This window comes from Roseovarius sp. MBR-79, assembly GCF_053628555.1.
The window spans coordinates 109,886-161,386 of sequence record NZ_JBRJGP010000010.1; the positions used below are offsets into that span (position 1 = coordinate 109,886).

Sequence of the window (51,501 nt, forward strand, 5' to 3'; positions counted from 1 at the left end):
CGATGATCGCCATCGCGCTGCACACGGCCGGGGCGCTGGGCAAGCTCTTCTCGGAGGTGAACGAGAATGCCAGCCTGAAACCGGTCGAGGGGCTGCAATCGGTCGGTGCCACATGGGGCCAGCGGATGTGGCTGGGGGTGATCCCGCAGGTCGCGCCCAATTACCTCAGCTATGCGTTGCTGCGCTTCGAGATCAATATCCGCGCCTCGGCGATCCTCGGTTTCGTCGGATCGGGCGGGATCGGCTATGATCTGAAGAATGCGTTTAGCTGGGGTCAGGGGCGCTATGACGAGGTGGCGGCGATCTTTCTGCTGCTTTTCGGCGCGATTGTGTTCTTCGACCAGATATCGAGCCGCTACCGCAACAAGCTTATCGGGGAGGGCATGGCATGAGCCTGGCCGAGACGACGACCGGCAGCGCGTTCGACGCGATTGGCCATTTGCGGCGCAAGCGGCTCTTCGCGCTGGCGGTGCCGGTGGTGATCATTGCCTATTTCACGTATATCTTTTTCGCTTTCGATATTCCGGGGCTGGCGGATCGGGCACGGATGGACAATGCGCGCATCCTCATCGCCGACAGCTACAGCTACAAGACCCATGTCACGCGCGACAACCGCAATGGTGGCTTTACCGTTGCCGTGGAGGGAGAGGCCAAGGGCACCTGGCCAGCGGGGCAAGGCCCCGATTGGGTGCGCTTCGAGGGCGCGGATGCGGTGCGCGTGGCACTGCGCAACGGGCATGACTTGGTGATCGACGGTCCCAGCCTGCGCTACGACGTGCCGGGTTATGGCCTCATCACGGCAGATGTGTCGCCGCGCGAGGGCGTGGTGCTCGACCTGCCCACCGAGACGGTGCCCGACTGGATCAGCGTCAGTAATGCGCGCGTCGACATCACCACCGAGGGCGGGCGGGTGACGATCACCAAGGCGCGCATCGAGGTCATGCGCTATCAATTCGGCTGGGAGCTGTTCTGGTTCACGCTCGACAGCCCGTTCCACGGCAAGAGCTTTGGCGAGCTTGTGGGCCTCGCGCTCTCGGGCGAGCAGGTGGTGCCGGGGAAAAGCAACCTCGCGGCCATGGTCCACGATGTCTGGACGAACAGCATGTGGCGGCATGGCGATGTGCTCTGGGCGATCTTCGAGACCATCCTGATGGCCTTTCTCGGCACGATGGGCGCGGCCATGGTGGCGCTGACCTTGGCGTTTGCCGCCGCGCGCAATTTCTCGCCGCTGATGGTGGTGCGCGGCGCGGTGCGGCGGGTGTTCGATTTCCTGCGCGGGGTCGATGCGCTGATCTGGACGATCATCCTGTCGCGCGCCTTTGGTCCCGGCCCGCTGACCGGGGCGCTGGCGATCCTGATCACCGATACCGGCACGTTCGGCAAGCTCTTCTCGGAGGCGCTGGAAAACGTCGACGAAAAGCAGATCGAAGGCATCGCCTCGACCGGGGCGAAGCCCCTGCAGCGTTACCGTTTCGGGGTGATACCGCAGATCATGCCGGTGCTGTTGAGCCAGGTGCTCTATTATCTCGAATCCAACACCCGTAGCGCCACGGTGATCGGGGCGATCACCGGCGGCGGCATCGGTCTGTTGCTGACGCAGGCGATCATCACCCAGAAGGACTGGGAAGAGGTCAGTTATTACATCGTTCTCATCCTGCTCATGGTCATGATCATGGATACCGTCTCCGGCTGGTTGCGGCGGCGGCTCATTGCCTCGGACGACAGCGGGCATTGAGGCCGCGCGATCTGAGTATTTGAGGAACAGTGAAGCGGGGCGGAGGGGCCCCGCGCCCGGGACCGCAGGCCGATTGCGCCCCGGGCCTTCAGACCTTATAGCCGATTTGAACCCGCAGGCGCGGGGCACGCATGGCGTTTTCGGCGGGATCTGGACCCGGGGGCCGGGCAGAGACATCTTCGGCCGACACCGGGTTGGGCCAGGACGAACAAGGACGATCGGCAAAATGCCGACACTGGGGGAAGACGGGACATGGCGCATATCATCGTGGTGGGCAACGAAAAGGGCGGTGCCGGGAAATCAACGGTGTCGATGCATCTGGCGACCGCGCTGGCACGGCTTGGTCACCGGGTGAGCGCGCTCGATCTTGACCTGCGGCAGCGCAGCTTTGGCCGCTATGCGGACAATCGCGCACGCTTCCTCGCCAAGGAGGGGCTGGATCTGCCCGGTCCGCGGCTTGTAGACCTGCCCGAGGTCGCCGCCGAGGCGCTCAAGCCAGGGGAAAACCTCTATGATCGCCGCCTTGCCATGGCCGTGGCCGGGGCCGAACCCGAGAGCGATTTCATCGTCATCGACTGCCCCGGCTCTCACACAAGGCTGAGCCAGGTGGCGCACAGCCTGGCCGATACGCTGGTGACGCCGCTCAATGACAGTTTCATCGATTTCGACCTTCTGGCGCATACCGATACGGACGGGCTCAAGGTGCTCGGCCCGTCGGTCTATTCCGAGATGGTCTGGAGCGCGCGGCAGTTGCGCGCGCAGGCGGGGCTGCGGCCCATCGACTGGGTGGTGCTGCGCAACCGGGTCGGCGCGCAGGCGATGGTCAACAAGGAAAAGATGGGCCGCGCGCTCGATGCGCTGGCCAAGCGGATCGGGTTTCGCGTGGCACCGGGGTTCAACGAGCGGGTGATCTTTCGGGAACTGTTTCCGCGCGGTCTCACGCTGCTCGACCTCAAGGATGTGGGCGTGAAGCAGCTCAATATCTCGAATATCGCCGCGCGACAGGAATTGCGCGACCTGATCAAGGCGCTCAACCTGCCGGGTGTTACGGCGAATTTCTGACGCCGTCGCCCAACAGGATCACCTCCATCGGGATATCCCAGGGCTGCGGAAAGATCGTGGGCAGGGCGCAAAATCCATGCCCGACGCCGATGATGCGCGGGCGCGGGTCAAGGGCTGCGAGCGTCATGTCGTAATAGCCCCCGCCATTGCCGAGCCGGTAGCCAGCCGCATCCACCCCCAGAAGCGGCACGATCACGGTGTCGGGCTGCACCGGTTCGGGGTCTGCGGGCACGGGGATATTCCAGACGCCGCGCACCATCGCGGCCCCCGGCTGCCATCGGTGAAACGCGACCGGCGCGCCCTTTGCGATGACCACCGGCAGGGCGATCTGCGCGCCGCGCGCCGCCATATCCGAGAGCCACGGGCGCAGATCCATCTCGCCCCGGATCGGCCAGTATCCGGCGATGGTGCGGCCTTCGGGCGGGCCGATCTCTTTGGTGAGCATGGCCATGACACGCGCCGCCTGCGCGCGCTGTTCGGCCTGCGAGAGGGCGCGGCGGGCGGCGTAGAGGCGCGTGCGCTCGGCCTTGCGAAAGCGCGACACGTCGCGCCATGTGGCGGCATCGACAACATGCCCGCCGACGATGTGTTGGGCAAAACAGGGCGCGTCGCCGGGGGGGTCGTCCTCGGTCATGATGTTTCCTCTCAGACGGGCGGGCCGGTGCGGGGATGGGGGCGCACGCGCATCCGGCGACTCATCCGCAGCGCCCAGAGGTTCGAGATGAGCAGCACCGTGATCACCACCGCCCCGCCAATGAGCGCCCAGCGCCCCGGATCCTCGCCGAGGATCGCCCAGACCAGGAGCGGTGCCAGCACCGATTCGAGCAGGATCAGCAGCGCCACCTCCGGCGCGGTGATGTAGCGCGGCCCCAGCGTCATGAGCGAGGTCGCCACGCTGATGAACGCGCCATGCGCCAGCAGCAGCGGCCAGTTCGCGGCCCAGACCGAGAGCGGCTGCGCGAGCGGCCACAGGAAGAGCGACGCGCCCAGCATCGCCACCGGGATCGTCGGCACGAGCGACACGTCCCGCAGCCGCCGCGCCGTGGTGATCGCGCCCGCGAAACTGGCCGAGACGGCAAGCGCCACCAGATCGCCGCTCCAATGCGCGCCATGCGTCTCGCCCGAGCCGCGCAGGATGAGGCCCAGACCGGCAAAGACGCCGATCATCGTCAGCACCATCCGCGTGCTGATCCCCTCGCCAAGGAAAATCCGGCTCAGGATCGCGGCAAAGACCGGCATGGAAGCAAGGATGAAGACCACGTTGGCCACGCTTGTCCAGCTCACTGCCAGCACGAACCCCGGTGCCGCGACGCCCAGAAGCAGGGTATAGAGCCAGCCCCGTGCCCCCGTCGCCGCCACCGCGTGAAACCCGCGCGTGCCCTGCGTGGCGAGCACCCCCATCAGGATCACGCTGCCCGCCGTGATCCCGCGCCAGAAGGCGATGGAGGCCGGATCGCCGTCGATCAGCCGCACGAAAAGCGAGTCGGGCACCACGAAAAGCACGCCGGTCGCGGTGATCAGGAGGCCCTTGAGGTGATCGCTCACGGGGCGGCATCCTCTTTCTGGTGCACCTCGATCACGTTGCCGTCGGGGTCGTAGAAAAAGATCTGGTGCCAACCCGCCACAGCACGGTTGCCCCAGTCCGAATAGGGCACGCCCGCCGCGTCGAGATGGGCCATGAAACCGGCGATATCGTCGGTGCGATAGGCGATATGGCCGCGCGCCACCGGGTTGACGATCTGCCCGGTGCGAAACCCTGCAAGCATGTCGCGCCGCGCCAGATGGGTCTGGATGCGTCCATCGCTGACAAAGGCCACATCGCCGGAATAGCCCTTGTCCTTTTCCAGCACGGGAATGTCCGTCTGCGGCACCTCCAGCCCCAGAACCTCGCGGTAAAAGGCGTCCATCTCGGCCACTTTCTCGGTGGCGAGGTTGATATGATGCAGCGTGAGTTTCATGGTCCGGCCTCCCTCGGGCAGGAGCGAACCACGCAGGCGCGCGATTGTCCACCACCCCCCCTCGCCAAGCGCGCCCTGCCCGGTCTAGGCTGCGCCCGACACAGCACAGGAGAAAGCCCATGCCCGCCCCCGCAAACTCCTTCAAGGCTGCGCTTGCGCGCGGTGACAGGCTTTATGGCTGCTGGGCGGGCTTTGCCGACGCCTATGCAACAGAGGTTCTGGCCGAGGCCGGGTTCGACTGGCTGGTGATCGACGGCGAGCATGCGCCCAATGATCTGCGCTCGATCTCGGCGCAACTGGCGGTGCTGCGCGGCGCGGATTCGCATCCGGTGGTGCGCCTGCCCATGGGTGAGGTCTGGGCGATCAAGCAGGCGCTTGACGTGGGCGCGCAGACGCTGCTCATCCCGATGGTGGAAAGCGCGGCACAGGCGCAGGACCTCGTGCGCGCGATGCGCTATCCGCCCGCAGGCGTGCGCGGTTCGGGCGCGGCGCTGGCGCGCGCCTCGCGGTTTTCCGGCATCAGGGATTACATCGCCACGGCGGATGCGCAGATGTGCCTTCTGGTGCAGGTGGAATCGGTGGCGGGGCTTGCGGCGCTGGATGAAATCCTGGCGGTCGAGGGGGTGGACGGGGTGTTCATCGGCCCCTCGGATCTCGCCGCCGACATGGGATATATGGGCGACCCGAGCGGGCCCGAGGTGCAGGCCGCGATCCGTGACGCGCTGACGCGCATCGCCGCCTCTGACAAGGCGGCCTGCATCCTTGCGCTCGATCATGACACGGCGGCGCGCTATCGCGACTGGGGCGCGCAGGTCATCGCCGTGGGGATCGACGTGCTGCTCTTGGCCCATGCCGCGCGGGCGCTGGCGGCGCGCTGGCGTGATGGTTGAGTGGCTGCTGGCCGATGTCGGCGCAAGCCACACGCGGCTGGCGCTGGCCACGCCCGAGGGGCTGTGCGCGGGCACGGCGGCGCGCTTCAGCAATGCGGCCCATGACGGGTTTGGCGCGCTTGTGGCCGGGTATCTGGACGGGCGACATGTGGTGGCGGTCTCTGCCGGGGTGGCGGGGCCGGTGCGCGGCGGCGCGGCGCGGCTGACCAATCTCGATTGGGTGATCGAGGGCGCGGCGGTGGCGCGCGCAAGCGGGGCCGCGCATGTGCATCTGATGAACGATTTGCAGGCGCAGGCGATGGCTCTGGACGATCTGGCCCCGTCCGCCCTTGTCCCGATCCTGCCCGGCACGCCCGACCCGGACGGCCCGCGCATGGTCATGGGGCTGGGCACCGGCAGCAATATCGCGGTGGCGCATCGGGTGGCGGGGCGTCTTTTCGTGCCGCCTGCCGAGGCGGGGCATTCGAGCCTGCCGCATATGGACGAGGAAACCAACCGCCTGATCGCGGCTCTGGCGTGTGAGGTGGCGCACAAACCCTATGAGGCGCTCGTATCGGGGCGGGGCCTTGCGCGGTTGCACCGTCTGCGCAGCGGCACCGGGATGACCGCGCCCGAAATCGTCGCGGCGTTCGAGGCGGGCGACAGCGCGGCGCGCGCCACGCTCATGCTCTTTACCCGGCTTCTCGGCACGGTCATGGGCAATCTGGCGCTGAACCATATGGCGACGGGGGGTGTTTTTCTCATCGGGGGTGTCGCGCGCGCGCTGGCCCCGCATCTGGCGGGGCTGGGACTTGCAGAGGCACTGACCGCCAAGGGGCCCTATGCCGAGATCATGCGCGCCATGCCGGTCACGCTGATCACCGACGATGATGCCGCTCTTGTCGGGTGCTGGCGCGCGCTGCACCAGACATGAAAACAGCGCCGGGTCGCCCCGGCGCTGTCATCCGTCGTGGTGCCGCGATCACGCCAGATCGTAGCGGTCCGCGTTCATCACCTTGGTCCATGCGGCCACGAAATCGCGCACGAATTTCTCGCCTGCGTCGTCCTGGGCATAGACCTCGGCATAGGCGCGCAGGATCGAGTTGGAGCCGAACACCAGATCGACACGGGTGGCGGTGTGTTTCACCGCGCCCGACTTGCGGTCGGTGATGTTGTAGGTGTTCTTGCCCGTGGGCTCCCACTTGTAGCGCATGTCGGTGAGCGTGGTGAAGAAATCGGTCGTCAGCGCGCCGACCCGGTCGGTAAAGACGCCATGCGCCGTGCCGCCATGGTTGGTGCCCAGCACGCGCATCCCACCCAGAAGGCAGGTCATCTCCGGCCCAGTCAACCCCATGAGCTGCGCGCGGTCCAGCAGCATTTCCTCGGGCTCGACCACGTAATCCGTCTTGAGCCAGTTGCGGAAACCGTCGGCGAGCGGTTCCAGCACCGAGAACGAGTCCGCGTCGGTCATCGCGTCGGTGGCATCGCCGCGACCGGGGGCAAAGGGCACCTCGATGTCAAAGCCGGCCGCCTTGGCCGCCTGCTCGACGCCGAGATTGCCCGCCAGCACGATCACATCCGCGATGCTGGCCCCGGTCTCGGCGGCGATCGGCTCCAGCGCCGCCAGAACGCGCGCCAGACGGGCGGGCTCGTTGCCCTCCCAGTCCTTTTGCGGGGCGAGGCGGATGCGCGCGCCATTGGCGCCGCCGCGATAATCCGAGGCCCGGAAGGTGCGCGCCGAATCCCAGGCGGTGGCAACCATGTCGGTCACCGACAGCCCCGCCGCCGCGATTTTCGCCTTGACCGCCGCGACATCGTAATCGGCCTTGCCCACCGGGATCGGGTCTTGCCAGACCAGATCTTCTTGCGGCGCGTCGGGGCCGATATAGCGCGTGCGCGGGCCGAGATCGCGATGGGTCAGCTTGAACCATGCACGCGCGAAGCAATCGTCGAAATAGGCCGGGTCGGCCATGAACTTCTCGCAGATGGCGCGATAGGCCGGGTCCACCTTCATCGCCATGTCGGCATCGGTCATCATCGGCATGACGCGCTTGGAGGCGTCGGTCGGATCGACCGGCATATCCTCTTCCTTGATGTCGATGGGGCGCCACTGCCACGCGCCTGCGGGGGATTTGGTCAGCTCCCACTCATAGCCGAAGAGAAGCTTGAAATAGCCCATGTCCCATTTCGTGGGCTCGGTCGTCCACGCGCCCTCCAGCCCCGAGGTCACGGCATTGGTGGCCTTGCCATCCAGATGCGGATTGACCCAGCCAAAGCCCTGCATCTCCAGATCCGCGCCCTCGGGTTCGGCCCCGAGCGCCTCTGCATCGCCATTGCCATGCGCCTTGCCGACGGTGTGCCCACCACAGGTCAGCGCGGCGGTCTCCTCGTCATCCATCGCCATGCGCGCGAAGGTCTCGCGCACCTGCCCTGCGGTCTTGAGCGGATCGGGCTGGGCGTTCACGCCCTGCGGATTGACATAGATGAGGCCCATCTGCACGGCGGCAAGCGGGTTTTCCATCGTGTCGGGCTTGCTCACATCCTCGTAGCGGCTGTCCGAGGGGGCCAGCCATTCACGCTCGGCCCCCCAATAGGTGTCTTTCTCGGGGTGCCAGATATCTTCGCGCCCGAAGGAGAATCCATAGGTCTTGAGGCCCATATCCTCATAGGCGATGGTGCCCGACAGAAGGATCAAGTCGGCCCAGCTCAGCTTGTTGCCGTATTTCTTCTTGACCGGCCACAGGATGCGGCGCGCCTTGTCGAGGTTGCCGTTATCGGGCCACGAGTTGAGTGGGGCAAAGCGGATGTTGCCGGTGCCGCCGCCGCCGCGCCCGTCGGCCAGGCGATAGGTGCCCGCCGCGTGCCAGGCGAGCCGGATCATGAGGCCGCCGTAATGGCCGTAATCGGCAGGCCACCAGTCCTGGCTCTCGGTCATCAGCGCCTTCACGTCGGCCTTGACCGCCTCGAAATCGAGCGCCTTGACCTCTTCACGGTAATCGAAATCCGCGCCCAGAGGGTTGGTCTTGCGGTCGTGCTGGTGCAGGATGTCGAGATTGAGGCTCTTGGGCCACCACTCGGTGACGCTCTTGCCGCTCTCGGTCAGCCCGCCATGCATGACGGGGCATTTGCCCATGTCGTTGCCGTCCATCTTGTCCTCCAATTCGGGTTGCGTGTGGATTGGGGCGGCGGCGCGACGATGCCCGCACGCCTCTGCCACCCAGATATGCGCTGTTGGTAACAGAACAAAGAGATTAGGTAAAATTCTCTTTTGCGATTAAAATGATAGTTTTAAATTATGATTTTCGCTCAGATCCAGCCCGGCGCGCGCCGCAAAAGCGCCTCGGCATCGGACACGATCCGGTCCATGATCTCTGCCACCGGCGGGCGGTCATGGATCAGGCCCGCCGCCTCGCCGACAAAGGTATTGGCGCGCTCCGGGTCACCCGCGGCCCAGCCCTCGGCCCAATCCGCCTGCGCGGCGGCATCCGCGCGCAGCGCGTCCGGGTCATCGTGCCAGCGTTCGGTGACGGGATTTCTGAGCACCCGCGCCGTATAGCGGTCGGGCCATCGCAGCCCGCGCGCGGCATCCATCACGGTGGAGCGAATCGTCGCGTCGCCGGTGGCGGCAATCGCGGCATCGGTCATGGCATGGCTCACCTGCGCCTCTGCCGACGCCCAGAGCCGCGAGCCCATCAGCACGCCATCCGCCCCCAGCATCAGCGCCGCCGCCAAGCCCCGCCCGTCGGCAATTCCGCCCGCCGCAAGCAGAAGCGTGTCGGGGCTGTGCGCGGCCAGCCAATCCGCCACTTCGGGCACCAGCGTGATCGTGCCGCGCCGCTCGCCATGGCCGCCTGCCTCCGATCCCTGCGCCACGATCACCCGCGCGCCACAGTCGGCGGCGCGCTGCGCGTCGCGCAAGGTCTGCACCTGACAGATCAGCGGCACGCCCGCGTCACGGATGCGCGGCGCGAACGGCGCGGGATCGCCGAAGGACAGGCAGAGCGCCGCCGGGGCATGGGCCAGAACCTGATCCAGAACCTGCGGATTTTCCGCCATCTTCCAGGTGATAAAACCGCAGCCGACCCGTGCATTTCCCGCCGAAGCAAGCTCCTGCTCCAGCCATCCGGCATCGCCGTAACCGCCACCGATGAGACCAAGCCCGCCCGCATGGCTCACCGCCGCCGCAAGGGCACCCCCGGCGGCAAAGGCCATGGGGGCCGACAGGATCGGATGGGTGAGGTCGAAGGACTCGGTCAGGCGCGTTTTCATTGCGCGATCATGCGCCACGCGGCCTGCTCAGGACAAGAGGTCAGCCACGATTCCCGGCAATTCGGCGAAATCGGCGAAGGCGCGGTCATGGGCGATCCGCTCCACCGGGCCCTTGCGGTAGCCTTCGGTGTAAAGCGCAAAGGGCAGGCCCGCGCGCGCCGCCGTCTCGGCATCAACCTCGCTGTCGCCGACATAGACCACGTCGCGCGCGCCAAGCCCAGCCACAGCCGCGCGCAGGGGGGCGGGGTCGGGTTTGCGCACACTCAGGCTGTCGCCGCCGATGACCACCGGGAAATGCACGTCGAGCCCGAGATGCGCCAACACCGCACGGGCCGGTCCCACCGGTTTGTTGGTGCAAAGGCCAAGCGCGTAGGGTTCGCTGGAGAGCGTCGTCAGGGCTTCCGGGACGCCCGGATAAACCTGCGTCAGGGTCACCGCCGTCTCGTAAAGCGCGATGAACTCCTCGATCAGGCGGGCGCGCAGCGCCACGTCCCCTGCTCGCCCGCGCGCGGTCAGACAACAGGTGATGAAATGCGGCACGCCGCTGCCGATGAAGCCGCGCGTCTCGGCGGCGGAAAAGGGCGCAAGCCCGTGCCGGTCCATCAGGGTATTGGCGGCGGCGTGGATATCCGGCGCACTGTCGATCAATGTGCCGTCCAGATCGAAGATGACGGCGCGGCTCATGCCATGACGCCGGTCGCGGCCTCGGCTGCGGCACGGATCGCGCGGATGTTCTCTCCGTAAGGCGCGGGATTAGCGACGCTGCCGCCCTTGAACACCGCCGATCCGGCGACCAGCACATCGGCCCCGGCGGCGGCCATCAGCGGGGCTGTCTCGGGGGTGATGCCGCCGTCGATCTCGATATGGATGGGCCGATCACCGATCAGCGCGCGCAGGCGCTTCACCTTGTCGATCTGGCTATGGATGAATTTCTGCCCGCCGAAGCCGGGATTGACCGTCATCACGCAAACGAGGTCGATCATGTCGAGCAGGTTCTCCACCCCGTCGAGCCCGGTGCCGGGGTTGAGCGCCAGCCCCGCCTTGCACCCTGCGCCGCGAATGGCCTGCAGCGTGCGGTGGACATGCGGCCCGGCCTCGAGATGCGCGGTGAGCACATCCGCCCCGGCCTGCGCGAAGGCGTCGATATAGGGATCGACCGGCGCAATCATCAGGTGCACGTCCATCACCGTCTTGATATGCGGGCGGATGGCGGCGCAGAGCGGTGGGCCGAAAGTGAGGTTGGGCACGAAATGCCCGTCCATCACATCGACATGGACCCAATCGGCACCCTGCGCCTCGATGGCCTCTATCTCGCGCCCGAAATCGGCAAAATCCGCCGACAGGATGGAGGGGGCGATCTTTATGGAACGGTCGGGGCGCATGGCGGCTCTCCTCGCGGATGGGATGGCATGGAAATGCGCGCTCGGGCCGCGAAGGTCAAGGGTTGCCGCCCTTGCGCCGTCATCCCCTAACAGTTCCCGTCATCCTCCGGCTTGACCGGAGGATCTCCCAGCCTCCGGAGATCCTCGGGTCAGGCCGGAGGATGACGGTGCACGCGATTGATCCCTCCCGCCTTTCGTGCAACCGTCCGTGAAAGCCGAAAACAGGGAGGAGCGCGATGCAAGGCCAGATGATGCACCGCAACCTGGCGATCATCGACATCCTGCGCCACGCGGCGGAGGCCCATCCCGCAGCGGGCATCGTCTCGGCGCGGGTCGAGGGCGATCTGCACCGCCAAAGCTATGGCGAAACGCTGGCGCGCGCAGCCCAGCTTGCTCATGCGCTGGCCGGTCTCGGGATCAGGACCGGCGACCGTGTCGGCACGCTGGCGTGGAACGGCCACCGGCATGTGGAGCTTTACTATGCCGTCTCGGGGATGGGCGCGGTCTGTCATACGATCAATCCGCGGCTCTCGCGCGAGCAACTGCTTTACATCATCCATCACGCGGATGACCGGCTTTTGTTTCTTGATCTCACCTTCGTGCCGCTGGTCGAGGACCTTCTTCCCGACCTGCCCGAGGGGCTTCGCCTTGTCATCCTCACCGATGCCGCGCATATGCCCGAGACCGCACTTGACGCGCTCTGCTACGAGGAGATGCTGGCGGCGCAACCCGACAGCTACGACTGGCCCGACCTGCCCGAGGACACCGCCTCGGGCCTGTGCTACACGTCCGGCACCACGGGCAATCCCAAGGGCGCGCTCTATTCGCATCGCTCGACCGTGCTGCACGCGCTTCAGGTGCCGATCTGCCAGACCAGCAGTTTTCGCGCCGGGGCACGCATCCTGCCGGTGGTGCCGATGTTCCACGTCAACGCCTGGGGTCTGCCTTATACCGCGCCGCTTGCCGGTATGACACTGGTCATGCCGGGGCCGAATCTGGATGGGCCGAGCCTCTTTCGCCTGATGGAGCGCGAGAGCGTCTATTCCGCTTGGGGCGTGCCGACGGTCTGGGCCGGACTTCTGGCCGAGATCGAGGCGCAGGGGCGCATCCCCCAAGGTTTCGGCGATATCGTGGTGGGCGGGTCCGCCGCGCCGCGCGTGATGATCGAGGCCTATGAGGCGCGCGGCGTCAACGTGGCCCAGGCCTGGGGCATGACCGAGATGAGCCCCATCGGCACGCATGGCGTGCTGCCGCCGCGCTACGACGATGCGCCCGAGCCTGAGCGCATTGCCGCCAAATGCTGCGCCGGGCGGCGTCTCTTCGGGCTGGAGTTCAAGATCGTGGATGACGATGGCCGCCGCCAACCCCATGACGGCGCGGCGGTGGGGGAGCTTTACGTGCGCGGCAATACCGTGATTTCCGGCTATTTCGACAACCCCGAGGCGACGCGCGCGGCGATGGATGAAGAGGGCTGGTTCGGCACCGGCGATGTCGCCTCGGTCGATCCCGAGGGGCGGCTGGTGATCCGCGACCGCGCCAAGGACCTGGTGAAATCCGGGGGCGAGTGGATCAGCTCGATTGATCTGGAAAACGCCGCGCTGTCGCATCCCGCGATTGCCGCCTGCGCCGTGGTGGCGATGCCGCACCCGAAATGGGATGAGCGCCCGGTGCTGGTGGCGGTGCCCGCAGGCGCGGCGCGGCCCGCGCTGGAGGAGCTGCGCGCGCACATGGCCCCGCATTTCGCCGTGTGGCAATTGCCGGATGACCTCATTTGGGTCGAGGAATTGCCGCTGACCGCGACGGGCAAGGTCTCCAAGCTGACCATAAGAGAGCGCATGGCGGAGTACGTCCTGCCCGACTTGCGCGGCGGTGCCGCATGAGCGGGCTTGACCTGCCCGCGCTGGAGGCGTGGCTGGCACAGCATTTGCCGGGGGTCACCGGGCCCCTTGAGGCCGAGAAATTCAGCGGCGGGCAGTCGAACCCCACCTATCGGCTGACCACGCCCGCCGGACGCTATGTGCTGCGCCGCAAACCGCCCGGCACGCTGCTCAAGTCCGCCCATGCGGTCGAGCGCGAATTTCGTGTGCAGCGCGCGCTTGCAGGCTCTGGCGTGCCGGTGGCGAAGATGCATGCGCTTTGCGAGGACGCGCGCGTGATCGGCTCGGCCTTCTACATCATGGAGGAGGTGGCGGGCCGGATTTTCGACGCGCCCTCGATGCCCGGTCTGGCCCGAAACGAGCGCGGCGCCATCATCGACGCGATGAACCGGGTGCTGGCGGCGATCCATGATGTCGATCTTGGCGCGACGGGCCTGGATGATTACGGGCCATCGGGCAATTACTACCGCCGTCAGGCGGACCGCTGGGCGGCGCAATACCGCGCAACCGCGACCGAAGACCTGCCCGAGATGGAGGCGCTGATCGACTGGCTCGACGCGCATATGCCCGAGGATGACGGGCAACGCTGCCTTGTTCATGGCGATTACCGGCTCGACAACCTCATCTTTGACCCCGAGGTGCCGGAGGTGCGCGCCGTGCTTGACTGGGAATTGTCCACCACCGGCCATCCTTATGCCGATCTGGCCGCCGTGCTCATGCAATGGTCGATGCCCGCCACGCCGGAGGGGCGCGGTCTGGCGGGGGTGGACCGGGCCGCACTCGGGCTCTGGTCGGACGAGGCGTTCGTCGCGCGGTATTGCGAGCGGCGGGGCATCGCGCCCATCGGCGATTTCCGCTTTTACCTTGCCTTCGCCTATTTCCGCATGACCGCGATCCTGCAAGGCGTGAAGAAGCGCGCGCTGAGCGGCAACGCGGCCGATCCGGAGCGAGGTTTGCGTCTTGGGGAATACGTGCCGCAATTCGTGCGCGCGGGTCTGGATGTGGCGGAGGGTGGGGCATGACCGATCTCGACCGGCTCTTGCAGGGCGAGCCGCCCTCGGGCCTGCAAGACCATCTCGGCTATCGCCTTATCGCCTGGTCATCCGATTTCGCGCAGGTCGAGTTGCCGATGACGCCCTGTATCGCCAACAGGCAGGGCCTGCCGCATGGCGGTATCCACGCCACGCTGCTCGATACGACAATGGGTTTTGCCGGGTGCTACACCGGCGATCCCGAACGGCGGCAGATGGCACTGACGCTGTCGCTCACGGTCAATTACCTCGGGCAGGCGCAGGGCGCGCGGCTCATTGCCGAGGCGCGCCGGACCGGAGGCGGCAAGAGCACGTTCTTTGCCGAGGGCACGGTGCGCGACGAGAGCGGGGCCATCGTCGCCACCGGAACCGGCGTTTTTCGCTATCGGCGCAGCGGCTGAGGGCAAAAAACCCTGCCCAAGCGGAACCCGAGCGTGCTAGAACAGAGGCAAGAAGCCGCAAGGACCGGCCCCAGAACGCAGAGCAGCGCCATGACCGAGACCAAGACCCGCACCGTGATCGACGCAGCAGCAGCGGGCGTGATCGACGCCTTCATGACGCCGCAGGCAACCGATACGCCGCTCATCCGGCTGGGCGATTTCGGCGATGGCGGCTATCTCGTGCCCGATGATCTGCGCGGGATCGCAGCCTGCTATTCGCCGGGCGTGTCGGAACAGGCAAGCTTCGAGATGGACATGGCCAAGCGCGGGATCCCGTCCTTCATGGCCGATGCCTCGGTCGAGCGGCCGCCGCTGAACGTTCCGGGGGCAGCGTTCGTGCGCAAGTTTCTGGGCGACACGGACAAGGGCCAGTTCATGACGCTGGCAAGCTGGGTCGCGGCGACAGACCCCGACCCCGAGGCGGACCTCCTCTTGCAGATGGATATCGAGGGGGCGGAATATGCCACGCTGGCCGCCGCGCCGCGTGACCTCCTGCGCCGCTTCCGCATGATCGTGATCGAATGGCACCACCTGCCCTCGATCCTGACCAAGCCGCGGTTTCTGGCCCCGGCGCTGGCGGTGGCGGAAAAGCTGCGCGAGGATTTCGTGACGGTGCATCTGCATCCCAACAATGTCTCTGGAAGTGTCGAGATCGAGGGTCAGATGATCCCCCGTGTGGTCGAGGCGACGCTCCTGCGCCGCGACCGGGCGTCAGGGCTGCGCCCCGCACGCGACCTGCCCCACCCGCTCGACCGGCGGCACAACCCCAAACGCCCGGCGCTGGCCCTGCCCGCGCGGTGGATCGGATGAGGCGGGCCGTCACCCTTCGGAGAGCGGAGCGCTTGATATGATGGCCTGATCGGGCGATGTTGCCCTCGGTCGGGCGGCCGGTTTGAATGACGGGTAGAGTTTAGGAGTCTGGATATGGCGGTCGATAAGGGTCTTTCCATCGAGGAACGTCGGCGATCCGGTCGTTTCATGAAAGGCTACGCGTTCAGGGGCAGGGATGTCGCCGCCGATATTCGTCAGAAATACGGGTTCGAGGGCGACCTTCTCGAAATTTATGCCGCAGGGGCCGAGCAACTTGTCCACAAATGGCATCATTACCTGCCGCTTTATGACCGCTATTTCAAGGATTGGCGCGGCAAGGAGGTTCGCTTCCTCGAGATTGGCGTGTCAAAAGGCGGCTCGCTGTCGATGTGGCGCCGCTATTTCGGTCCAAAGGCCATTATTTTCGGCATAGATATCAACGAAGCCTGCCGCGCGTATGACGGCATTGACGGGCAAGTCCGGATCGGCTCTCAGGACGATCCGGACTTTCTCGAACAGGTCATCTCCGAGATGGGCGGCGTTGATATTGTTCTCGATGATGGCAGCCACATGATGCGGCATGTGCGCGAAACGCTGGAGATCGTGTTCCCGGAGGTGAGCCTTGGCGGAGTCTACATGATCGAGGACCTCCATACCGCCTATTGGCCCGGCTTTGGCGGGGGGCTGGGCGAGGAGGCCAATTTCTTCAACTACGTGCGCGAACTCATTGATGACATGCACGGATGGTATCATGACGGCAGGGCGCGCCATCCCGTCATTTCGAACGCGTGCACCGGGGTTCATCTGCACGACTCCATTTGCGTGATTGAAAAGGGTCAGGTGCATCAGCCGGTCCATTCCAAGATCCAGCGCATTTCGGGCGACGGCCTCAGCTTTGTCATCCAGACCGCCGCGCCCAATGCACGCGCCATGAAGAACTGGGGCGACTATTTCTTTGCTCTTGGTCTGGCCGAGGCGCTGGAACGGCTGGGGCACAAGGCGCGCATCCAGTCCCGCGCCGACTGGGCCGACCGGCGCGATGCGGACGAGATCGACATCGTGCTGCGCGGGCGCGCGGAATACGAGCGGCGAGGTAGTAACCTGACGCTCTACTGGGTGATTTCGGGCGGTGAGCATGTGCCGCGCCCCGAACTCATCGCTGCCGATCACATCTTTGTCGCCGGTATGCCATTGGCACGCCGCTGGTCCCGCCAGATCGGGGCGGACAAGGTCTCGCTCATGCCGCAGGCCTTTGACGCCACGCGGATGCCGCTGCCGTCCGAGACCGCCAGACGCAACGGGATCGTCTTTGTCGGCATCGCCCGGAACATGCGGCCCATCGTGCAGATCGCTCTGGAGACCCGCTACAAGCTGCGGCTTTGGGGCGACGGGTGGCGCGAGACGGAGGCGGCGAAATTCCTCGTCGAGGACCGCATCGCCAATGACGATCTGGGCGCGCTCTATGCCGGGGCTGAAATCGTGCTCAACGATCAGACGCGGATCATGCGCCGCGCCGGGCTGATCTCGAACCGGATCATGGATGCGCTGGCCTGTGGGGCGGCGGTGATCACCACGCCCACGGGCGGGCTGCCCCCCGATCTGGCCGAGTTCGTCGAAGAGGTCTCGACCCCCGAGGAGTTTACCGAAGCCGTGCGCCTTATCCGCGCCGAGACCGCCGAAAAGAAGGCCGCGCGTGCCGACTTCGCCCGCCGGATGCGCGACACCCACAGCTTCGATGCCCGCGCCGCCCAGATCCTGACCAGCGTCGCGCAACTCCGCGAGGCCCGTCTCGCGGCGGAATAACGCCGCGCGCCTGACGCGCTCTCACTTATTGTTTTCGCATGTTCGAGAAGCTCAAAGCCGGTTCCCACTTTTGAGCAACATGCTCTAGCTCGTCAGGCTATCGAACAGCATCCGCGAGTCCGGCTGTGCCCGCAGCGCGGTGATGGCCTCGCGGTGGCGCGCGCAACACGCCTCGTGCAGGCGGCGCAGCTCGGGATCGGAGAGCAACTCTTCGTAGATCGCCAGTTTCGCGGGGCGGATGGCGTCGATGCTGCGGTCCTCGATCCGGTTGTGGTTCATCTTCTGCCAATACTCGAGGCCAAGCGCTTCTCCGCCGTGATGCGCCCGCCCGCGCGCCTTTTTCACCAGATAGGATTCGCAGGATTTGAGCGCGTAGTGATTGAGCTGCACCAGATCATAGCCAAGCGAATCCGGCCCCGACCGCCACGCCCCGCGCATGTAGCGTTCGGGCATCGGCTGGCCCGAGCCGTTATACCAGTGCAGATCGGCGAAGCTCTCGACCGTGGGGCGCTTGGGCCGGTGCACGCCGATATGCTCCCAGAGCCCGCGCTGGAACATGGTCTTGAGGCCCCAGGCCTGCGGCGGGCGGCGGGTCATGTCGGCGGCGGCGCGGATGAACTGATCGGTGAGGAACCCCTCGCGATAGTCCACCACGCCGCCATTGCCGAAAAGCCGCCATGTCATCGAGAGGGTGCGCGCCTGCGGCACGGCGGCGGTGAGCGCGGGCAACGTATGATCGCCGCAATGCACGTTGATATATTCGTCGGCGTCGATGGGGATCACCCAATCCTCGGGCCCGGTGAGGTCCATCTTGAGAAACCGGCGGTAGGCGCGGCGCTGCGGCGCGGGCTGTTTCGACGTGTTGTCGAAATGCCGGAGCTTTCCCATCGCATCGAGCCGGTCAAGCAGCGCGTCCGAGCCGTCGGAGCAATCATTGGAAAAGACCGCGATCACATCCGCCCCGATGGCAAGGTTATGCGCCACCCATTCAAGGATGAAGGGGCCCTCGTTCTTCATCGGGGTGACAATGACGAAACGGCTCATGCGCTATTCCCTTCCCGCTTCAGACGGCCACCCCGTGCCGCTCGGCCAGTTCTGCAAGGATCGACCCCTCGGGCGGGATCCCGTCATGCACGGCCCGTAACCGTGCCCGGCAGCGCCGCCCGTAGAAGTGGATCGAAACGGTATCCTCCTTCACATGTCGCCACGTCCGCGACGCGGGTCGGAAATAGAGCCGCCGCTCGGCAAAGGAAACCGGGTAGAGCACATGGGGCGGCAGGGCACGGCGAAACTCGTCATGGTCCTTGAGGAAATACGAGAGTGCCCTTGGCCCCCAGACGCCCCAGGGCATTTCCGAAATATGCATCGGATCGCCCGCCGCCGCGCGGCGCTCGATCTCGGCCTGATGGACCGGGCGCATCCAGCGGGGCCGTGCGTATTCATCCGCGCAAAACGCGATGAGCGAGGCCAGCGTTGGCGAGCTGGCAGGCAGGGCAAGCACACCGCTGGCCACGACATTGTCATTCTCGCGTCCGAAGAAATAGCCCTCCCGCGGCTCGAACGGGCGCAGGCAATAGGCATCGGTATCGGCCCAGACAATGCCATCATGGCGTGCCAGCAGATGATAGCGGAACTTGTCCGAATAGGGCGCGGGGCTACCCGAACGCTCGTGGCGGATCATGGTCGCGGGATTTGGCAGGATGTCCGAGGCGGGCGCCGCCTCGACCCCCTCGGGCAGGCCCTCGACCCCGCCATAGGAGAACATCACCACCGGGTGCCCCGCATCGACAAAGGATTGAACGCAGAGCCGTTCGATAAAGCCGAGCGGCGGACCGTCCCAGAACATCGCTATCGTGGCAAGGCTCATTCGGGCTGTCCTTTCATCGGCTGCTCTTGTCCCGAGGGTGCCGAGGGTGCCGACAGACGGTCCCGGCGGAATCGATCGGAGATAAAGACCGCATCGCCAAAGCGAAGCTGCCCGTTCTTCAGGCGCTTGGAGGGGAAGATGTCATAGAGCCAATACCCATGGCCGCGCATCAGGCTGAGGATCTCGTCAAGCAGCGGTACCCCGTCATAATGCGGCAGGGCGAACCATTCGAGCATGATCATGTCGATGGCCTGTTCCGACAAGAGCCGGTTCGCCCCTTGCAGGATGCTGAACTCGCTGCCTTGCGCGTCGATCTTCATGCAGGCGATATGGCTGATCCCCTGTGCCGCGCTCCAGTCGTCGAGCCTTGCAAGATCGACCGGGATGGTCTCGGTCGTGGCATGGGTGGAGTGGCGCGCGGCCTCGTCGCCGGAATTGGTGAAGAGCGAGGAACTGCCGGTGTGATCGGCGATGTGAAAATCGGCGGTTCCGCTTCGATCCGACAGCGCGAGCTGATGCACCCTGAGGTTGGCAAATCGCGCGAACCGCTCTTCAAGAAAGCGGCATTGCGCGGGGATCGGCTCGATCAGGTGGATGGGCAGATCGGGATAGAGCCGCGCCAGCAGGAGTGCGACAGTGCCGCGATTGACCCCCACATCGAGCACCACGCCGCGCCGTTCGGAAAATTGCGACAGTCGCGCCAGCGCGGCCACAGGCCCGCCCCGCTCGATCATCTGCTTGCGATGCCTGAGTTGCGGCTTGAGGAATGCTTCGGGGTTCATGGTCGGTCCTTGAACGGGTCGCCGTCAGTAGTCTTTTTGCGTGATTGTCGCGGTGGTCTCGATCGCGTTGGCCCGAAGCCAGTCGCGGAACTCGTCCCAGCCGGGGCGGGCGCGCAATTCGGCGATCTTGGCACGGTGCCAGTCGACCGCGCGCGCGTGCAGCATCCCCAGCACCGGATCGGCCCGGAGCGCCTCGTATACGGGCCGCATCCGCGCGGCATGGGGCAGGATCGAGCGATCCTCGACCCGGTTCACGTTCATGTCGGACCAGTAATGCTCGGTCTGTTCGCGGGCGATATGGTTGGTGCGGCCCCGGTCGCGCTTGACCAGAAAACTGTCGATGGAGCGCACCGAATAGTGATGCAACCGCGCATAGCGATGGCTGAACCCCGGCCAGCCGCGCCATGTCACCTGATCCATGGGGTGCAGGTTGCCGCCGCAATCGGACCAGCGCACCTCGGCCTCGCGCCCCTCGGGCGTGCCCTTGGGGCGGTGCGGGTTGAACTTGCGGAAGAGACCGTTGTTGCGGAACATCGTCTTGAACCCGGTGGCGCGCCCGTTGGCGGGATCGTCCTCGGCATCGGCAAGAAAGAACTGCTCGGTCACGGGCCTGTCCTCGTAGCCCTCGACTGCGCCGCAGCCAAAGAGCTTCCACACGAACGACACCGCGTCGCAATCGCCCATTTCGGCGATCATCCCGGGCAGGGTCTGCACCCCGTCGCGCAGGTTGATGAACTCGTCCACATCAAGGCACATGAGCCATTCGGCATCCTTGATCCACGGATGCGCGGTGGCGCGGCGCAGCGCCTTGTGCTGCGGTGGCGATCCATCCGAGACATCGTTGGGCCGGTGGCTGGCATAGCCCAACTCGGTCAGCCGGTCGGCGATCAGATCGGTGCCATCGTCGCAATTGTTGGTGAAAATCACGAAACCGGTAAAGCCGATGGCAAGGTTGTAGGCCACCCATTCAAGCATGAACGGCCCCTCGTTCTTCATCGTCGTCATGATGACATGAGAGCCGCCAAGCGCGGGCACCGGCAGGGCGCCGGCAAACTGCTGTGCTGCGGTCATTCGGCGGCCTCGCGTCTGAGCCTGCGAAAGGCGGGGCTGACGACGCGGGACAGTTTTTCATGCCCGCGCTCTTGCAGGTTGGTTTGCAATGCGCGGCGATACCACGGCAGCGTCCGCCGCTCACGGTAGAGCCGGTAGAAAACTTCGGCCGTGAGCGTGCCGTCCAGCGCGTGTTGCATGATCGGTTTCAGCAGGTTCGCACGGCGCAGGAACACCGGCGAGAAATGCCCCGAACACCAGGTCTTGAGGCGGATCACATTGTCCCCCTCGAGCCGGTCCACATGGCGGCGGTCGGGCGTGAAGAAGGGATCGTAAAACACGAACGCCTTTTCGACCTCGTCGATCTCATAGGCGCAATCGGAATGCGGCAGGGACCAGTCGCGCGCCTTTCCCATGCCAAACCGTTCCTCCCACGGCACCAGCGTGGTGTCGAGTGTGGTTTGCGGGTTGAAGCTGATGACCGTGGCGCCGGGGGCCAGCGAGGCAAAGGCCAGCGCCGCAAAACCGCCCATGGAGGTGCCGGTGAAGAACACCCTTTCATAGCCTGTGAACACGCCATCCGCCGACAGCTTTTGCAGATGGGCGATCAGTTGCGGGCAGCGATACCAGTCCTTGCGTCGCGCCATGACCGCGAGGTGCGAACAGCCATTGTCGCGCAGGAACTTATAGGCCCAGGGCTCGCGCCCCGGTGAGGTATCGTTGACGTTGGAGAGGTTGTCGAAACTCACCACAAGCCGCGCGGCATCCCGGTAGATACCCATCACCGCATGATTTTCGAGCCGCGTGTAAAAACCCTGCCGCGCGCCGCCGGTGTGGATTTCGGCGAACCAGTCGGGCAGGGCGGCGGCGGGGGGTGGTGCGTCGTCCTCCAGACCGTCCGTTTCGCGCGCGTCCTCTGCCATCTCGACCGAGGTGTCGTTTGTGGCGGGGTCAACGGCGGCGACGGACGCGCGGGCGGTCTGCGGAAAGAGCTGCGCCAGCGTTTCGTGTTCCTCCGCGCAAAGCGCCTTCTGGGCCTCGGCCACGCCGGGCAGGGCCATCAGCGCGGCGATCCCGTCTGCCAGCGGCCCGGTCCGGTCGCCGATCCCCTGAACTGCGCCGGTGATCGAAGCCAGATCGGTCAGCCGTTCGGCAATGCGCTCGGGCGCGGGATGCTGCTTGGCGGGCAGCGCGTGAAGCCGCAGCAGATAGGTCTCGGCGGCGGGGGCCGGGATGCGCAAGACCGATGCCTGCGCTGCGCCGAACGCACGGCCCTCGATGCCCCAGCCCACACGGCTATGCGGCGCGGGCAGGTCTGCGCCGTCGCCATCGACCCATTTCACCTCCTTGCCGCCCGCCACCGGGCCGATAGGCACCTCGGGCGTGCGCGCCGCAAAAAGGCCAAGCCGCACCACGCTGCGAAGTTCGGGCGTATCGGGCGGGGCCACCGGGCGCGGGCGGTGCAGCACCGGACCGGGCACATGCGCCTCATGCCCGCCGGTCCCCGCCTCGCAGAGCGGCACCGAGAGCACATCCGCCCCGCGCATCAGGGTCTGGATGCTTTGGGTCTTGCCGTGGATGCGGAAATATTCGTCCGGGCCGAGGAAGAGACCATAGCCGCCGCTCTGCGTGGCCTCGAGCGCACCCGCGCGCAGCGCTGCATTTTGCGCCTCTTCCTTCATGTCGGGATCGACGCCCACGGGCATCAGCCGCAGCACATCCGCCTCGGCCAGGGCCGTCAGAAGCGGATGCGCACCCGCCTCGCGCCGGTCGATGAAAACCGCAAAATCCGTCGCCCCGAGCAGACGGTGCCAGGCCAGCCATTCCAAGAATGCAGAGTCGGGCCGCACCAGATGGGTGCTCACCAGAAGCCTGGAACCTGCCGTCATTTGCCTCGTTACCCCTTCGCCACTGCCCGGCAGCGGGAGCGCTTGCGACTGTTTCCATTGAGTGTATAGACTTTCCCGGAACGGGAAAAGGTTTCTTTATGTCGAATGCCCCCGATCCGGCGCGCGGTTTCTTCATCGGGTTGAGGAAGGATCAACTTGGCGCGCGGCTCTTGATGATGCTCAACAGCATCCGTCTGGCCGAGGATTACGGGACCGATTTCCGCATCAACTGGTTTCCGCGCGGGGCCATGGCACCCAAGCTCGATACGCCGTCGGACCTGTTCGACGAGGCGTTCATCGCGCGGCATTTCATCGACAATGCCGATTTCGAGGCGCTCGATGCGCGGACCAGACCGCTCTGGTCCTTTCTCAGGGACAAGACGCCCGAGCGTCTTGAGGCGCATCTTGCGCAGGGCGGTCATGTGCTGCTCGACGAGGGGTTCGAGATCGTGGAATTCCCCTGGGAGGATGCCGAGGCGCTGCGCGGCCGGTTTCGCGGGTTCATCCGCCGGATCGGGTTCAATCCCGTCATCGCCCGCCATATCGGCGAGATCGAGACGGCGATGGCGGGGCAAGGGCGCACCATCGCCTATCACATCCGGCGCGGCGACATCCTCAACGAGGAGCCGTGGAAACACAAGGAATGGCCCGCCAAGATCGAGCCGGACGAGCTTTATTCGGCCTATCTGGAGAAAAACGCAGGTGCCGGCGCGCTGGTGTTTTCCGATCAGCCCGAGAGCATCGCGCGGTTCACGGCGGCGCACAGCCGGGTTCGTGCCATCGACGATCTGGTGGACCTGAGCGATTGCAGGCCCGTGCAGCGCGACTTTCTGGAACTGTTCGCCATGTCGCGCGCGACCGAGATCGTCGCCCCCCCGATCAGCGCCTTCAGCCGCGCCGCCGCCCGCCTCAGCGGGCAAGAGCGCAAGTGCTTTCACGAGGTCATGACGGTGCCCGAGCGCGAGGCGGCCTATGACCGGGTGCTCGATCGGTTCCGGCAGGGGGTGGACGGCTTCATCACCCCGAGCGAGGCCGCGCATATCTATGTCAAGCTGGCCCGCCGCCTTCAGGAGAGCGCGCGCGAAGAGGCCGCGTGGGAGATCGGCGAGGCGATCCTCAGGGCCGGGGCCGACAATGCCTTTCTGCCGCTGATGCACGCCATTGACGGCATGTATCTGCACAAATGGCAGGAGGCGCTGACCCATGTCGAGGCGGCGCTTGCCCATCCTCACCAATGGCAGGAGAACTATATCACCGCGCTTGCCGTCGAGGCGCATATCCGCGGCGCGCTCGGCCAGCGGCACCGGGCGCGCCGCGCCTTTCTGCGCGCCTTCTGGCAGAAACCGATGCTGCCCGACGTGACCGTGATCGGCACCTTCATGATCAAGCGGCAACGGTTGCGCCCCGGCACCAGCCTGCCGTTTGACCGCGACACGATCCTGATGCTGCCGATCCCCTATCAGCAGACCAACATCCTTGTGCAGCAGGCGCGCATCCTGCGGCGTCGCGCGGCGGATCTCTCGACCATCGCGATCGAGTGGCCGTGGTTCTCGATGGAGGGCAAGGTGGCGCGGCTTCTGGCGTCAAAGCCCGATCTCGACGCGCTGCGCGCGCGGATCGAGGGTGATGCGCGCTTTGCCCCCGGCACCCTGCCCGACAGTTTCTGCGCGCTGCTCGAGGCGCGGGCGGGGCGGCTTGACGCGGCGTTGGCGCGCAACAGCGCGGCGCTCGAGGTCAGCCCCGACGCGCCGCTGATACAAAAGCGGCAGGCCGAAATACTTGCGTTGCAGGGCGATTTCGACGCTGCTTTACGGCAGATGGAGGCGTGCCGCGCACAGGCCCCCGACCATGCCTTCTGGCACTTCCTCACCGGGCATTTCCACCGCGAGGCGGGCAATCTGATCGCCGCCCGCGCGGCGATGGAACGGGCCTCTGCCATGGATGACAGCACCGCCGAGTTGCACGCGACCCTCGCCGATCTTTGCCGTGACATGGGCGACGAGGCGGCGACCATCGCCGCGCTCGACCGCGCTGCCGAGATTGCGCCCAACCAGCAACGCTTTGCCAATCGGCGCGCGCGGCTGAGGCGCGCCTGAGCGCGCTCAATCCCGTCGCGCCAGCCGCAGGATCGCGCGCACTGCGTGGTGAAAATCCTCCAATTCGCCGGGATAGGCGCGCACGCGCTCCGCGCTTGGGACACTGGCGGGAAAGAGCCGGTCGCGCCCCGCAAAGAACGCCTTGCGCATCACCGCGTTGCGCGTCTCGAGCGTGTCGTTGATCCGCGCGCGCTCCTCGGGCAAAAGCACATCGTCGCTGGCGTAAAGCCGCGCATCGCCGCTTGCCTGCAAGGCGCGGCCAAGGCGGCGGCGGGCCTTCTTGTCATAGCCCGCGCCCTCGTCGAACAGGCCGAGCGCTTCGCTTGCCACGCGCGAGAGCGAGCGGTTGGCGGCCACCTTCGGCAGGGGCACCGTGTCGGGGTTCACCCCAAGGACCGACAGGAAATCGGGGATCACGTTACCGCCGGCCATCTCGTCGCGCAGGTAGAGGCGCGGCACGATCTCGGCCCCCGGAAGCTGTGCGCTGATCCGGTCGAATACGGTGGTGAAATTCATGTAATCCGGGTCGCTCTCGATCCGCGCCAGCCGCTCGGCGACAAAGCGTTCCGCGCCGCCCGTGGGCAGGCCGTTCTTGGCGCGTTGCTTGTAATCGGCCTCGATGAAATCGTCGAAACGGCGCAGATAGACAAAGACCCGCACCGGCGCGCTGATCCGCGACAGGTAGCGCTGGCGCAGTGGGGTCAGGTCGCGGCCAAAGAACATCTCGGACGACAGGATGCAATGCGCGCCGTCCTGCGCGGCGACCTCCGACGCCAGCTTCCCGGCATCGTCCTCGGGCTGGCCGTGCCAGCCCCGGCTCATCGCCACCGCGAGCGCGTTATGGCATATGAGCCGCCCCGTGCCGGTGCCCCGGTCGCGCCCGGTGGCAAGGTAGCGAATGCCGTTGTCGCGCAGGAAATCGGGCTGAGAGTGCAGCCAGCCCTGCAAGGCCGTCGTGCCCGTCTTGGGCATCCCGATATGAAGCCACAGCATCGCCCGCCCCCGTTTCTGAAAGGTCTAGGCCAAGCGGGGCATGGCCGCAATCGCTCAGGCGCGGCGCGACATGCGGCTGGACAGCAGGTCACCGGTCTCGGTCAGGATGGGATAGGCCACCATGGTGAAGGCGGTGTTGACCTGCTTGAGTGCGCGCAGCGTCTCCTGATGGATGTTGCTGGTCTCGATGCTCTCGGCCAGCCCCTCGCGCAACCGTCCCAGATGCGCGCGTTGCAGGTGCTGCTCGATGTCGCGGATGATGTCCTTTTCCGCGACCAGATCGCGCGCCTCATCCGGGTGCTGGGTCATCATCACGCCGAGCGCCCGTTGCGCATTGGCAAGCACGCGGTCGTGGAAATCGCAAATCTCCTCCCAGCCAGGGCGCGAGAACTGCACCCCTTCGGTGCTGAGCCGTCGCGCCAGACCGACCATGGTGGTGGTGATCGTGTCGCTTGCCGCCTCGAAATTGGCGGCGATGGTCGACAGGTCCATCGCGCGCTGGCTGCGCTCTTCGTCAACGCCCGCGCGGTTGAGCTGCGCCAGATAGAGCTTGGTGTCGAAATGGCGCTTGCGCACGGTCTTGTCGCTGGCCAGAAGCGCTTCCGCCGCCGCCTCGTCCCACTGCGCATAGAGCGTGGGCATGGGGCGCAGCATCGCCTCGACCGTCTCGCCGATGCGGATCACCTCGCGCGTGGCACAGGACAGCGCGCGGTCGGGATTGCTCAGCGCCGCCGGGTCGAGCGCGGTGAGATGCGCCAGCGGCGAGGGTGCGCCTTCGGACCCCATCGCCTGTGCCACCAGCCGGTCCACCAGCCCCACCAGCGGCAGGGTCAGCAGCGCGAGGCCGAGGTTGAACAGGATATGCAGGTGGATCGCCTGCGCCGCCGGGCTTGTCCCCAGCCAGCCGAGCGGCGGCTGAAAGGCCGTCAGCGCCGCCAGCACCAGCGCCGCACCGCCCCCGCGCAAGAGGACGTTGGCCAGCACCACGCGCCGCGCCGCCGCAGGGGCAGCAAGGGTCAGGATCAGCGCGATCACCGCCCCGCCCAGATTGGCCCCGAGGATAAGCGCCACCGCCGCCGCAAGCGGCATCACCCCCTGCGCCACAAGCGTGACGAAGAGCAGCACGGCGGCCACCGAGGAATGCACGATCCACGCGAACACCGCGCCGATGACGAAGGCCGTCAGCGTGTCGCGGGCGAGATAGGCCATTGCCGTGCCCGCGCCGGGGCTGTCCAGAAGCGGCGCGGTCGCCGCGCGCAACAGATCGAGCGACACAAAGACAAGCGCCAGCCCGATCAGGATGCGCCCGCCCTGCCGCACCCTCCTTTGATGGCCGCGCAGGAACATCACCACCCCGACGAGCAACAGGGCCGAGATCAGCCAGGACTGGCGCACGAGCAGGAGCTTGGCCACCAGCGCCGAGCCGAGATCGGCCCCGAGCAGCATGGCCAGCCCCGCCGCTGCCGGGATCGACCCAGCGGCCACGAAATTCGTCACCATCACCGCCACCGCCGTGGAACTTTGCAACGCCATGGCGCTGCCGGTGCCGGTCGCCGCGGCGAGCATCCGGCTTTGCCCCGAGCGGCGCAGCCAGAGCCGCAACGGTGCCGAGAACGCCCGTTCCACCCCGGTGCGCACCAGCCGCACCGACCAGATCAGAAGCGCCGCCGCGCCGCCGATCTGGAGAAAGAAAATCGTAAGGTTCGGGCTGTCCAATCGTGCCTCCGTGCGGGATGATCGTGCGGGATGATGGATCGCAGGGGGCGAGCCTTGCGCCGCGCACCGGGAAGCGCAAGCGGATGTGGACGTATTGTGCCTTTTGTAACAGTTATGTGACAGATTTATGACAATTGCCCACCGTGGCCGGACGATGGCGCGGCGCGCAGACGCGCGCTATGCTGCGGCGATCCGGTCACAGGAGCCTGCCCATGACCCAGCTCAACCTTGCGCATCTGGAGACGTTTCTGGCGGTGGTGCGCACCGGCGGCGTGCGCCGCGCGGCCACCAGCCTCAACCTCACGCAGCCTGCCGTCACCGCGCGCATCCGCAATCTGGAGGAGATGCTGCATTGCACGCTTTTCGCGCGCGGGCCGCAGGGCATGACGCTCACGCGCGAGGGAGAGCGCCTTTTGCGCCATGCCGAAAGTTTTGCGCTTCTCGCCGAACGACTGACGCAAGACCTGATCGCGCCCGGCGCGCTGGAGCGGCATCTGCGCATCGGCGTGTCGGAGACCATCGCGCAATGCTGGTTGCCCGATCTGGTGGCGCGGCTTCATGCCACCTATCCGCAAGTCGAGATCGAGCTGACCGTGGATGTCTCGCGCGATCTGCGCGACCGGCTTCTGGCGCGCGAGATCGACCTGGCGATCCTGCTCGGCCCGGTTTCGGAATACAGCGTCGATAATCTCGACCTGCCGGGGTTCGACCTTGCCTGGTATGTCGCGGACGACGACGGTGCGGACCCCGCAAACTGCCTGCGCCGCCCGGTGCTGAGCTATGCGCGCACCACCCGGCCCTACCGCGAGTTGAAGGCGCTGCTGATGGAGCATGTCGGGCCGGAGGCGCGGATCTTCCCCTCGTCCTCGCTGTCGGCGGCGTTTCGGCTGGTGGAGGCGCGGCTTGGCGTGGCGGCGCTGCCGCGCGTGCTTGGGGCGGGATATGTGGTGTCGGGGCGGTTGCGCGAGTTTGATCCGGGCTGGGTGCCCGGCCCCTTGCGGTTTACCGCCTCCTGGCTGGGCGAGCCGGGCAATCATCTGGCCTCTCATGCCGCGCGCATGGCGCGGGAGGTGGCGGAGGGGTGGCAGGGCGATAATTCATTTCGATAACATGTGACAAAAAACTTCGATTTGATTTTATCGAACAAGGCTGCGAGCCTGTCGGTCAGAGGAGAGACCGTCATGAGCGCCCAATTCGACACCCTGCGCCGCACCCCGCTGCCGGATTTGCGCGCCGAGATCCGCGCCGGACGCTACCGGGGCCATACGGCGGGGCTGGGCGCGGGCTATCTTCAGGCCAATATCGTCATTCTGCCGGGGTCTGTGGCGCTCGATTTCATGCGGTTCTGTCAGCGCAACCCCAAGCCCTGCCCGCTGGTGGGTGTCTCGGACACGGGCGAGCCGATGATGCGCACGCTGGGGCGCGACATCGACATCCGAACCGACGTGCCCGCCTACAACATCTATCGGCATGGGCGGCTTGAGGGGTCAACCACCGACATTACCGATCTCTGGACGCCGGACATGGTGGCCTTTGCGCTTGGATGTTCGTTCACCTTCGAGCACGCCCTCATCCGCGCGGGCATCCCGCTCTGGCATGTCACGCATGACACGACCGTGCCGATGTTCCGCACCGCCATCCCTTGTGTGCCTGCGGGACCGTTCCGCTCTCCCATGGTGGTCAGTATGCGCGCGATGGACCCTGACCGCGTGGCCGAGGCTGTCGCGCTCTCGCGGCGCTATCCGCTGGCACATGGCGCGCCGGTGCATGTGGGCGACCCAAGCGCAATCGGCATCGCCGATCCGGCGCGCCCCGACTGGGGCGATCCCGCGCCGGTCACGGGCGATCAGGTGCCGGTCTTCTGGGCCTGTGGCGTGACGCCCCAAGCCGCGATCGAGGCCGCCGCCCCGCCGCTCTGCATCACCCACAAGCCGGGGCACATGCTGATAACCGATATTCCCGAAGACGCGGAAACCCCGGTGCTCGCGCCGGAAACCGCCTGATTTCCAACCCGACAAGGAGCGATCCAATGACAAGACTAACCGCCGTTCTCGCCGCCACCACGATGCTTGCCGCGCCTGCCGCCGCACAAGAGCTTTCGGTCGTCGGAAGCTGGTCGAGCCTGCCGTTGCACAAAGAATACGAAGCCCCCTTCTGGTCCGAGACCCTGCCCGCCGCCTCGGGCGGCAAGATCAGCGTGGCGCTGACCACCCATAACCAGATGAACCTTGGCGTGGGGGACGTTTACCGCCTGCTGGGCGACGGGGTCTATGACGTGGGCATGACCGTGGCCGACTATGCCGTGGCCGACGCGCCCGAGCTTGAAGGTCTCGACGTGCCGCTTCTGGCGCTGACGGCGGACGAGGCGCGCGCGATGGTCGATGCGGCGCGGCCCATGGTGGCGGATATCTTCCGCGATCGGTTCAATTCCCATGTGCTTGCCATCGCGCCCTACCCGCCGCAGGTGGTGTTCTGCAACGCGCCGGTCACGCAGCTTTCGGATCTCGAGGGCCTCAAGGTCCGCGCCTCGGGTCGCATGACCGCGCAATTCCTGGAGGCGCTGGGCGCAGAAGGCATCAACGTGAGCTTTGGCGAGGTCCCCGGCGCGCTTCAGAACGGCGTGGTGGATTGTGCCGTGACTGGGGCCGGTTCGGGCTATAGCGCGGGCTGGTGGGAGGTCTCGACCCACCTGCTGCCCATTCCGCTGGGCGGCTGGGACAGCGTGGTGACGGCGATGAACCTTGACCGCTGGAACAGCCTCGATGCGGGCACGCAGGACTTGATCGCCACCGAGATCAAGGCCAATTTCGAGGACAAGGCCTGGGCCACCGCTCAGGATGCGCTTGTCAATGACATTGCCTGCCTCACCGGCAATGGCGACTGCCCCTCGGGCGAGGCGCGCGGCATGACATTGGTCGAGGTGTCGGAGGCCGATTTCGACCGGGCGCGCGAGGTGCTGGTGACGAAAGTGCTGCCCGACTGGGCGGCGCGCGCGGGCGATGATTGGGCCAAGCGCTGGAACGAGAGCGTCGGCGCGACCGTCGGCGTCACCATCGGCGCGGTGAACTGAGCATGACCGGCGCGGCGACACAGGCCGAGGCGTTGCTGTTGGTGCTGCGCCGGATCAACCGCGTGGTGGCGGTGCTGGTGGGCGCGGGCCTTCTGGCCTGCGCCGCGCTGGTGCTTTTGGATGTTGCGCTGCGCCGGGTTCATGCCTCGTTCGGCGGCACCGACGAGATCAGCGGCTATGTCATGGCCATCGCCACCGCCTGGGGCATGGGCTACGCGCTGATGGAGCTGGGCCATGTGCGCATCGACATCCTGCGCACGCGCGGCGGCGCGGCGGTGCGCGCGCTGTTCGACCTTTTTGCATTGATGGTTCTGGCTGGCACGGTGAGCCTTGTGGCGATCCAGGCCTGGCCGGTGGTGGCGCGCTCGCTGGCCAACTCGTCCCGCGCCAACACGCCGCTGGAGACGCCGCTTGCGCTGGTGCAATTGCCGTGGTTCGCGGGCTGGGTCTGGTTCGCGCTGATGGCGTGGCTCACCTTTCTTGCCGCGCTCGTGCTGGTGGTGCAGGGCCGTTTCGACGCCGCCGACCGCGCTATCGGCGTGGTGGGTGAAGGGGAGGCCGTGCAATGATCTCTTACGCGGTTTTCGGCCTTCTGGGCCTCTTGAGCCTGTCCATCCCGGTGGGGATCGTGCTGTTCCTCCTGGGCTTTGGCCTCGATATTTTCTTCACGCCCTTCCCGCTGATGCGGGGGCTTGGCAACCTCGTCTGGTCCACGTCGAACAACCCCACGCTGATCGCGATTCCGTTCTTCGTGCTCCTGGGTGAAATCCTCGTGCGCTCGGGCATCGCCACGCGCACCTATGCGGCGCTCGATCATTGGGTAAGCTGGCTGCCCGGTGGCCTTGTCCATGCCAATGTGGCCACGGCGACGATGTTCTCGGCCACATCCGGCTCATCGGTGGCCACCGCCGCGACCGTGGCCACCGTGGCCATGCCGCAGGCGGAAAAGCTGGGTTATGACCCGCGCCTCTTTTCGGGGGCCATCGCGGCGGGGGGCACGCTGGGCATCATGATCCCGCCCTCGATCAACCTCATCGTTTACGGTTTCCTCACCCAAAGCTCGATCCCCAAGCTGTTTCTGGCGGGGCTCATTCCCGGTATCGGGCTGGCGCTCGCCTTCATGCTCGTCACCGTGCTTATCTGCCTCGTGCGCCCCGATCTGGGCGGCACGCGGCGCGTGTTTCCGTTCGTGCAGATGATGCGGGCCTTGGTGCAGCTTATCCCCATCCTGCTCCTCTTCGCCGCGATCATCGGCTCGATCTACAAGGGCTGGGCCACGCCCACGGAGGCCGCCTCCGTTGGTGTCGCGGGCGCGCTTATCATCGCCGCGCTTTTCGGCACGGTGAACGGCAGCGTGCTGGGCCAGAGCCTGCTGGGCACGGTCAAGATCACCGCGATGATCATGCTGGTGGTGATCGGCGCATCGTTCCTGAACTTCACCCTCGCCGCCGCCGGTCTGGGGCGCGAGTTGCAGACGATGCTGGGCGGTCTTGGCCTGTCGCCCCTGGGCACGATCCTTGTCATCGTTCTCATCTATATCGTGCTGGGGTTTTTCATCGAGACGCTGTCGCTGATGGTGGTGACCATCCCCATCGTGGTGCCGCTGGTGGTGGCGCAGGGTTTTGACCCGATCTGGTTCGGCATCCTGATGATCGTGCTGATCGAGATGGCGCTGATCACGCCGCCTGTGGGCCTCAACCTCTATGTGGTGCAGGGCGCGCGGCAGGGAGGGCGCATGTCCGAGGTGATGGTGGGCGCGGCCCCCTATGCCGCGACCATGCTGGCGATGGCGGGGCTGCTCATCGCCTTTCCGCAGATCGCGCTGTTTTTGCCGAACGCGGTGCAGTAGACCGGACTGCGGCAGGACCAAGGACGCAAACGACGTGACCGATACCGTTCCCCAAGGCACATTCCCCCGCATCGGGCGGGTCGGCCTCGATGGCTTGCTGGTGTCGTTCGGCGACCGGCTGTCGGAGGCAGGCAACCGCGCGGCGCTCGCGTTTCGCGCGGCGGTGGAGCGGGCAAGCCCCGAGGGGGTGGAGGAAACCGCCACCTCGCTGGTCTCGGTGTTTTTGCGGCTCGATGCGCTCCATACCGACCCCGCCACCGTGGCGCGCGAGATGCAAACCCTGCTCGACAGCCGCGACTGGTATGCCGAGGCCCTGCCCGAGGGCCGCCGCCTGTGGCGCATCCCGACCGTTTACGGCACCGATCTTGCCCCGCAACTCTCTGAGGCCGCAGGCGAGGCGGGGCTTTCGCCCGAGGCCGCCGCAACCGAGATCGCCACCACCCGCGTGCGCGTGCAGACCATCGGTTTCGCCCCCGGCCAGCCATACTTGGGCGAGTTGCCCGCGCATTGGAACATCCCCCGCCAGCAGGCGCTCACCGAGCGTGTTCCGGTCGGCGCGCTGGTGGTGGCAATCCGCCAAGTGGTGCTGTTCTCGGTCTCGACGCCCACCGGCTGGCGGCATGTCGGGCAGACCGCGTTTCGCCTGTTTCGCCCCGAGGCCGAAGAGCCTTTCGTGCTGCGCCCCGGTGACGAGGTGATTTTCGACGCCGTGGCGCGCGATCAATTTGAGCGCCTGCGCGAAAGCGGCCCCGATGGCGGTGCCACGTTCGAGGCGATCCGATGAGCCGCGCGCTGATCGTGCATCAGGCCGGTCCGGGCGTGACCGTGCAGGATCTGGGACGGCCCGGCTACCTCGCCTATGGCCTGTCGCGCGGCGGGGCGGCGGACCGGCTGGCGATCTTTGAGGGCGCGGCGCTGCTGGGCCAGGACCCGGCGCTGGCGGCGCTGGAAATGGCCGGGATGGGCGGCACGTTCACAGCCTCCGAGGACATGCGCATCGCGCTCACCGGCGCGCCCATGCGGGCAAGCATCGACGGCGCGCCGCTGACGTGGAACGCCTCGCACCTTCTGCCCGCAGGCGCGCGGCTCACCATCGGCCCGGCCACCGCTGGGGTCTATGGCTACCTGCATGTCGGCGGCGGCATCGCCACGCCGGACATCCTCGGCGCGCGCTCCGCCCATCTTGCCGCCGGGATAGGCCGCGCGCTCAAGGCGGACGACACCCTGCCAATAGGCCCGGACCGGGGGCAGGAGACCGGCCTTGTCCTCGACCCCGAGGACCGCTTCTCGGGTGGCGAGGTTCGGGTAGTGGCGGGGTATCAGACACCCATGTTCCCCGAGGACGAGGTGACGCGCTTCGAGTGCACCCGCTTTACCCGCGACGCGCGCGGCAACCGCATGGGCGTGCGCCTTGCCCCCGATGGCGCGGGCTTTGCCGCCCGCGCGGGCCTCACCGTGCTGTCCGAGGCGATCGTGCCGGGCGATATCCAGATCACCGGCGACGGCGCGCCTTTTGTCCTGATGGCAGAATGCCAGACCACGGGGGGCTATCCCCGCATCGGCGCGGTGCTGCCCTGCGACCTGCCGCGCGTGGCGCAGGCCGCCCCCGGCACCGCGCTGCGCCTGCGCTTCGTGCCCCCCGATGAGGCGCTGGCCGCCGAGCGCCGCGCCGCCGAGGCGCGCAAGACCCTGCGCCGCCGCATCACGCCTCTGGTGCGCGATCCCCACGACATCCGCGATCTTCTGTCCTATCAACTCATCAGCGGCGCGATTGCCGGCAACGAGGAGGAATGAGCCATGCAAGCCACCGTCGATCTCAACGCCGATATGGGCGAGAGCTTTGGTCCCTGGAAGATGGGCGATGATGCCGCGCTGCTCGATGTGGTAAGTTCCGCCAACATCGCCTGCGGCTTTCACGCGGGCGACCCGGATGTGATGGCCGCGACCATGGCGCGCGCGGTGGCGGGCGGTGTCGGCATCGGCGCGCATCCCGGCCTCAACGACCTTCAGGGCTTTGGCCGCAACCGCATGGACGTGCCCCATGCCACGCTGGCCAATCAGGTGCGCTATCAGCTTGGCGCGGCGCAAGGGATGGCGCGGGCGGCGGGAGGGGCAGTGCGGCACCTCAAGCTGCACGGCGCGCTGGCCAACATGGCGTCGGAGGACGAGGGCCTTGCGCGGGCCTGCTACGAGGCCGCGCTTTCGGTCGCGCCCGAGATCATCGTGATGGTGCTCGCGGGCACGGCGCAGGAAAAAGCGGCGCGGTCCTTGGGCGCGCGCATGGCCTGCGAGATATTCGCCGACCGGGCCTACAATGCCGATTGCACGCTGGTGGACCGCAGGCAACCCGGCGCGGTGATCCATGACGCGGCCCATGCCGCCGCGCGCATTCTCGGGATGCTGCGGGCGGGTGCGATCATCGCCGAGGATGGCACCCATATCCCCACGCGGATCGACACGATCTGCCTGCACGGCGACACGCCCGAGGCGGTGCAGATCGCCCGCGCCTTGCGCGCGGGGCTGGAGGCCGCAGGCGTGCTCGTGGCGCAGTTCGACGGCGCGCGCGGCTGAAGCAATTTCAGGAAAAGCCGATAGACTTTTCCGGTTCGAAATTGCGCCACATCAAACGCTTCAGGCGGCGACCAGCCGCCGCTCCTTGATCGGCAGGTGCACGATGGCCGAGAAGGCCCCCACGCCAACCCCGATCCACCACACCAGCGTGTAATCGCCCGTCACATCGTAAAGCCGCCCGCCCAGCCACACGCCCATGAAACTGCCCAACTGGTGCGAGAAGAACACGATGCCGTAGAGTGTGCCCATGTAGCGCAATCCGTAAAGATGCGCGACAAGCCCCGAGGTCAGCGGCACCGTCGCCAGCCAGAGCGAGCCCATGGCCACCGAGAAGAGGAGCACTGTGCCCGGTGTGATCGGCGTCAGCATGAAGGCGGCGGCAACGAATGTGCGCGCGGTATAGATCCCCGCCAGCAGGTATTTCTTGGAATACCGGTTGCCCAGCCACCCGGCCATCAGCGTGCCGCCGATATTGGCCAGACCGATGAGCGAGATCGCCACCGCGCCAAGCGCCGAGGTGGTGGTGATGCCCATGCCGTGCAGCACGCCGCCGGGCAGGATCGGGCCGCACATCTCTGTCACGAGCGCGGGGAAATGCGCGGTGATGAAGGCAAGCTGATAGCCGCAACTGAAAAACCCGAGGAAAATCAGCGTATAGGACGGGTCTCGAAACGCTTTCCTGAGGATCGTGCCCATGGACTCTTCAAGTTCCCCGCGGCTCACCGGCGCGGGCGTGCGCATCAGCGGCAGCATCACCAGAACCGCAAGGATGGTGGCGGCAAAGACCAGAAACACGCTCTGCCAGCTCAGGAATCCCAGCATCCATTCGGCCAGGGGCGCGCCGAACACCTGCCCCGCCGAACCGGCTGCGGTGGCGATGGCAAGGCTCATCGAGCGGTTTTCGTCCGAGCTGGCCCGCCCGACCACGGCAAGGATCACGCCAAAGCCGGTGCCCGCGATGCCGAACCCCACCAGCACCTCGTAAAGCTGGTGCGCCTCTGGCGAGACGGCAAAGGACGACAGCACAAGCCCCGCGGCATAGACGATCGCGCCGAGGATGATCGCACGCCGGTCGCCCACCTTCTCGGCCATGGCACCAAAGATCGGCTGGCCGATGCCCCAGGCAAGGTTCTGGATGGCGATGGCCAGCGAGAATTCCGCGCGCGGCCAGTTGAATTCCTCGGCAATCGGGATCTGGAACACGCCAAAGGAGGCGCGGATCGCGAAGGAGACAAGAACGATGATGCAGCCTGCAATCAGAACAGGTGTGATCAGGGGGGCGGATTTCTGCATTGGGTCCTCGCGCGTCAGACGGCGCACCCTACGCCATGGCGCGGCGGCGTCAATTGAGCCAATGTGTTGTCGGCTATGACGTGGCTGCAAGCCTGCGGATCACCGGGGCCATGATGAGCGGCGTGAGATACATCGGCACCTGATAAAGCCCGATGAAGAGCAGGAGCGCGGCGGCGGTCTCGGGGGGCAAGGCACCCAGAAACAGCGCCAGATTGCGATTGCCCGCGATGATGGCAAGCGCCGGGGCATCGCGCGGCACGCGGTGGCGCGTGAGCAGAAGGGCCGCCCCCTGTGCCCCGAAATTGAGAGCGAAGACCACGCCGAGCGTGATCCAGAAGGCAGGTGTTACGGCCAGGAGCGCAGGCCCCACCGCCGACATCAGCCCTACCACCACCGCCGCCATGGCAAGCGTGGTAAGCCCGTCCACCGCGCCCTGTCCCTCTGACCCGCGCAGCCACGGCAGGCGCGCGCGCAAGAGCACCCCCGCCCCGCCCGCCAGCACGATCACGACCAGCAGGCGCAAGGCGGCCTCGACCACCACCAGAGGTGCGCCAAAGACCGGCAGGAGCCAGAACACCGGCAGCACCGTCAGCGGCAAGAGCGCCGTGCCAAGCACCAGTTGCCGCAGCGCCGGGGTCGGGTCTCCGCCCGCGAGGATGGTGAGGCCCGGACTGCCGGTCAGCGGTGGCGCGGCCAGCACCAGCACAAGACCGATGCCTAGCACCGTGCCAGAGGCCCCGAGCGCCCAGAGCAAAAGGATCGCCACAACCGGCAGGGCAAGCTGCATCAGAAGCGTGATCGCCAGATAGCGCGGCAGGCTGTGGCGTCCCGGAAAGGCCGCGCGCAGATCGACCCGCAGCGCGGCGAGAAAGAGAAGCAATGCAATCATCGGAAAGATGAACGGGGCAAGCGCCTCGGCCAGGGGCGGGGCGAGAACGCCAAGCCCCAGCCCCAGCACCAGCATCAGCCGCCCGTGACGCGCCAAGCACGCAAGACCACCGATCATAGCGCCGCCGCGCCGCGCGCCGCCTGATCGTAGCTGCCCGAAAGCGTGCGCAGCAGGGCGGCAAGGCGCGACATCTCGGCCCGGTCAAGGCCAAGCTGCTGCACCGAGCGCACCAGAAGCCGCTCGCGCACCTGCCCGTAGCGCGTGCAATACTCGGCCCCGGCGGGTGTGACCGTCACGGTCTTTTCCTTGCCCTTGCGCCCGGTCTCGACCAGCCCGTGCGCCGCGAGCTTCTTGACGGCGTAGCTGACGATATGGGTGTCCTCGATATTCAGCACGAGGCAGATATCGGCAAGGCTCTTGGGCCGGGCGCGGTGGTGGACAAGATGCACCACCAGCACCTCGAGCGGCGCCAGCCCCGGCATCCCGGCGGCGGTCATGCAGCGCGACATCCAGCGTTGAAAGGCGTTGTTCGCCATGGTCAGGGCAAACTCCATCTCCGACAGTTCCGGCAGACCGGACTTCGCCAGATGCGCCGAAGAGACGACCGGGCCGCCTATCGCGCGAGCATCGTTTGCGGGATCCATAGCGCGATCTCCGGGAAGAGGGTGAGAATGGCGGTGGCCAGCACCAAGAGGAGGAAGAACGGAAAGGCATAGCGCGCGATCTCGAATATCCCGCGCCCGGTGATGGATTGCAGCACGAAAAGGTTGAAGCCCACGGGCGGCGTGATCTGGCTCATCTCCACCACAAGAACAAGGAAGATGCCGAACCAGATCGGGTCAATCCCGGCGGCCAGCACCATGGGCAGAATGACCGAGGTTGTCAGCACCACAATGGAAATCCCGTCAAGGAACATGCCCAGCACGATGAAGAACACCACCAATGCGGCCAGCAGCGCATTGGCCGAATAGCCCTGCTCGCCGATCCACGCCGCGAGCGCGCGGGGGATGCCGGTATAGCCCATGGCCACCGTCAGGAAGGCCGCGCCGACAAGGATAAAGGCGATCATGCAGGTGGTGATCGTGGCCCCGCGCAGCGCGCCCCATGTCGCGGCCCAGTCAAGCGAGCCGCCAAGACCTGACAGGATCAGCGCGCCCAGAACGCCCACCACCGCCGCCTCGGTCGGCGAGGCGAGACCCGCATAGATCGAGCCGATCACCGCAACGATCAGCAGGATCGTCGGCCCCAGAAGCATCACCGCGCGCAGCTTTTCCGCCCATGTCGTCACCGGTTCCGCCGCAGGCATCCGGCTCCGGTTCATCAGCGCCCAGATCATCGTATAGCCCGAAAAGAGCGCCGCCAGCAGAATTCCCGGCCCGATCCCGGCCAGAAACAGCCGCGCGATGCTCTGCTCGGTCGCAGCCCCGTAGACGATGAGGATGATCGAGGGCGGGATGAGAAAGCCGAAGGTGCCTGATCCCGCCAGTGTGCCGATGATCATGCGCTGATCATAGCCGCGCCGGGTGAGTTCGGGCACCGACATGCGCCCCACCGTCGCCGTGGTGGCCGCCGACGAGCCGGAAACGGCGGCAAACAGCGCACAGCCGAAGATGTTGGCATGAAGCAGCCGCCCCGGCAGGCGCGTCGTCAGCGGCGCCAGCCCCGAGAACATGTCCGACGACAGCCGCGAGCGGAACAGGATCTCGCCCATCCAGATGAACATCGGCAGCGCGGTCAGGTCCCAGATATTGAGCGCGCCCCAGACCTTGGTGGCAAAGACCAGTTCCACCGGGGCCGAGGAGGCGATGAGCATCGCCGCCAGCCCCACCGCAATCAGCGCGAAGCCCACCCAGAGGCCAAGCGCGAGGCAGCCAAAGAGGATTGCCACAAGGATGAGCGAGAGCGTTTCAATGCCCATCGGTGCCGCCCTTCGCGTCTTCCGCGCGCTGATAGGCCGGGGCCTCGCCGAGCAGAAGCGTCACCAACTCGTCAAGGAGCGCCAGTGCCAGCAGGGCCAGCCCCGCCACCAGCACCGTCTGCGGCACCCAGAGCGGAAATTTGGCCATGCCGAAAGAGACCGCGTTGAAGGACCACGAATCCCAAGCCTGAAGCGCCGCGCTATAAAGCGCGAAGCCGCACAGCCCGAGCGCCGCCAGAAGCGCCAGCGCCGCCACGCCGCGCGCCAGCGGCGCGGGCAGCGCGCCCACCAGCATGGTGACCCGGACATGGCCGCCCGTGCGCAAGGTGCCCGCCAGCGCCAGAAAGGCCGCGCCGACGAAAAGAAACCCGCCAAGTTCCGACAGCGACGTGATGGCGATGCCCGCCGGTTCATGCCCCATCGCGATCAGGCTGCGATCAATCACGCGGCCCGCGACCTGCACCATCACCAACACGGCAATCGCCACCAGCGCCAGCGCCGCCAGCACCAGACCCCCGCTGTAAAGGCGGTCGAGCGTCCTGCGCAGCATGGCAAGGCTCCTTTGTTGGGAAATCCGGGCGGGCGGGGTTCATCCCCGCCCGCGATGCGCCGCTCAGTTGCGGGCGTAGGAGTCCAGGATCAGCGCACCCTCGGGGCCTGCCGATTTTTTCCATTCCTCGGTCATGGTCGCGCCGATCTCGCGCAGTTGCGCAGCCAGTTGGCCGGAGGGCTGATGCACCTGCATCCCGTTCTCCTTGAGCGTGGCGATCTTGGTCTCGGTCTCGGCCACGGACATTTCCCAGCCGCGCAATTCCGCCTCGGCTGCCGCCTCGAAAACCGCGTCCTGCTGATCTTCGGGCAGCGCCTCGAAGGCGCGGGTGTTGACGAACACCATGTTCTTGGGCAGCCAGGCCTGCGTGTCGATGTAATGGCCGACGAAATCCCAGGCCTGCGACGACACGCCGGTCGAGGGCGAAGTGATCATCGCCGCGATCCGCGAGGTGGAAAAGGCGGTCGGGATATCGCCCGCCTCGACCGTGGTCGGCACCGCGCCCATGAGCTGTGCCAGCCGCTCGGTGGCGGTGTTGTAGGCGCGGAAATTGACGCCCTGAAGCTGCGCGGTCGAGGTCACTTCCTCGGTGACATAAAGGCTCTGACCCGGCCACGGCACGGCAAAGAGCAGCGTCAGCCCCTGCTCGGCCAGCTTGGCGGCGATCTGGTTGCGTGACGCCTCCCAGAGCCGTGCCGCGTCGGCATAGCTCGCGGCGAGGAAGGGCACCGAATCGACGCCGAAAATGGCGTCCTCATTGGCCAGTTGCGACATCAGGATCTCGCCGATGGGCGCAAGGCCGCGCCGCACCGAATCGCGGATCTCGGGATGCGCAAAAAGCGATCCCGCCGAATGGACGGTGATGGTCAATGCGCCCTCGGTGGCGCTGGCCACATCCTCGGCGAATTGGGCTATGTTCTGGGTGTGAAAGACCGAATCGCCATAGGGCGTGGGCATGTCCCAATTGGTCTGGGCGCTTGCCGCGCCCGCGCCAAGGGCGATGGCCCCGCTGAGGGCCAAGGTGAAAAGATGTTTCATTCTATCGTCTCCCAAGTGGATAAACCGGCCGGTTGTTGCCCCGGTTGACGAAAGCCTGACGCCTCACTGACAATTTGTCAACAAATTGTCCATGTCGGCCTGTGTCGGTCGGCTCAGGCGGCTTGCCAGACCTGAAAGAGCACGCCCGAAGCAAAGGCCCCGACGAGCGACAGCACCAGATAAAGCACGAAGACCCGCGGTTTCACCAGCGCCCAGACCGCGATGGCCGCAGGCAGCGAGGTCACACCACCCGCCACCAGAAAGGCCAGACCGGCGCCGGGGGCCATGCCCTGCGCCACCAGTCCGCCCACCAGCGGCAGCGCGGCATAACCGTTGAGATAGGCGGGCACGCCGATCAGCGTGCCAAGCGCGATGGGGCCAAGCCCGGTGCCGCCCAGCACGCCGGTGATCGTCTCGGCGGGGATAAAGGCCAGCATCAGGCTTTCAAGGACAAAGGCCAGCGTCAGCCATTTGAGCAGGAACAGTGTCACATTGAGCGCCTCGCGTCCGAATTTCGCGCGCCGTTCCGGCGCGGCCCAGAAGCGCCAGACAACAGGCTTGGGCGCGCGCAGCTTGGCACCGCCGCAACCGCCATTGCCGATCCCCTCGCGCAGCGGATCCGACAGGCCCCCGGCACGCGCCAGCAGATGCACGACCCAGCCCCCCAGCAGGCCAAGCCCGATCGCCGCCAGCATCTTGGCCACGGCGAATTCCAGCCCCAGCACGCCCGTGGTCAGCACGAACATCGACGGATCCATCACCGGCGACGCGAGCCAGAACGCCATCACCGCCGAGAGTGGCACACCCATGGCCAGAAGCGCCGCGATGAGCGGGATCACCCCGCAGGAGCAGAAGGGCGAGAGCGCACCGGCAAGCGCCGCGAGCGTGATCATCACCACCGGGGCGCCGGTAAAGGCGCGCGCGATCAGGTTGTCGGCCCCGGTGGCCGTGGCCCAGGCGGCAATCGCGATGGAGAGGATCAGGAACGGCCCGGTGCTGCCCAGCGCATCGAGGGTAAAGCGCAGCGTCGCCCCGGCCTGCGCCCGGTCGGTGATGGCCAGGACCGCAAGGATCAGCAGGGTCACAAGCCAGACACGTTCCTTGTGCCACAGGCGGCGCAAGACTGCGGGCAGGCGCGATTGCGGAAGGCTGGCCTCTGTCATATCCATATCCCTAAGATTTTCGTTGTATTATGGTAAAAAACTCAGGCTGCGTCGTCATTCCTCGCCAGCGTCACGCCCACGCAGCATTCGGAGGTGAGAAAATCCAGCATTTGGCGCATTGCCGCGTAATCCACGCGGTTCAGCACGGCGCGCCCCTGCCGCTCCTGCACCACGAGCCCGGCATCGACCAGCGCCGAGAGGTGATGCGCGAGCGTCGAGGGGGCCTGATCCAGATGCTGCCCGATCTCGCCCACGATCAACCCCTCCTCGCCCGCGCGCACCAGAAGGCGAAAGATCGCAAGGCGTGTGTCATGGCCAAGGGCAGCAAGGGCGCGGGCGGTGGGGCTTGTGAGGCTCATGACTCGAAAATAACCACATCGCTAGTTATGTCAATCCATTTCTGCCTGTGCGGTCATGGTCGCCACCCCGTCTGTTCCCCGTCGCACGCGCAGATCCAGACCGCCCTTGCTCTCACGCGCCTCGATCACCACCGCCGCACCGCAGATCAGCGGGCTGAGGCCGCGATAGGTGAAGCGCGCGGGCAGGCGACCCGCGCGATGGGTGGCGAGATTCATCATCCATACCGCCTGCAACGGCCCGTGAACCACAAGGCCCTCATAGCCTTCCACCTGCGTGGCATAGGGATGGTCATAATGGATACGGTGGCCGTTGAAGGTGAGCGCGGAGAAGCGGAAGAGCAGCGCGGGATCGGGGGTGATCTGCCACGCGGTCGCACCGGGCCAGTCCTCGGCGCGCGGGGGCGTCACGACCGCGCCGGGTTTGGGATCCTCGCGGTAGACGATGTCCTGCCGCTCGTCCAGGCGCAGCGTCCCCGCGACACGATAGGCATGGCGCAGGGTGACAAAGCCGAGCGGCCCGCTGCGCCCCTCCTTGAACGTGACATCCTCGATGGTGGTCTCGCGCGTCACCACATCGCCGGGGGCGAAGGGGGCGTGAAACACCACCTCGCCCCCCGCCCACATCCGGCGCGGCAGCGGCAGGGCGGGCAGGAACAGCCCCGGCTTGGGGTGGCAATCGCGGCCCAGAAGGTCAGGCGTCACCGCGTCGGGCGAAAGGCACCAGTGCAGGCCCGCGGGCACAGGGGCCTCGGCGGCCTCTGCCAGCGTGCCCGCCAGCGTCACGCGGAAATGGTCGATCAGCCGGTCGGTGATCGGCTCTTGCCGGGTGAAGCCATGCCCGATCCAGCCCGTATAGTCGTCCATGCTCCCTCCTATCCGGTCCGTCCCGCCCCGTAGGATTTGGGCAGGCCCAGCACCTGTTCGGCTATGTAGCAGAGAATGAGATTGGTAGAGATCGGCGCAATCTGGTAAAGCCGCGCCTCGCGCCATTTGCGCTCCACATCATATTCCTCGGCAAAGGCAAAGCCGCCATGGGTCTGCATACAGGCCTCGCCCGCCTCCCAGCTTGCCTCGGATGCGAGCAACTTGGCGGTATTGGCCTCGACTCCGGGGTTTTCGCCTGCGTCATACATCGCCGCCGCGCGGTAGACGATGGCCTCGGCGGCCATCAGATGCGCCTGCGCGCGTGCCAGCGGGAACTGAACGCCCTGATTGGCGCCGATGGGCTCGCCGAACACCACCCGCTCGCGGGCATAGCCAGCACCTTTTTCCAGGAACCACTTGGCGTCGCCGATGCATTCGGCCGCAATCAGGATACGCTCGGCATTCATGCCCGACAGGATATAGCGAAAGCCGCGCCCCGCCTCGCCGATGAGGCTGTCGGCGGGGATGCGCAGGTTGTCGAAAAAGACCTCGGTCGTGGCGTGGTTGATCATCGTGCGGATCGGGCGGATGTCGATGCCGTTGCCGAGCCTGCCGCGCAGATCGACCAGAAAGACCGACAGGCCGTCGGTGCGCGATTGCGCCTCTTCGCGCGGCGTGGTGCGGGCCAGAAGGATCATCAGGTCGGACTGTTCCGCGCGCGAGGTCCAGATCTTCTGGCCGTTGATGACATAGTCATCGCCGTCGCGCCGCGCCGTTGTCTTCAGCGCCAGCGTATCGGTGCCGCTGGTCGGTTCGGTCACGCCGAAGGCTTGCAGGCGCAGGGAACCATCCGCGATGCCCGGCAGATACGCCGCCTTCTGCGCTTGCGACCCGTGCCGCAAGAGCGTGCCCATCGTATACATCTGCGCGTGACAGGCGGCGGCGTTGCAGCCAGAGCGGTGGATTTCCTCGAGGATCACGGCGGCGGCGGTCAGGGGCAGGCCAGAGCCGCCGTAGTCCTCCGGGATCATCGCCGCCAGATAGCCCTCGGCGATGAGCGCGCCCACGAATTCGCCCGGATAGGCGCGGCGCGCATCCAGATCGCGCCAATATGCACCGGGGAAGCGCGCGCAAACCTTGGCCACGCCCTCACGGATATCGGCAAACTCGGAGGTCGGATCGAAAACGGTCATGGTGTGCCCCCTGTCCTTGCCACCGGATACCTTGCAGGTTTTGCGCCCAAGGGAAATACGCGTCGCGCGAAACCGGGCTTTCCCCCGCCATGCGGAACAGGCATGTTCGGCTGCGACACCCAAGGAGCCTGCCCATGCCCGATGATCTGTCCGGTCTGCTTGTCGTCTCGGTCGAACAGGCGGTGGCCGCGCCCTATTGCTCGGGGCGTCTGGCCGAGGCGGGCGCGCGCGTGATCAAGGTGGAGCGCCCGGAGGGCGATTTCGCGCGCGGCTATGATAGTCTTGTCCATGGCGAGAGTGCCTATTTCGTCTGGCTGAACCGGGGCAAGGAATCGATCTGTCTTGACCTGCGGAACCTGACCGACCGCGCGTTGATGGAGCGGATGCTGGCCCGCGCGGATATCTTCATCCAGAACCTGGCACCGGGGGCCATTGACCGGCTGGGATTTGCGCCTGACCGGCTCCGCGCCGAGCATCCGCGCCTCATCACCGTGTCGATCTCGGGCTATGGCGAGGACGGGCCGCTGGCGGATCTCAAGGCCTATGACCTCTTGGTGCAGGCCGAGACGGGCCTCTCGTCCATCACCGGAAATGAGCATGGCCCCGCCCGCACCGGCGTGTCGGTCTGCGATATCGCGGCGGGGATGACGGCCTATCAGGCGGTGCTGGAGGCATTGATCGGACGTGCCACGACCGGCGAGGGGCGGCATATCGCGGTGTCGCTCTTTCACGCGCTCGCCGACTGGATGAACGTGCCCTATCTGCAATATGCCTATGGCGGCAAGGTGCCGCCGCGCGCGGGCCTCAATCATCCCACCATCGCGCCTTACGGCGTCTACGAGGGCAGCGATGGCAAATCCGTGCTGATCTCGATCCAGAACGAGCGGGAATGGGCCACCTTCTGCGAGGTGATCCTGGACGATGCCGCGCTTGCCCGCGATCCACGCTTTGACAGCAACTCGAACCGCGTCGCCAATCGCACGGCGCTCGATGCGATCCTGCGCCCGGTCTTTGGCGCCCTGCCGCGCGACACCATGGCCGAGCGGTTGCGCGCGGCCCGCATCGCCTATGGCCGGGTGAGCGATCTGGCGGATTTGCACACCCATCCCCAGGCCCGCCATGTCACGGTTGAGACGCCTGGCGGCCCGGTGCGGATGCTGGCGCCCGGCGCGCTCATCGACAACAGGCCCGCCACGTCTGGTCCGGTGCCGGAGCTGGGCGCGCATTCAGATGCCTTGCGCGCGGAGTTCGGAGCCTGACCCATCAATCGCCGCGTGATCAAACTGCCATCGGGCCACGGCGACGGAACAGGTGGCGGCCTTGGCCAAATTGGGCTTATATCTGGCGGTATATGACAAGTCCGACGCCGCGCTCAGGGTAAAGTCGGACACAGAACCCGCGAGAGTTGCCCCGGAAGGAGACGCCATGCCCCTGACCATGACCAGAGAGGTTTTCATCACCTGCGCCGTCACCGGTTCGGGTGCCACGCAGGACCGCAGCCCGCATGTGCCGCGCAGCCCGCAAGAGATCGCCGAGAGCGCCATCGACGCGGCGAAGGCGGGCGCGGCCATCGTGCATTGCCATGTGCGCGACCCCGAGAGCGGCGCGCCGTCGCGCAGGCTCGACCTTTACCGCGAGGTGACGGAGCGCATCCGCGCCGCTGAGGTGGATGTGGTGCTCAACCTCACGGCCGGGATGGGGGGCGATCTGGTCTTTGGTCCGCCCGATGCACCGCTGCCGCTGCGCGAAACGGGCACCGACATGATCGGGGCCGAGGCGCGCGTCGCCCATATCGCCGCCTGCCTGCCCGAGATCTGCACGCTCGATTGCGGCACGATGAATTTCGCCGAGGCCGACTATGTGATGACCAACACGCCCGGCATGTTGCGCGCCATGGGACGGATGATGACCGAACTGGGCGTGAAGCCCGAGATCGAGGCGTTTGACACCGGGCATCTGTGGTTTTCCAAGGAGCTGGTGCGCGAGGGCGTGCTGGAGGCCCCCGCGCTGGTGCAACTTTGCATGGGCGTGCCCTGGGGCGCGCCGGATGACCTCAATACCTTCCTGGCGATGGTCAATAATGTGCCCGACGACTGGACCTTTTCGGCCTTCTCATTGGGCCGCAACCAGATGGCCTATGCTGCCGCCGCCGTTCTCGCGGGCGGCCATGTGCGGGTGGGGCTGGAGGACAATCTCTGGCTCGAAAAGGGCGTGCTGGCGACCAACGCGCAACTAGTCGAACGCGCGGTGGGCATCGTCGAGGGCATGGGCGCGCGGGTGATGGGGCCGCAAGAGGTGCGCACGAAGCTGGGCCTTGTGAAGCGGGCCCCGAAATGAGCCGCGCCGCGATCATCGGCGGCGGCGTCATCGGCGGCGGCTGGGCTGCACGGTTTCTGCTGAATGGCTGGGATGTGGCGGTGTTCGACCCCGACCCGGAGGCCGCGCGCAAGATCGGCGCGGTGCTCGACAATGCCCGCCGCGCGCTGCCGACACTTTATGACCGGGCGTTGCCGCCCGAGGGGCACCTGAGCTATTGCACCGATCTTGCCGAGGCAGTGGCCGGGGCGGACTGGGTGCAGGAGAGCGTGCCCGAGCGGCTCGACCTCAAGCACCGCGTGCTGGCGCAGATCATGGCCGAAGCACCCGAGCGGGCGATCCTCGGCTCGTCCACCTCGGGCTTCAAACCCTCGCAACTGAACGCAGAGGGCGCGCGCGCCATCGTCGCGCATCCCTTCAACCCGGTTTACCTTCTGCCGCTGGTCGAGCTTGTCGGCGCGCCCGAGACCTGCACCCGCGCCGCCGATACGCTGCGGGCGCTGGGCATGTTCCCCCTCACGCTGCGCAAGGAAATCGACGCCCACATCGCCGACCGCTTTCTCGAGGCGGTCTGGCGCGAGGCGCTCTGGCTGGTCAAGGACGGCATCGCCACGACCGAAGAGATCGACGAGGCGATCCGCATGGGCTTTGGCCTGCGCTGGGCGCAAATGGGCCTGTTCGAGACCTACCGCATCGCCGGAGGCGAGGCCGGGATGCGCCATTTCCTCGATCAGTTCGGCCCGGCGCTGCAATGGCCCTGGACGCGGCTGATGGATGTGCCCGAGTATGACGACGCGCTGGTGGATCTCATCGCCGGACAGTCGGACGCGCAATCGGGCCATATGGCCATCCGCGACCTGGAGCGGCTGCGCGATGACAACCTTGTCGCGATGATGCGCGCGCTCAAGCAGACCGGCAGTGGCGCGGGCGGTGTGATCCTCGGCCATGAGGCCACGTTGCCGCAGTCTTCGGACGAGGGTTGAGCGCGGCCAACCGCCTCTTTTGATCCCGCTGAGGCCGGTGCCGTCCGCCATGCGGTGGCGCGGCCAAATACTTTGCATGTGCAGAAAAGCGGCACGACGCACGCGCCGCGATGAAATTCGCGGCAGTGGTGCCCGGATGACCGCGGAATCTTGCGCACACCGTGGCAGGACCGGCAGACGCGCGCTTTTGTGACAGCGCTCGCCACCTCGCGCGCCTCTCCTTCGGTCGGAACCGATAGCGGAGCGTTGCCGACGGACGACACAACCGTGATGCTGCCAAGCACGCCAGACATGGTCACCCGGTCTGGATGACGCCTGCGCAGCCCTGACAAGGGAGTCGCAAGACCATGAAAAAGACCCTGCTGGCCGGATTGGCCACCTCTACCGCGCTCTTCGCCGCTCCGGCGCTGGCGCAGGATTGTCCCATCAAGGTGGGCGTGCTGCACTCGCTGTCGGGGACGATGGCAATCTCGGAGACCACGCTCAAGGATACCGTGCTGATGCTTGTCGATCAGCAGAATGCCAAGGGCGGGCTTCTGGGCTGCGAGATCGAGGCGGTGGTGGTCGATCCCGCCTCCGATTGGCCGCTCTTTGCCGAGAAGGCGCGCGAATTGCTGACCGTGAGCAATGTTGACGTGATCTTCGGGTCCTGGACCTCTGTCAGCCGCAAGTCGGCGCTTCCGGTGCTGGAGGAATTGAACGGGCTGATGTTCTACCCCGTGCAATACGAGGGCGAGGAATCGTCAAAGAACGTGTTCTACACCGGGGCCGCGCCCAATCAGCAGGCGATCCCGGCGGTGGATTACTTTCTCGAGGAACTGGGCGTCGAGAGCTTCGCGCTTCTGGGCACCGACTATGTCTATCCCCGCACCACCAACAATATTCTCGATTCCTACCTGAAATCCAAGGGCATCGCCGCCGAGGATATCTTTGTCAACTACACCCCCTTCGGCCATTCCGACTGGGCGACCATCGTCGGCGATGTCGTGGCGCTCGGCGCGGGGGGCAAGAAGGTGGGCGTGATCTCGACCATCAACGGCGATGCCAATATCGGCTTTTACAAGGAACTGGCCGCCGCCGGCGTCAGCGCCGACGATATCCCCGTCGTCGCCTTTTCCGTGGGCGAGGAGGAGCTGTCGGGCCTCGACACGACCGAACTGGTCGGTCATCTCGCGGCGTGGAACTATTTCATGTCCGCGGACACGCCTGAAAACGCCGCCTTCATCGAGGCGTGGCACGCGTTCATCGGCGATACGAACCGCGTCACCAACGACCCGATGGAGGCGCATTACATCGGTTTCAACATGTGGGTGAATGCCGTGACCGAGGCGGGCACGACAGATGTTGACGCCGTGCGCGCGGCGATGTGGGGGCAGGAATTTCCCAACCTGACCGGCGGCATGTCGGTGATGAATGCCAACCACCATCTGTCGAAGCCGGTGCTGATCGGCGAGATCCGCGCCGATGGGCAATTCGACATCATCAGCCAGACCGAAGAGGTGCCGGGCGACGCCTGGACCGATTTCCTGCCCGAAAGCGCGGTGCTGAAAAGCGACTGGCAAGATCTGAACTGCGGCATGTTCAACACGGAGACAAGCACCTGCATTCAGGTGACCTCGAACTACTGACCCGCTGCGGCCCGGGCGGCTCCGGCCGCCCGGCCCTCCCATTTCCCTGACATGACCGGATCGCCCCATGCGCCCTGATTCCTTGCGCGCCTTTGTCCATGCGCTCGCCTTGCTGCTGGTCCTGCTGATACCGGGCACGGGCCATGCCCAGACGCCTTTGCAACCGCTCCTGCAAGAGCACCGCGCGGCGATCGCCACCCCCTCGCGCGGCACGGCTGGCGCGATGGTGGCGGCGCTCCTGACCTCCGGCCATCCCGAGGCGCCGGCATTTCTGCGCCGCTGGCAGGATCGTGGTGTCGTGGAGCGGCGCGCGGACGGGATCTTTCTCTACAGCGACGATGCGGGCGGGCTGACAGAGATCGACGGGGGCATGACGGTAACGGGCCTGACAAGCCGGGATGTGTCACCGATCCGGCCCAATGCGGGTGTGCGTGCCGTCGTTGCCGCTGCACTGGTGCCGTTCGAATTGTCAGACGCCGACCCCGACCGCCGCCGCGCGGCACTCGATGCCATTGCCCGCAGCCCCGAGGCGGGGCAGATCGCGCCGCTTGCAGCATCGCTCGACGGCGAGGCGGATGCAGGCCTGCGCGCGCGCAAGGCGCGGCTTCTCACGCTGCTCACCGCGCAGTTCGGCCCGGATCGCGCAGACCGGCTTGCGGCGATAGAGAGCCTTGCAGGCGACACCGCCATAGAGGCGCGCGCCGTTCTCAACCAGGTCGCCGCCCGGGTGCCCGGCGTGGCGGCAGTGCTGCCCGAGGGGGTCAATATCGCGCGGGTGCTCGAGGTGGGTGCGGACCTGACCGAGACCGAGGCGCATGACCGGCTTGTGGCCGCGCGCCTGGCACCCCCCCGCCCCACCGCGAAGGACCTGCGCGACGCGCTCGGCGCGCATATCGAGGGCGGTCGCGTGGGCGGCATTCCCCTGCACCGGCTCGACACACAGGCGATGCGCCTGCGCGCCTACGAGACGCTGGAGGCGGCGGGCCGCGTGCCGCCCCGCGCTGGTCCGGCGGAGGTAACGCAGGCGGTGGCGGCTCATGTGTTCTTCGAGGCCTATTCCGAACCCGATCCCGACATGACCGCCGCCGCCGAGGATGCTCTTTCTGCCACCACCCGTCAGATCGCGCTCTATCAGGGGGTCGACCTGATCCTTGACGGTCTGTCGCTGGCGTCGATCTTCTTTCTTGCCGCCATCGGGCTGGCCATCACATTCGGCGTCATGGGCGTGATCAACATGGCCCATGGCGAATTCATCATGATGGGGGCCTATACCGGCTATGTGGTGCAGCTTTTCATCCCCGACTACACGCTGAGCCTCCTTGTCGCCCTGCCGCTGGCCTTCGCCGTGACCTTTGGTGCGGGGGTGGCGATGGAGCGGCTGGTGATCCGCCACCTTTACACCCGCCCGCTGGAAACGCTGCTGGCGACCTTCGGCATCTCCATTGCCCTGCAACAACTGGCCAAGAACATCTTTGGCACACAGGCCCGGCCGCTGACCGCGCCCGACTGGCTGAGCGGGGCGCTCAGCTACAACGACATCGTCGGCATTTCCTCGATCCGGGTGGCGATCTTCGTGCTGGCGCTCCTGTTCCTCGCGCTGCTTCTCTACCTTCTCAAGCGCACGCGGCTGGGGCTCGAGGTGCGCGCCGTCACGCAAAACCCCGGCATGGCGGCCTCGATGGGGATCAACCCCGACCGCATCAACATGCTGACCTTCGGCCTTGGCTCGGGCATCGCGGGCATCGCGGGCGTGGCCATCGGGCTTTATGCGCAGGTCACATCCGAGATGGGCGCGAATTACATCGTGCAAAGCTTCATGACCGTGGTGGTGGGCGGTGTCGGCAATGTCTGGGGCACGCTGGCCGGGGCGTCGATGATCGGCTTCCTGCAAAAGGGGATCGAATGGGTCTACCCGTCGAACACGCTGGCCGCGCAGACCTACATGATCCTCTTCATCATCCTTTTCATCCAGTTCCGGCCCAAGGGCATCGTCGCCCTCAAGGGTCGGGCCGCGGGGGACTGATCCATGACCGTTGTTTCTTCTGGCTCCAAATATCCTGGGGGAGCGCGAGGGGGTGACACCCCCTCGCACGGCTAGGCGATTCACACATTTCGGAGCCTCCATCCGTGGGCGAGGGATTTGAAGTATTGGAGCCCGTGGCGGAAGGTGATTGGGCCGGGCGGTTTG

47 protein-coding genes and 1 pseudogene (1 of these 48 running past the window's edge) are annotated in these 51,501 nt (G+C 66.4%); 24 read left to right on the plus strand and 24 right to left on the minus strand.

The window, feature by feature from the left end; translation table 11 throughout:
* From phnE (ACSSV8_RS12045) to ACSSV8_RS12055, 3 genes are all read left to right on the plus strand, one after another.
* A protein-coding gene (gene phnE, locus ACSSV8_RS12045) for a phosphonate ABC transporter, permease protein PhnE (protein WP_454282594.1) crosses the window boundary here: on the plus strand, window positions 1–392 show its end. Its footprint begins 475 nt before the window's first position; only the last 392 of its 867 coding nucleotides appear in the window; its start codon lies off the left edge, out of view; its stop codon occupies window positions 390–392.
* Window positions 389–1,735, plus strand: a complete 1,347-nt coding sequence (gene phnE / locus ACSSV8_RS12050) for a phosphonate ABC transporter, permease protein PhnE (protein WP_454282595.1) — start codon at window positions 389–391, stop codon at window positions 1,733–1,735. The genes phnE (ACSSV8_RS12045) and phnE (ACSSV8_RS12050) overlap by 4 nt, the downstream gene beginning before the upstream one ends.
* A 252-nt stretch (window positions 1,736–1,987) precedes the next feature.
* Window positions 1,988–2,797 (plus strand): division plane positioning ATPase MipZ, encoded by an 810-nt coding sequence (locus ACSSV8_RS12055; RefSeq protein ID WP_354538527.1) that lies wholly within the window; start codon window positions 1,988–1,990, stop codon window positions 2,795–2,797.
* Here the strand turns inward: ACSSV8_RS12055 and ACSSV8_RS12060 are convergent.
* From ACSSV8_RS12060 to ACSSV8_RS12070, 3 genes are read right to left on the minus strand one after another with little or no spacing between them, the layout of a single operon-like run.
* Entirely contained in the window at window positions 2,781–3,431 is a 651-nt protein-coding gene (locus ACSSV8_RS12060; RefSeq protein ID WP_354538528.1) for a 5-formyltetrahydrofolate cyclo-ligase, read from the minus strand. The genes ACSSV8_RS12055 and ACSSV8_RS12060 overlap by 17 nt on opposite strands.
* A gap of 11 nt (window positions 3,432–3,442) precedes the next feature.
* Window positions 3,443–4,342 (minus strand): DMT family transporter, encoded by a 900-nt coding sequence (locus tag ACSSV8_RS12065; RefSeq protein WP_454282596.1) that lies wholly within the window; start codon window positions 4,340–4,342, stop codon window positions 3,443–3,445.
* Window positions 4,339–4,755 carry a VOC family protein gene (locus ACSSV8_RS12070; protein ID WP_354538530.1) on the minus strand — a complete coding sequence of 139 codons (417 nt, stop codon included), beginning with the start codon at window positions 4,753–4,755 and terminating at the stop codon, window positions 4,339–4,341. Before ACSSV8_RS12070 ends, ACSSV8_RS12065 begins: the two co-directional genes overlap by 4 nt.
* A gap of 119 nt (window positions 4,756–4,874) precedes the next feature.
* On the opposite strand from ACSSV8_RS12070, the gene ACSSV8_RS12075 reads away from it, so the two are divergent.
* The gene (locus ACSSV8_RS12075; RefSeq protein ID WP_354538531.1) at window positions 4,875–5,645 is read left to right on the plus strand and encodes an HpcH/HpaI aldolase family protein; all 771 of its coding nucleotides are present in this window, start codon (window positions 4,875–4,877) and stop codon (window positions 5,643–5,645) included.
* Window positions 5,638–6,558 (plus strand): glucokinase, encoded by a 921-nt coding sequence (locus tag ACSSV8_RS12080; protein ID WP_454282634.1) that lies wholly within the window; start codon window positions 5,638–5,640, stop codon window positions 6,556–6,558. Before ACSSV8_RS12075 ends, ACSSV8_RS12080 begins: the two co-directional genes overlap by 8 nt.
* A gap of 48 nt (window positions 6,559–6,606) precedes the next feature.
* Here ACSSV8_RS12080 and katG read toward each other — a convergent pair whose 3' ends face one another.
* The 4 genes from katG to rpe form a co-directional block, all read right to left on the minus strand.
* Entirely contained in the window at window positions 6,607–8,772 is a 2,166-nt protein-coding gene (gene katG, locus ACSSV8_RS12085) for a catalase/peroxidase HPI (RefSeq protein WP_454282597.1), read from the minus strand.
* Between the two features lie 158 nt (window positions 8,773–8,930).
* Window positions 8,931–9,893: an NAD(P)H-dependent flavin oxidoreductase gene (locus ACSSV8_RS12090; RefSeq protein WP_454282598.1), complete on the minus strand. Its 963-nt coding sequence runs from the start codon at window positions 9,891–9,893 to the stop codon at window positions 8,931–8,933.
* Between the two features lie 27 nt (window positions 9,894–9,920).
* The gene (gene gph, locus ACSSV8_RS12095) at window positions 9,921–10,577 is read right to left on the minus strand and encodes a phosphoglycolate phosphatase (RefSeq protein WP_454282599.1); all 657 of its coding nucleotides are present in this window, start codon (window positions 10,575–10,577) and stop codon (window positions 9,921–9,923) included.
* Window positions 10,574–11,275 carry a ribulose-phosphate 3-epimerase gene (gene rpe, locus ACSSV8_RS12100; RefSeq protein ID WP_454282600.1) on the minus strand — a complete coding sequence of 234 codons (702 nt, stop codon included), beginning with the start codon at window positions 11,273–11,275 and terminating at the stop codon, window positions 10,574–10,576. The genes gph and rpe overlap by 4 nt, the downstream gene beginning before the upstream one ends.
* A gap of 236 nt (window positions 11,276–11,511) precedes the next feature.
* On the opposite strand from rpe, the gene ACSSV8_RS12105 reads away from it, so the two are divergent.
* From ACSSV8_RS12105 to ACSSV8_RS12125, 5 genes are all read left to right on the plus strand, one after another.
* On the plus strand, window positions 11,512–13,155 hold the full coding sequence (locus ACSSV8_RS12105; RefSeq protein WP_454282601.1) for a long-chain fatty acid--CoA ligase: 1,644 nt from the start codon (window positions 11,512–11,514) through the stop codon (window positions 13,153–13,155).
* On the plus strand, window positions 13,152–14,174 hold the full coding sequence (locus tag ACSSV8_RS12110) for a phosphotransferase family protein (protein WP_454282602.1): 1,023 nt from the start codon (window positions 13,152–13,154) through the stop codon (window positions 14,172–14,174). The genes ACSSV8_RS12105 and ACSSV8_RS12110 overlap by 4 nt, the downstream gene beginning before the upstream one ends.
* Entirely contained in the window at window positions 14,171–14,584 is a 414-nt protein-coding gene (locus tag ACSSV8_RS12115) for a PaaI family thioesterase (RefSeq protein WP_454282603.1), read from the plus strand. Before ACSSV8_RS12110 ends, ACSSV8_RS12115 begins: the two co-directional genes overlap by 4 nt.
* Before the next feature lie 90 nt (window positions 14,585–14,674).
* Complete coding sequence (locus ACSSV8_RS12120) at window positions 14,675–15,433, plus strand: FkbM family methyltransferase (RefSeq protein ID WP_454282604.1); 759 nt, start codon at window positions 14,675–14,677, stop codon at window positions 15,431–15,433.
* 114 nt (window positions 15,434–15,547) lie between these two features.
* Entirely contained in the window at window positions 15,548–17,236 is a 1,689-nt protein-coding gene (locus ACSSV8_RS12125; RefSeq protein ID WP_454282605.1) for a glycosyltransferase family protein, read from the plus strand.
* Between the two features lie 84 nt (window positions 17,237–17,320).
* Here ACSSV8_RS12125 and ACSSV8_RS12130 read toward each other — a convergent pair whose 3' ends face one another.
* The 5 genes from ACSSV8_RS12130 to ACSSV8_RS12150 are packed head-to-tail and all read right to left on the minus strand — an operon-like array spanning window position 17,321 to window position 22,824.
* Window positions 17,321–18,280, minus strand: a complete 960-nt coding sequence (locus ACSSV8_RS12130) for a glycosyltransferase family 2 protein (protein WP_454282606.1) — start codon at window positions 18,278–18,280, stop codon at window positions 17,321–17,323.
* 19 nt (window positions 18,281–18,299) lie between these two features.
* Window positions 18,300–19,103: a hypothetical protein gene (locus tag ACSSV8_RS12135; RefSeq protein WP_454282607.1), complete on the minus strand. Its 804-nt coding sequence runs from the start codon at window positions 19,101–19,103 to the stop codon at window positions 18,300–18,302.
* On the minus strand, window positions 19,100–19,885 hold the full coding sequence (locus tag ACSSV8_RS12140; protein ID WP_454282608.1) for an FkbM family methyltransferase: 786 nt from the start codon (window positions 19,883–19,885) through the stop codon (window positions 19,100–19,102). Before ACSSV8_RS12140 ends, ACSSV8_RS12135 begins: the two co-directional genes overlap by 4 nt.
* A 24-nt stretch (window positions 19,886–19,909) precedes the next feature.
* The gene (locus ACSSV8_RS12145) at window positions 19,910–20,956 is read right to left on the minus strand and encodes a glycosyltransferase family 2 protein (protein WP_454282609.1); all 1,047 of its coding nucleotides are present in this window, start codon (window positions 20,954–20,956) and stop codon (window positions 19,910–19,912) included.
* The gene (locus ACSSV8_RS12150; RefSeq protein WP_454282610.1) at window positions 20,953–22,824 is read right to left on the minus strand and encodes a hypothetical protein; all 1,872 of its coding nucleotides are present in this window, start codon (window positions 22,822–22,824) and stop codon (window positions 20,953–20,955) included. Before ACSSV8_RS12150 ends, ACSSV8_RS12145 begins: the two co-directional genes overlap by 4 nt.
* Before the next feature lie 98 nt (window positions 22,825–22,922).
* Here ACSSV8_RS12150 and ACSSV8_RS12155 point away from each other — a divergent pair, with 98 nt between their 5' ends.
* A complete protein-coding gene (locus tag ACSSV8_RS12155) occupies window positions 22,923–24,920 on the plus strand; it encodes a hypothetical protein (protein WP_454282611.1) in 1,998 nt (665 codons plus the stop codon).
* Window positions 24,921–24,926: 6 nt separating this feature from the next.
* On the opposite strand, the gene ACSSV8_RS12160 is transcribed toward ACSSV8_RS12155, so the two are convergent.
* Together ACSSV8_RS12160 and ACSSV8_RS12165 are read right to left on the minus strand one after the other, a co-directional pair.
* On the minus strand, window positions 24,927–25,913 hold the full coding sequence (locus ACSSV8_RS12160) for a hypothetical protein (protein ID WP_454282612.1): 987 nt from the start codon (window positions 25,911–25,913) through the stop codon (window positions 24,927–24,929).
* 54 nt (window positions 25,914–25,967) lie between these two features.
* The gene (locus ACSSV8_RS12165) at window positions 25,968–27,629 is read right to left on the minus strand and encodes a Na/Pi cotransporter family protein (protein WP_454282613.1); all 1,662 of its coding nucleotides are present in this window, start codon (window positions 27,627–27,629) and stop codon (window positions 25,968–25,970) included.
* Between the two features lie 212 nt (window positions 27,630–27,841).
* Between ACSSV8_RS12165 and ACSSV8_RS12170 the strand changes: the two genes are divergently transcribed.
* From ACSSV8_RS12170 to ACSSV8_RS12205, 8 genes are all read left to right on the plus strand, one after another.
* Window positions 27,842–28,738: a LysR family transcriptional regulator gene (locus ACSSV8_RS12170; RefSeq protein ID WP_454282614.1), complete on the plus strand. Its 897-nt coding sequence runs from the start codon at window positions 27,842–27,844 to the stop codon at window positions 28,736–28,738.
* Between the two features lie 72 nt (window positions 28,739–28,810).
* The gene (locus tag ACSSV8_RS12175; protein WP_454282615.1) at window positions 28,811–29,632 is read left to right on the plus strand and encodes a putative hydro-lyase; all 822 of its coding nucleotides are present in this window, start codon (window positions 28,811–28,813) and stop codon (window positions 29,630–29,632) included.
* Window positions 29,633–29,658: 26 nt separating this feature from the next.
* Window positions 29,659–30,699 carry a TRAP transporter substrate-binding protein gene (locus ACSSV8_RS12180; protein WP_454282616.1) on the plus strand — a complete coding sequence of 347 codons (1,041 nt, stop codon included), beginning with the start codon at window positions 29,659–29,661 and terminating at the stop codon, window positions 30,697–30,699.
* Window positions 30,700–30,701: 2 nt separating this feature from the next.
* Entirely contained in the window at window positions 30,702–31,268 is a 567-nt protein-coding gene (locus tag ACSSV8_RS12185) for a TRAP transporter small permease subunit (protein WP_454282617.1), read from the plus strand.
* Window positions 31,265–32,548: a TRAP transporter large permease gene (locus ACSSV8_RS12190; RefSeq protein WP_454282618.1), complete on the plus strand. Its 1,284-nt coding sequence runs from the start codon at window positions 31,265–31,267 to the stop codon at window positions 32,546–32,548. The genes ACSSV8_RS12185 and ACSSV8_RS12190 overlap by 4 nt, the downstream gene beginning before the upstream one ends.
* A 34-nt stretch (window positions 32,549–32,582) precedes the next feature.
* Entirely contained in the window at window positions 32,583–33,332 is a 750-nt protein-coding gene (locus ACSSV8_RS12195) for a 5-oxoprolinase subunit B family protein (RefSeq protein WP_454282619.1), read from the plus strand.
* Window positions 33,329–34,342: a 5-oxoprolinase subunit C family protein gene (locus ACSSV8_RS12200; RefSeq protein ID WP_454282620.1), complete on the plus strand. Its 1,014-nt coding sequence runs from the start codon at window positions 33,329–33,331 to the stop codon at window positions 34,340–34,342. Before ACSSV8_RS12195 ends, ACSSV8_RS12200 begins: the two co-directional genes overlap by 4 nt.
* Before the next feature lie 3 nt (window positions 34,343–34,345).
* The gene (locus tag ACSSV8_RS12205; protein ID WP_454282621.1) at window positions 34,346–35,119 is read left to right on the plus strand and encodes a LamB/YcsF family protein; all 774 of its coding nucleotides are present in this window, start codon (window positions 34,346–34,348) and stop codon (window positions 35,117–35,119) included.
* Window positions 35,120–35,179: 60 nt separating this feature from the next.
* Here the strand turns inward: ACSSV8_RS12205 and ACSSV8_RS12210 are convergent, their stop codons facing one another.
* From ACSSV8_RS12210 to ACSSV8_RS12255, 10 genes are all read right to left on the minus strand, one after another.
* Complete coding sequence (locus ACSSV8_RS12210) at window positions 35,180–36,412, minus strand: MFS transporter (protein ID WP_454282622.1); 1,233 nt, start codon at window positions 36,410–36,412, stop codon at window positions 35,180–35,182.
* Between the two features lie 73 nt (window positions 36,413–36,485).
* Entirely contained in the window at window positions 36,486–37,418 is a 933-nt protein-coding gene (locus tag ACSSV8_RS12215) for a hypothetical protein (protein WP_454282623.1), read from the minus strand.
* Window positions 37,415–37,945: a winged helix DNA-binding protein gene (locus ACSSV8_RS12220; protein ID WP_454282624.1), complete on the minus strand. Its 531-nt coding sequence runs from the start codon at window positions 37,943–37,945 to the stop codon at window positions 37,415–37,417. The genes ACSSV8_RS12215 and ACSSV8_RS12220 overlap by 4 nt, the downstream gene beginning before the upstream one ends.
* Entirely contained in the window at window positions 37,915–39,219 is a 1,305-nt protein-coding gene (locus tag ACSSV8_RS12225) for a TRAP transporter large permease (RefSeq protein WP_354538560.1), read from the minus strand. The genes ACSSV8_RS12220 and ACSSV8_RS12225 overlap by 31 nt, the downstream gene beginning before the upstream one ends.
* Window positions 39,209–39,769, minus strand: a complete 561-nt coding sequence (locus tag ACSSV8_RS12230) for a TRAP transporter small permease (protein WP_354538561.1) — start codon at window positions 39,767–39,769, stop codon at window positions 39,209–39,211. The genes ACSSV8_RS12225 and ACSSV8_RS12230 overlap by 11 nt, the downstream gene beginning before the upstream one ends.
* Window positions 39,770–39,832: 63 nt before the next feature.
* On the minus strand, window positions 39,833–40,807 hold the full coding sequence (locus tag ACSSV8_RS12235) for a TRAP transporter substrate-binding protein (protein WP_354538562.1): 975 nt from the start codon (window positions 40,805–40,807) through the stop codon (window positions 39,833–39,835).
* 113 nt (window positions 40,808–40,920) lie between these two features.
* Window positions 40,921–41,970, minus strand: coding sequence for a permease (locus ACSSV8_RS12240; protein ID WP_454282625.1), 1,050 nt, complete (start codon window positions 41,968–41,970; stop codon window positions 40,921–40,923).
* Window positions 41,971–42,011: 41 nt separating this feature from the next.
* The gene (locus tag ACSSV8_RS12245; RefSeq protein WP_454282626.1) at window positions 42,012–42,329 is read right to left on the minus strand and encodes an ArsR/SmtB family transcription factor; all 318 of its coding nucleotides are present in this window, start codon (window positions 42,327–42,329) and stop codon (window positions 42,012–42,014) included.
* A 30-nt stretch (window positions 42,330–42,359) separates the two neighbouring features.
* Window positions 42,360–43,193, minus strand: a complete 834-nt coding sequence (locus ACSSV8_RS12250; protein WP_454282627.1) for an FAS1-like dehydratase domain-containing protein — start codon at window positions 43,191–43,193, stop codon at window positions 42,360–42,362.
* Window positions 43,194–43,201: 8 nt separating this feature from the next.
* Window positions 43,202–44,386 (minus strand): acyl-CoA dehydrogenase family protein, encoded by a 1,185-nt coding sequence (locus ACSSV8_RS12255; protein ID WP_354538565.1) that lies wholly within the window; start codon window positions 44,384–44,386, stop codon window positions 43,202–43,204.
* Window positions 44,387–44,520: 134 nt separating this feature from the next.
* On the opposite strand from ACSSV8_RS12255, the gene ACSSV8_RS12260 reads away from it, so the two are divergent.
* The 5 genes and pseudogenes from ACSSV8_RS12260 (at window position 44,521) to urtB (ending at window position 51,336) form a co-directional block, all read left to right on the plus strand.
* A complete protein-coding gene (locus ACSSV8_RS12260) occupies window positions 44,521–45,645 on the plus strand; it encodes a CaiB/BaiF CoA transferase family protein (RefSeq protein WP_454282628.1) in 1,125 nt (374 codons plus the stop codon).
* 166 nt (window positions 45,646–45,811) lie between these two features.
* Window positions 45,812–46,723, plus strand: a complete 912-nt coding sequence (locus ACSSV8_RS12265; RefSeq protein WP_454282629.1) for a 3-keto-5-aminohexanoate cleavage protein — start codon at window positions 45,812–45,814, stop codon at window positions 46,721–46,723.
* Window positions 46,720–47,661: pseudogene (locus ACSSV8_RS12270) on the plus strand (3-hydroxyacyl-CoA dehydrogenase NAD-binding domain-containing protein); the annotation flags it as partial. The gene ACSSV8_RS12265 and the pseudogene ACSSV8_RS12270, both read left to right, overlap by 4 nt.
* Before the next feature lie 371 nt (window positions 47,662–48,032).
* Window positions 48,033–49,313, plus strand: a complete 1,281-nt coding sequence (gene urtA, locus ACSSV8_RS12275) for an urea ABC transporter substrate-binding protein (RefSeq protein WP_454282630.1) — start codon at window positions 48,033–48,035, stop codon at window positions 49,311–49,313.
* Between the two features lie 67 nt (window positions 49,314–49,380).
* Window positions 49,381–51,336, plus strand: a complete 1,956-nt coding sequence (gene urtB / locus ACSSV8_RS12280) for an urea ABC transporter permease subunit UrtB (RefSeq protein WP_454282631.1) — start codon at window positions 49,381–49,383, stop codon at window positions 51,334–51,336.
* Window positions 51,337–51,501 lie beyond the last annotated feature (165 nt).

Coding starts and splice junctions, on each gene's coding strand:
- ACSSV8_RS12250 (WP_454282627.1), bottom strand. CDS start 43,193: ATGGACGACTATACGGGCTGGATCGGGCATGGCTTCACCCGGCAAGAG.
- ACSSV8_RS12075 (WP_354538531.1), top strand. CDS start 4,875: ATGCCCGCCCCCGCAAACTCCTTCAAGGCTGCGCTTGCGCGCGGTGAC.
- ACSSV8_RS12255 (WP_354538565.1), bottom strand. CDS start 44,386: ATGACCGTTTTCGATCCGACCTCCGAGTTTGCCGATATCCGTGAGGGC.
- ACSSV8_RS12185 (WP_454282617.1), top strand. CDS start 30,702: ATGACCGGCGCGGCGACACAGGCCGAGGCGTTGCTGTTGGTGCTGCGC.
- ACSSV8_RS12090 (WP_454282598.1), bottom strand. CDS start 9,893: ATGAAAACGCGCCTGACCGAGTCCTTCGACCTCACCCATCCGATCCTG.
- ACSSV8_RS12220 (WP_454282624.1), bottom strand. CDS start 37,945: ATGGATCCCGCAAACGATGCTCGCGCGATAGGCGGCCCGGTCGTCTCT.
- ACSSV8_RS12055 (WP_354538527.1), top strand. CDS start 1,988: ATGGCGCATATCATCGTGGTGGGCAACGAAAAGGGCGGTGCCGGGAAA.
- ACSSV8_RS12160 (WP_454282612.1), bottom strand. CDS start 25,913: ATGCTGTGGCTTCATATCGGGATGCCCAAGACGGGCACGACGGCCTTG.
- ACSSV8_RS12110 (WP_454282602.1), top strand. CDS start 13,152: ATGAGCGGGCTTGACCTGCCCGCGCTGGAGGCGTGGCTGGCACAGCAT.
- urtB (WP_454282631.1), top strand. CDS start 49,381: ATGCGCCCTGATTCCTTGCGCGCCTTTGTCCATGCGCTCGCCTTGCTG.
- katG (WP_454282597.1), bottom strand. CDS start 8,772: ATGGACGGCAACGACATGGGCAAATGCCCCGTCATGCATGGCGGGCTG.
- ACSSV8_RS12125 (WP_454282605.1), top strand. CDS start 15,548: ATGGCGGTCGATAAGGGTCTTTCCATCGAGGAACGTCGGCGATCCGGT.
- ACSSV8_RS12210 (WP_454282622.1), bottom strand. CDS start 36,412: ATGCAGAAATCCGCCCCCCTGATCACACCTGTTCTGATTGCAGGCTGC.
- ACSSV8_RS12215 (WP_454282623.1), bottom strand. CDS start 37,418: ATGATCGGTGGTCTTGCGTGCTTGGCGCGTCACGGGCGGCTGATGCTG.
- ACSSV8_RS12180 (WP_454282616.1), top strand. CDS start 29,659: ATGACAAGACTAACCGCCGTTCTCGCCGCCACCACGATGCTTGCCGCG.
- ACSSV8_RS12200 (WP_454282620.1), top strand. CDS start 33,329: ATGAGCCGCGCGCTGATCGTGCATCAGGCCGGTCCGGGCGTGACCGTG.
- ACSSV8_RS12205 (WP_454282621.1), top strand. CDS start 34,346: ATGCAAGCCACCGTCGATCTCAACGCCGATATGGGCGAGAGCTTTGGT.
- phnE (WP_454282595.1), top strand. CDS start 389: ATGAGCCTGGCCGAGACGACGACCGGCAGCGCGTTCGACGCGATTGGC.
- ACSSV8_RS12070 (WP_354538530.1), bottom strand. CDS start 4,755: ATGAAACTCACGCTGCATCATATCAACCTCGCCACCGAGAAAGTGGCC.
- ACSSV8_RS12130 (WP_454282606.1), bottom strand. CDS start 18,280: ATGAGCCGTTTCGTCATTGTCACCCCGATGAAGAACGAGGGCCCCTTC.
- ACSSV8_RS12120 (WP_454282604.1), top strand. CDS start 14,675: ATGACCGAGACCAAGACCCGCACCGTGATCGACGCAGCAGCAGCGGGC.
- ACSSV8_RS12155 (WP_454282611.1), top strand. CDS start 22,923: ATGTCGAATGCCCCCGATCCGGCGCGCGGTTTCTTCATCGGGTTGAGG.
- ACSSV8_RS12145 (WP_454282609.1), bottom strand. CDS start 20,956: ATGACCGCAGCACAGCAGTTTGCCGGCGCCCTGCCGGTGCCCGCGCTT.
- ACSSV8_RS12150 (WP_454282610.1), bottom strand. CDS start 22,824: ATGACGGCAGGTTCCAGGCTTCTGGTGAGCACCCATCTGGTGCGGCCC.
- gph (WP_454282599.1), bottom strand. CDS start 10,577: ATGAGCCGCGCCGTCATCTTCGATCTGGACGGCACATTGATCGACAGT.
- ACSSV8_RS12230 (WP_354538561.1), bottom strand. CDS start 39,769: ATGCTGCGCAGGACGCTCGACCGCCTTTACAGCGGGGGTCTGGTGCTG.
- ACSSV8_RS12260 (WP_454282628.1), top strand. CDS start 44,521: ATGCCCGATGATCTGTCCGGTCTGCTTGTCGTCTCGGTCGAACAGGCG.
- ACSSV8_RS12105 (WP_454282601.1), top strand. CDS start 11,512: ATGCAAGGCCAGATGATGCACCGCAACCTGGCGATCATCGACATCCTG.
- ACSSV8_RS12060 (WP_354538528.1), bottom strand. CDS start 3,431: ATGACCGAGGACGACCCCCCCGGCGACGCGCCCTGTTTTGCCCAACAC.
- ACSSV8_RS12225 (WP_354538560.1), bottom strand. CDS start 39,219: ATGGGCATTGAAACGCTCTCGCTCATCCTTGTGGCAATCCTCTTTGGC.
- ACSSV8_RS12140 (WP_454282608.1), bottom strand. CDS start 19,885: ATGAACCCCGAAGCATTCCTCAAGCCGCAACTCAGGCATCGCAAGCAG.
- ACSSV8_RS12265 (WP_454282629.1), top strand. CDS start 45,812: ATGCCCCTGACCATGACCAGAGAGGTTTTCATCACCTGCGCCGTCACC.
- ACSSV8_RS12135 (WP_454282607.1), bottom strand. CDS start 19,103: ATGAGCCTTGCCACGATAGCGATGTTCTGGGACGGTCCGCCGCTCGGC.
- ACSSV8_RS12080 (WP_454282634.1), top strand. CDS start 5,638: ATGGTTGAGTGGCTGCTGGCCGATGTCGGCGCAAGCCACACGCGGCTG.
- ACSSV8_RS12190 (WP_454282618.1), top strand. CDS start 31,265: ATGATCTCTTACGCGGTTTTCGGCCTTCTGGGCCTCTTGAGCCTGTCC.
- ACSSV8_RS12115 (WP_454282603.1), top strand. CDS start 14,171: ATGACCGATCTCGACCGGCTCTTGCAGGGCGAGCCGCCCTCGGGCCTG.
- rpe (WP_454282600.1), bottom strand. CDS start 11,275: ATGCGCCCCGACCGTTCCATAAAGATCGCCCCCTCCATCCTGTCGGCG.
- ACSSV8_RS12235 (WP_354538562.1), bottom strand. CDS start 40,807: ATGAAACATCTTTTCACCTTGGCCCTCAGCGGGGCCATCGCCCTTGGC.
- ACSSV8_RS12170 (WP_454282614.1), top strand. CDS start 27,842: ATGACCCAGCTCAACCTTGCGCATCTGGAGACGTTTCTGGCGGTGGTG.
- ACSSV8_RS12175 (WP_454282615.1), top strand. CDS start 28,811: ATGAGCGCCCAATTCGACACCCTGCGCCGCACCCCGCTGCCGGATTTG.
- ACSSV8_RS12245 (WP_454282626.1), bottom strand. CDS start 42,329: ATGAGCCTCACAAGCCCCACCGCCCGCGCCCTTGCTGCCCTTGGCCAT.
- urtA (WP_454282630.1), top strand. CDS start 48,033: ATGAAAAAGACCCTGCTGGCCGGATTGGCCACCTCTACCGCGCTCTTC.
- ACSSV8_RS12240 (WP_454282625.1), bottom strand. CDS start 41,970: ATGACAGAGGCCAGCCTTCCGCAATCGCGCCTGCCCGCAGTCTTGCGC.